Origin of the sequence: Stagnihabitans lacustris, assembly GCF_025950525.1 — a bacterium.
GTDB lineage: Bacteria > Pseudomonadota > Alphaproteobacteria > Rhodobacterales > Rhodobacteraceae > Stagnihabitans.
On record NZ_JAPDGS010000004.1, the window covers coordinates 337,910 to 386,206 of the forward strand.

Sequence of the window (48,297 nt, forward strand, 5' to 3'; positions counted from 1 at the left end):
GCTTTGCAGCCAGACGTAATATTCATCGGCCGTGCGCTTGTGATCGGTGGCCATGCGCCAGGTGGCGCGGAATTTCGCGCCGTCCCAGATGGAAAAGACAGTGTTGGTGTTGCCGCAGTCGATGGCGAGGAGCATGGGGCTTGTCCTGGAGCTTTTGCGGAACGCCCGGGGGTTTCACACCCCCGGACCCCCGTGGAGATATTTGAGCCAGTATGAAAGCGAAAGAAGACCTTTACGGCTTTGCGTGAACGGCTTTGCTGGCGGTCAGAAGAAGATTTCGGCGGCGGGGATCGGTGTCAGGCCTTGAGCGGTTTGGAGGAGGAGGGCGCCGGTCTCGTCGAGGCCTTTGAAGGTGCCGTAAAGGGTTTGGGTGCCGGTACGGGCGCGGATGGGTTCGTTGAGTTTCGCAGCGTTCTGCAGCCAGGCTGCGCGGAGGGGGGCGAAACCTTGGGTTTGGAAGGTGGTCTCCCAGGCCTCGTAGGCGGGGGCGAGGGTGTCGAGAAAAGTCTCGGGCTGGATGCGCAGGCCGGTGGCGGCGAGCAGCGTCGTGGGCGGCAGGGCGTCGGGGTCCAGCAGTGCGGGGTCGGGGGCGGCGATCAGGTTGACGCCGATGCCGATGGCCAACGCCGGGAGGCTGGCCTCGAGCAGGATGCCCGCGATCTTGGCGCCGTTGCAGAGCACGTCATTGGGCCATTTCAGCGTGAAGGCCTGGGGGGCCTCGGTCAGCTGGGCGAAGGCGTCGCGCAGCGCGAGGGCGGCCGCGAAAGAGCGCAGCGCCACGGTGGCGGTGGGCTCGGATGGCGCCAGCAGAAGCGAGGCGTGGAAATTGCCGCGGGGGGAGGCCCAGGCGCGGGCGCGGCGGCCGCGGCCGGCGGTCTGCTCATGGGCCAAGATCCAGGCCGGCGCATGACCAAAGCCCAAGCGCAGGGCCTGGGCATTGGTGCTGTCGATGCTCTCCAGGACATGGCGTGCCACGCCCTGGGGCCAAGGGGCCTTAGCCAACAAGAGATTGCGCGGCGGCCAGCGCCACAGGCTCTAGCCCGAACAGGTTGACCACGGCCAAAAGGACCACGGCAGCGACGCCAATCAGGGCCAGCCATTCGACCGGCGAGGTGCGGCTTTCCACATCGCCTTCGGTCGTGCCGAAATACATGTAAAAGACCACGCGCAGGTAATAGAAGGCGCCGATCACTGAGGCCACGACACCCGCCACCGCTAGCCAAGTCATGCCCGCATCGACCGCCGCCTTCAGCACATAGAACTTGCCGAAAAACCCCAGCATCGGCGGCACACCCGCCAGGGAGAACATCAGGACCAGGACGGCCAGCGCCTTCAGCGGCTCGCGTTTGGCGAACTGGTTCAGCGAGGTCAGGTCGGTGACAGGCTGACCCGCCTTTTCCAGCGACAGGATGAAGGCGAAGGTGCCGATGTTCATGGTGACGTAAATCGCCATGTAGATCAGCATGGCTTGCACGCCGTAAGCCGTGCCCGCAGCCAGGCCCATCAGCGCGAACCCCATATGCGCAATCGAGGAATAGGCCATCAGACGCTTGATGTCCTTTTGCCCGATGGCGGCAATGGCGCCCACGAACATCGACACGACCGACAGAGCCGCCAAGACCTGCGCCCATTGCCCCGGGATGCCGCCGAAGGCGTCCCAGGTCAGGCGGGCGATCAGCGCCATGGCAGCCACTTTCGGCGCGGTGGCAAAGAAGGCCGTCACCGGGGTCGGCGCGCCCTCGTAGACGTCGGGGGTCCACATGTGGAAGGGCGCGGCCGAGATCTTGAAGGCCAGACCCGACAGCATGAACACGAGGCCAAAGACCAGACCCACCGGCATGTCGCCCTGCACCGCCGTGGTGATGCCCGAAAACAGCGTCGTGCCGGCATAGCCATAGACGAGGCTGGCGCCATAAAGCAGCAGGCCCGAGGACAGCGCGCCAAGGACGAAATACTTCAACCCGGCTTCGGTCGACCGCAGACTGTCGCGCTGGATCGAGGCCACGACATAAAGCGCCAGCGACTGCAGCTCCAGCCCCATATAAAGCGCCATCAGGTCGCCCGCCGAGACCATGGCCATCATGCCGACCACCGAGAGCGTGATCAGCACCGGATATTCAAACCGCGCAATCCCGCGTTTCGCCATGAAACGTTGCGAGATCAGCAGGACCGCGGCGGCGGAGACAAGGATCGTCACCTTGGCAAAGCGGCCAAAGGCATCCTCGGTGAACAGGCCGCCGAAGGCCGTCGAGGACCCCTCACGCAGCGCAATCACGACCGCCAGGGCCAGCATGACCCCCGCCGTGGTCCAGGTCAGCAACCCGGTCAACCCGTCCTTCGACGTGTAGACCGCCAGCATCAGCGCCGCCATCGCGTAAAGCGCAAGCAGCAGTTCCGGCAGGATGGTGATCAGATCTTGGGTCATCTCTGCCCTCTCAATTCGAGTGTTCTTCGGTGGCAGCGACCGGAGCCGCCTCCACCACGGGCACGGCGGCCCGGATTTGCGTGACAAGCGCGCCAACGGCGGGCCCGGTGATATCGGTCACAACCTTGGGATAGATGCCCAAAAGCAGAGTCATGATGATCAGGGGGGCAAAGATCGCCCGCTCTCGTCTTGTCATGTCGCTGATGGTTTTCAAGCTCTCCTTGACCAGGGCGCCCAAAGTCACACGGCGATAGAGCCACAGCGCATAGGCGGCGGACAGGATCACGCCGGTCGTGGCGATGGTGGCAATCACGGTATCAACCTGGAAAATCCCCATCAGAACAAGGAATTCGCCGATGAAGCCAGAGGTGCCCGGAAGCCCCACATTGGCCATGGTGAAGAACAGGAAGACCAAAGCATAGGCCGGCATCCGGTTCACCAGGCCGCCATAGGCGTCGATTTCGCGGGTGTGCATCCGGTCATAGATCACGCCGACGCACAAGAACAGCGCACCCGAGATAAACCCGTGGCTGATCATCTGAAAGATCGCGCCGTCCAAGCCCTGTTGGTTCGCCGTGAAAATCCCCATCGTCACATAACCCATATGCGCGACCGAGGAATAAGCGACCAGCTTCTTCATGTCGTTCTGCACCAGCGCCACCAGCGAGGTGTAAACGATGGCGATGGCCGACATCCAGAACACCAGGGGCGCCCACAGCATCGCGGCCTCGGGGAACATCGGCAGGCTGAAGCGCAGGAAGCCGTAGCCACCCATCTTCAGCAGGATCGCGGCCAGAACCACCGAACCGGCGGTCGGGGCCTGAACATGCGCATCGGGAAGCCAAGTGTGGACCGGCCACATCGGCATTTTCACTGCGAAAGACGCGAAGAAGGCAAAGAACAACAGCGTCTGCAGCCCGCCCATCACCGAAATCCCGGCCACCACCATCGGCGCACTGTCGAAGTGATAGGTCATCAGCGTCGGAATATCGGTCGTGCCGGCGGCGAAATACATCGACACCATGGCGACCAGCATCAGGACCGACCCGAGGAAGGTGTAAAGGAAGAACTTGAAGGAGGCGTAAATTCGGTTCACCCCACCCCAGATGCCGATGATCAGGAACATCGGGATCAGGCCAGCCTCAAAGAACAGGTAGAACAGCACCAGGTCCAGCGCCGTGAAGACGCCCAGCATCAGCGTTTCCAACAGCAGGAAGGCGATCATGTAATCCTTGACGCGATCCTTGACGCCCCAGCACGAGGCAATCGTGATCGGCATCAGGAAGGTCGTCAACATGACGAACAGAACCGAAATCCCGTCGACGCCCAGCTTGTAGGTAAAGCCCATGATCCAGGGCGCTTCCTCGACGAACTGCATCCCGGTGTTGGCGGGATCGAACCCCTTCAGCACCAGAAGCGAGATCAGGAAGGTCAGCGCGGTCGCAAACAGCGCCAGCCACTTGGCATTGCGCTGCGCAGAGGCGTCATTGCCCCGCAGGAACAGCGCCAGGATCGCTGCCGCCACCGCGGGGATGAAGGTGATGATGGAAAGAATGTTGGACATCAGTGCGAAGCTCCGGCGATGGAGACCCAGGTGATCAGGGCGGCAACACCCAGGACCATCGCGAAGGCATAGGTGAAGACATAGCCCGATTGGGCGCGGCCCGCGAGCCGGGTGAAGAAGGGGATGATCCCCAAGGCAACGCCATTCAACGAACCGTCGATGATCTGCTCATCGCCGCGCTTCCACAGGAAACGCCCCAGCGCCTTGGAGGACCGGACGAAGAGGATGTCGTAAAGCTCGTCGAAATACCACTTGTTCAGCAGGAACTGATAGACCGGCTGCGCCTCACGCGCCCAGGTGGCGGGCAAGGACGGCTTCCAGACATAGAAGGTCAGCGCGGTCAGCAGGCCCAGGACCATGGCCACAAAGGGCGAGACCTTGACCCAGGTCGGTGCCTCATGCGCGGCCTCCAGCACTTCCATGCCGGGACCCATGGCGATGGCGCCGGTCGAGATCGCATGCTCGCCCTCGGCCGCGGTCATGGCAAAGAAGTGCAGCATGGTTTCATGGTCGCCGAAGAAATCCGCATACCAGAGCATGCCGGCAAAGACCGCACCAAAGGCCAGGACGATCAGCGGCAGGGTCATGACCCAGGGGCTTTCATGGGCATGGTCATGGGCGTGGTGGTCGCCGCGCGCCTGGCCAAAGAAGGTCAGGAAGATCAGGCGCCACGAGTAGAAAGAGGTCATGCAGGCCGCCGCCACCAAGAGCCAGAAGCCATAGGCGGACCCACCCGCATAGACGGATTCGATGATCGCATCCTTGGAGAGGAAGCCCGCAAAGCCGATATGGGTCAGGGGGATGCCGACGCCGGTGATGGCAAAGGTGCCAATCATCATCATCCAGAAGGTCAGCGGGATCTTCTTCCGCAAGCCGCCATAGTTCCGCATGTCCTGTTCGTGGTGCATCGCGGTGATGACCGAACCGGCGCCAAGGAACAGCATCGCCTTGAAGAAGGCATGGGTGAACAGGTGGAACATCGCCGCGCCATAGACGCCCGAACCGGCTGCCGCGAACATATAGCCCAGCTGCGAACAGGTCGAATAAGCGATCACGCGCTTGATGTCGTTTTGCACGAGGCCCACGGTCGCGGCAAAGAAAGCCGTCGAAGCGCCAACCACCACGATCAAGGCCTTGGCCTCGGGCGCATATTCATACAAGGGCGACATGCGGCAGACCAGGAAGACACCTGCCGTCACCATCGTCGCGGCATGGATCAGGGCGGACACCGGGGTCGGCCCCTCCATCGCGTCGGGCAACCAGGTGTGCAACAGCAGCTGCGCCGACTTGCCGCAAGCGCCGATGAACAGCAGCACGCCGATCAGGTTGGCCGCGTTCCAGTCCGTCCACAGGAAATGCAGGTTGGTCATGGCCAGCTCGGCCGTCTTGGCGAAGACCTCATCGAACTTGATCGAGTCAGTCAGGAAGAACAGCGCGAAAATCCCCAGCGCAAAGCCGAAGTCACCCACGCGGTTGACCACGAAAGCCTTGATCGAGGCCGCAGTCGCGGAGGGCTTGCGGTAATAGAACCCGATCAGCAGATACGAGGCGACGCCCACACCTTCCCAGCCAAAGAACATCTGCACCAGGTTATCGGCGGTGATCAGCGTCAGCATGGCAAAGGTAAAGAACGACAGATAGGCGAAGAACCGCGCCCGATAGGGCTCGTCGTGCCCCCAATTCTCGTCATGGGCCATATAGCCCCAGGAATAGAGGTGAACCAGCGCCGAGACCGTGTTGACGACGATCAGCATGATCGCGGTCAGCCGGTCCAGCCGGATGGCCCATTCGGTCGACAGCGAGCCGGACTGCACCCAGTCCAGAAGCACGATCTGTTGCGTGACCCCGTCGAAGGTCAGGAACGTATACCACGAGAGGCCCGCGGCCAGGAACAAAAGCCCGGTGGCCACGAGTTTCGCGGCGGTTTCACCGATGATGCGCCAGAAGAAGCCGCAGATGAGGGCGCCGACCAGCGGCGCCAGAAGGATTACGGTCGGGATCATGTCAGCCCTTCATCACATTGGCGTCTTCGACTTCGATCGTGCCGCGGTTGCGGAAGAACACGACCAGGATGGCAAGGCCGATGGCGGCCTCGGCGGCGGCGACGGTCAGGATCAGCATGGTGAAGATCTGCCCCACCAAGTCCCCCGACAGCGAGGAAAACGCCACCAGGTTGATGTTGACCGCCAAGAGCATGAGTTCGATCGACATCAGGATGACGATCACATTCTTGCGGTTCAGAAAGATCCCGAAGATGCCGATGACGAACAAAGCCGCCGCCACCGCGAGATAATGTTCCAGTCCGATGTTCATCCGTCAGTCCCTCCGGGAGATTTGCCCCGTTTCATTTCCTTGCGGGTTTTCCCCGCCACCCGAGGCCAAAGGCCTCTTAATTCGCCCCGGGAGACCCGGGGTAGTAAAGTTGGCAGCCACGGTGCAACGGGTAGGACATCCAAGGCGCCCAATGCCCGTCCTCTTTGCCCATGACGACAAAAGCAATCTCGGCTGCTTGCGCCGCGTCAATGAGGGCGGCCACTGCCACCCCTGCGTCCAACCGAAGCGGTCCGCTTGGCGGCAAGAGATTTGCAACGGCATTGTCGCGTCCCCAATCCCCCTCCGGTTCGCCTTGAAGCGGTTCCGCGCGTCCCCAAAGGGCGATGGCCTGAGCTGCAAAGCAATCCGAAACGACAAGCACTTCATCGGTGGAACAAGACGGCGTCGCAAGCCCGACAATCTGGGAGACCTTGCCCGAACCAAGATCCGACGGAGCAAAACCGGACATCCGATCCCAACCTGTCGGACCAGCATGGAGGTCGCCATTGCGAAAGCTGCCGTCCTCGTCGACCTGAACCGGGTCATTGGTCTTGTCGATTGCGACTTCACACGAAATGGAAGGCCCGGCCAAAACGACGCCGCCGAGCATCGCTGCCCGCCCTGCCGTCGTGATGAGTGCCGCCGTGGTCACCGTTTCGTCCTCTCGTTTCGCGGGCGGCGGGGTGAACCCCGCCCTACCCTTTAGCCGTAGGGCGGGATTTATCCCGCCGCCCGGGTCAGAGCCCCTGCCCCGGTTTCACGTCGATCATCTCCAGCGCCTTGGCCGGGTCGCGCCACATCTGGTGCATCACATTCTGCCGCTTGATGTCCTTGCGGTGGCGCAGCGTCAAGACGATGGCGCCGATCATGGCCACCAGAAGGATCAGACCCGACATCTGGAACAGATACAGATACTTGTCATACATCAGAAGCCCCAGCGCCTTGGTGTTCTCGACCTGCGCCGCATCCGGCGTGACCGCCTGACGCAGACCCATGGCGCCTTCCGACGTCGCCCAGGCGCCAAGACCAAAGCCCAGCTGGATCAGGATCACCACCGCGACCAAAAGGCCCAGCGGCATGTATTTCACCATCTCGGATTTCAGTTCCGCAAAGTCCACGTCCAGCATCATGACGACAAACAGGAACAGAACCGCCACCGCGCCGACATAGACGATGATCAACAGCATCGCCACGAATTCGGCCCCCAACAGCACCATCAGCCCCGCGGCCGACAGGAAGGTCAGGATCAGCCACAGCACCGAATGGACCGGATTGCGCGAGAGCGTCACCATCAGGGCCGCCACGACCCCCACGATGGAAAAGGCATAAAAGGCCAGACCTGCCACAGTCATTCGGGGCTCTCCTCGGTTTCGGCAAAGACGGCGCGTGCGGTTTCCAGCGCCTTTTGCGTGGCGGGAAGCCCGCCGAACATGGACATCTGCCAGATCGTCTCGGCGATCTCGCGTTGGGTCGCGCCGGCTTTCAGCGCGTTCTGAAGGGTCAACCGCAATTGCGGCTCCCCAACGGGGCCAAGGACGGTGAGTGCCGCCACGGTCACAAGGAACCGCGTGCGGGCGTCCAGACCCTCGGGGTTGAAGGTCCGTCCGAAAAACGCCTCGATCATCTCTTTCGGCATGGCCGGAAAGAACTTCTCAAAGGCCTTGGGGTCTGCGCCCATGCCCCCCCCGCCTATACCTCCAGCAAAGGCGCGCGCCATCTGCTGACCGCTTTCCATCATCGTCTGGAAGAATTTGGCGAAATCGTCGGTCATCATCTCACCGATACGGCGCGTCAAGTTCAAGATTGCGGGCGATCTGGGCTTCCCAACGCGCGCCGTTGTCCAGAAGCTTTTCCTTGTTGTAGAACAGCTCTTCCCGCGTCTCGGTGGCGAATTCGAAATTCGGCCCCTCGACGATGGCATCGACCGGGCAAGCCTCTTGGCAAAAGCCGCAGTAGATGCATTTGGTCATGTCGATGTCGTAACGCGTGGTGCGGCGCGAGCCGTCTTCGCGCGGCTCGGCATCAATCGTGATGGCCTGGGCCGGGCAGATCGCCTCACACAGCTTGCAGGCGATGCAGCGTTCCTCGCCATTGGCATAGCGGCGCAAGGCGTGTTCGCCGCGGAAGCGAGGCGACAGCGGCCCCTTTTCATGCGGATAATTCAGCGTGGCCTTGGGCGCGAAGAAGTATTTCATCCCCAGGCCAAAGCCTTTGATGAAATCCATCAGCAGGAAGTATTTGGTCGCACGACCCCAATCGACAGATGCCATATCAGCCCCCCATCGTGTAGCGGGCCCAGAAGGCACCGAGGATTTCGAACTTCGCCAAAAAGGCGATCAAGACGACCCAGCCCAGCGACAGCGGCAGGAAGACCTTCCAGCCAATGCGCATCAGCTGGTCATAGCGGTAGCGCGGCACGATGGCCTTCACCATGGCGAACATGAAGAACCAGGCGACCATTTTGGCGAAGAGCCAGCCGAACCCGTCCGGGATGCCGGGAATGGGCGAGAGCCAGCCGCCGAAGAACAAGATCGACAGCAAAGCGCACATCAGCCAGATCGCGATATATTCGCCGGCCATGAACAGAAGGTAAGGCGTCGAGGAATATTCGACCATGAAGCCGGCGACGAGTTCGCTTTCGGCTTCGGGCAGGTCAAAGGGCGGGCGGTTGGTTTCTGCCAGTGCGCTGATGAAGAACAGCACGACCATCGGCAGATGGGGCAGCCAATACCAGCCGAACAGCCCGTAAGACGTGTCCTGCGCCGCGACGATATTGCCGAAGTTCATCGACCCCGTCGACAGGATGATCCCGATGATGATGAGCCCCAAGGAGACTTCATAGGAAATCATCTGCGCCGCCGACCGCAGCGACCCCAGGAAAGGATATTTCGAGTTCGACGCCCAGCCGCCCATGATCACGCCGTAAACCTCCAACGAAGAGGCGGCGAAGACGAACAGGATCGCGACGTTCACATTGGCCAGAACCCAGCCATCGTTGAAGGGGATCACGGCCCAGGCGATCACGGCCAGAACAAAGGACAGCATTGGCGCGAGGAAATAGACCGGACGGTCGGCGCCCGCGGGCACCACGATTTCCTTCAGGATGAACTTCAGCGCATCTGCCACCGATTGCAGCACGCCCCAGGGGCCCACCACATTCGGGCCGCGCCGCATTTGCACGGCCGCCCAGATCTTGCGGTCGCCATAAACGAGGAACAGAAGGCTGATCATGACAAAGCCCACGATCAGCACGCTTTGCAGGACCATAAGCACAGCCATGCCCAAGGTCGTTTCGAAGAATCCCATGTCTCCGTTCCCCTTCATTCGGTCCTTAGACCGTCGGTATTCCCTGCGCGGCGCAATCGCGCACCGTCACTTCCGCATCAATGTTGCGCAGCCCCAGGGGCAGCGCCGCCGAGATGGTGTAAACCGCATCTCCGCGCGAAATTCCACCGCTTTCCGCGATATTGGTGCGCAAATGACGCGCGAACCCATATCCCCGGATCAAGGCATACTGCGCCGCAGCGCAACGGGCGTAGGCTATGACATCGTCCTTCGCCCGCGCCCCTTTCATCGCCACCCGGAATGTCACAAGATCGTTGTCCATCAAGATGGTCTCGATCCCCAGATACTCAGGGCTATAGGCCTTGGGCTCCTCTGCACAGCCCATCAGGGCCACAAGAAGAAGAGCCCGTTTCATCATTCCGCAGCCAACCGCGTGTCGCGGGCGGCTTCCTGTGCGGCCAATTCGCCCATGGTCGTCGAAGCCCGGGCAATCGGATTGGTCAGATAGAAGGAGCCCCGCGCCAGACGGAAGCTGGCCGCGCCCATGTCCATCCGGGTCAAGGGCGTCCAGCCGTTGTCGGCCACTTGGTCCACGGCGCCCAGATGAGGATGGGCCGCCACAATGCGGCTGCGCAATTGGGCGAGTGAATCCCAGGGCAGTTGCTTGCCGACCTCAGCCGAAAGCGCCCGCAGGACGGCCCAGTTCTCCTTGGCCTCGCCGGGGGCGAAACCGGCGCGCATCGCCAGTTGCGGACGGCCTTCGGTGTTCACGAAAAGCCCGTTTTCCTCGGTATAGGCCGCGCCCGGCAAGATCACATCGGCGCGGTTCGCACCCCGGTCGCCATGGCTGCCCTGGTAGATCACGAAAGCCCCAGAGCCAATTTCGACCTCATCGGCGCCAAGGTTATAGATGACATCGGCGCCCTCGGTGGCCGCAATCAGACCGCCTTCGGTCACAGCGCCCACATCCAGCGCGCCCACTCGGGCGGCGGCGGTGTGCAGGACCAGAAGCTTGCCGCCGATCCGGCTCGCCAAAGCCATGGCATTGGCCAAAACCGCCTCGCCATCAGCCTCAGAGATCGCGTTCTGACCGACGATCACCACGCCACCCGTCTCAGCCGTCCCGGCCGAGGCCAGGGCCGCGCGGTCGGTGCCCGCATGGGTGTAATCATAGGTCAGGTCCACGGCCTCACCGATCAAAGAGACCACAGCGCCCTTCAGCCAAGCCTTGCGGATGCGGGCGTTCAGCACCGGCGCCTCGACCCGCGGGTTCGATCCCACGATCCAGACAGCCTTGGCCCCGTCGATATCGGCAATCGTCGCATTGCCGACATAGGCCGAACGATTGCCCGCAGGCAGACGCGCGCCATCGGTGCGGGATTCGACCGAACCGCCCAAGGATTCAACCAACGATTTCAGCGAATAGGCCGCCTCGACCGGAGCCAGATCGCCGACCAGACCGGCCAGCTTTTTCGCCCCCGTCATCGCCTTGGCGGCAGCGGCCAATGCCTCCGGCCAGGTGGCTTTGCGCAGCTTGCCATTCTCGCGGATATAGGGCGTGTCCAGACGCTGGCGGCGCAACCCGTCCCAGATGAAGCGCGACTTGTCCGAGATCCATTCCTCGTTCACGCCATCGTGGTTGCGCGGCAGGATGCGCATGACTTCGCGGCCCTTGGCGTCGATGCGGATGTTCGACCCCAGCGCGTCCATGACGTCGATCGACTCGGTCTTGGTCAGCTCCCAGGGGCGGGCGGTAAAAGCATAGGGCTTCGACGTCAGCGCCCCAACCGGACACAGGTCGATGATATTGCCCTGCAGGTTCGACGCCAGCGTCTCGTTCAGATACGAGGTGATCTCGCTGTCCTCGCCGCGGCCCGTCTGGCCCATCTGATGGATGCCCGCGACCTCGGTCGTGAAGCGGACGCAGCGGGTGCAGGAAATGCAGCGCGTCATCTCGGTCTTGACCAGCGGACCCAGGTTCAGGTTCTCGGAGGCGCGCTTGGGCTCGCGATAGCGCGAGAAGTCGACGCCGTAAGCCATAGCCTGATCTTGCAAATCGCACTCGCCGCCCTGGTCGCAGATCGGGCAATCCAGCGGGTGATTGATCAGCAGAAATTCCATCACGCCCTCGCGGGCCTTTTTCACCATGGGCGAGTTGGTCTTGACCACCGCGGGTTCGCCGTTCGGGCCGCCGCGCAGATCGCGGACCTGCATCGCACAGCTTGCGGCGGGCTTGGGCGGGCCGCCCACGACCTCGACCAGACACATCCGGCAGTTGCCCGCAATCGACAGACGCTCGTGATAGCAAAAGCGCGGCACTTCGATGCCCGCGGCCTCACAGGCCTGGATGATGGTCATCGCGCCATCAACCTCGACCTCGATACCGTCGATCAGAACTTTCTTGAGGTTGGACATCAGCGTTCCTCGCCTTTCTGAACCTTCGACGCTTTGCGCGCCACCGCCCGGCCACTGTCGCCGGTGCCGACGAATGTGTGGATGGGCTCGTAAACCATATCCTTGTCGAGCACCACGAAAGAATCGTGAATATGCATGCCCGCCAAACCCGTAGCGACCATCGGCCGCGTCACTTCGCCGTCGTGATACCAGTGGTGCATGTCATCCACCAGATCGCGCAAGCTGTTGAAGAAATTCGCCTTGGCCTGCAACCCGCCGCCCCAGCGCGTCCAATAGGCCGAGTGCAGATCCTCGATCAGATAGACGCCGCCATTGGACAAAAGCGGAAACAGCGCCTTCAGGCTGGCTTCGATATGGGCCATCTCGTGGCTGCCATCGTCCAGCACCAGATCGACGCCGCCCATCTCGTCCACGACGCGGGCCAGGAAATCCGGATCATCCTGCGAACCGATGCGGACCTGACCATGATCGCCGTCAAAGCGGGCGCATTTCTCGCGGATATCGACGCCAAAGATCACGGCATCGGGGCCAAGCCAGCGGCGCCACAGCTCCAAAGAGCCGCCCTGCGCCACGCCGATCTCCAACATGCGGACCCTGCTGCCCCGGAACCGCGCCATGTAACGTTCATAGATCGGCAAATAATGGTGCCATTTGTGGACAACCGCGCCCTGATGGCTGGCATAAAGCCCGCCCAGATCGCCCAGGGACGGATATTTCGCCGCCAGGTCGGCTGCGACATCAAGGCCCTCGGGGGCGCGGTAGGTGCCGGCGCGTTTGCTCATGGTGAGGCCCTGAGAAGCTGGCCCGCCAGGGTCTGGCGCGCGATCTGGTCGCGGCCTATCACGCAATAGGTTTCCGGATCGTTTGCTTTCGCCCCGGCCTTTTGCAACGCTGCCGCCGCCAGCGCCGCAATCCGCGCCTTTTGCCCCTTGTCGGCCAAGAAAGCCTTCACATCGGGCTCGGCGTAACCCTGCGCGCGGGCATGAGACTTCAGCGCCTCCATCTCGGACCAGACGGCGAACCAGCGCACCTTGATCGTGGGACAGGTGGTGCGGATCACATCGCCCAGACGGGCCGCGGTCAGAACCTCGGTCACATGGGTATCGGCGGCGATGCGGGGATCGTCGGCAAAGGCGGGAAAGGCCAGAAAGGCCAGGATCAGGGCGGCGCGCATGGAAACCTCCGGGTTGGGACGCAGCCATCCTGACCGCCCCCGCCCCGTCATCCCATCACGCGCCCGGGCCTGCGGCCTGATATCCGATAGCGTCATGCGCAATCCCCGTCGAAGACCCAGGCGTTCGGCTGCGAAAACCGCGCCATCGCCGTGGCCCCGAAATCGCGGTTGAATTGCTGGCACCAGGCCATAGCGGCCTTTTTCGCGGTCAAACCCTCGGAGTAATCGAAATCCCGGCCGATCCGCGTCACACGGAATTCGAACCCATGCGCCGTCGCCGTGCGCGAGATCTGGTAGTCATGCGGCGCCCGCGTCACGACCGAAGGGCGGCCGTCAACCAAAGGCAGCGACAGCGGCGCCTTGGCCGGGGTCTGCGGGATCTCGATCGGCAGGCAACCCGCCAAGGCGATCAGAAAGGGGAGCGCCCGTTTCACCGGCAGGCCCCCCGGAAGGTCCAGGCGCCCTGCCCCTCTTCGGCGGCAGAGGCGCTGAAGTCGCGGCCAAGCGCCTGACAGGCCTTGCGCCCCGCGACCTCCGCCATGGCGGCATCGACGCGGGCGCGGTCGTTCAGCGTCACGGTCACATCGCCATCGGCCAGGCGGACGCGCCACATCACCCAGCCGGAAATCACCGGAAAGCTGATGCCACGGCTGGCCTGGGTCGCCAGGCGCAGATCATCGGCATCGGCCTGCGCGCCGGCCATGACCGGACCCGAGGCGGCAAGCCCCAGGGTCAAGGCAAGGATCAGCGCGCGCGCCATGGCTTACTCCGCCGCGATGGCCGAAAGACGGCCGGTCTTCTTGGCCTTGATGCGATCCTCGATCTCGTTCCGGAAGGCGCGCACCAGGCCCTGGATCGGCCAGGCGGCAGCGTCCCCCAGCGCGCAGATCGTGTGACCCTCGACCTGCTTGGTGACGGACAACAGCATGTCGATTTCCTCAAGCTCGGCGTCGCCGGTCACGATGCGGTTCATGACGCGCATCATCCAGCCCGTCCCCTCACGGCAGGGCGTGCATTGGCCGCAGCTTTCGTGCTTGTAGAACTTGGACAGCCGCGCAATCGCTTTGATCACATCGGTCGACTTGTCCATGACAATGACCGCCGCCGTCCCCAGACCCGACCGCTGTTCGCGCAGCCAATCAAAGTCCATGATGGCGTTGTCGCACTGTTCCTTGGTGAGCAAAGGCACCGAGGAGCCACCCGGGATCACCGCCTTGATATTGTCCCAGCCGCCGCGGACGCCGCCGCAATGGGTTTCCAAGAGTTCGCGCAGCGTGATCGACATCGACTCTTCGACCACGCAGGGGTTGTTCACATGGCCCGAGATGCCGAAAAGCTTGGTGCCGGTGTTGTTCGGACGGCCGAAGCTTGCAAACCACTCTGCGCCACGACGCAGGATGGTCGGCACGACGGCGATGGATTCCACGTTGTTCACGGTCGTCGGGCAGCCATAAAGGCCCGAACCCGCCGGGAAAGGCGGCTTCATCCGCGGCATGCCCTTTTTGCCCTCAAGGCTTTCCAGAAGTGCTGTCTCTTCGCCGCAGATATAGGCGCCGGCGCCGTGATGCAGATACAGATCAAAGGGATAGCCCGACCCGCAAGCGTTCTTGCCCAGAAAGCCCATGTCATAGGCCTCGTCGATGGCGTTCTGCAGCGCCTCTTTCTCGCGGATATATTCGCCGCGGATATAGATATAGCAGGCGTTGGCGTTCATCGCGAAAGCGGCGATCAGGCAGCCTTCGACCAGAGTATGAGGGTCGTGCCGCATGATCTCGCGGTCTTTGCAGGTGCCGGGTTCGGATTCGTCGGCATTCACCACCAGATAGGACGGCCGGCCATCCGACTGCTTGGGCATGAAGGACCACTTCATCCCCGTGGGAAAGCCCGCGCCACCGCGGCCGCGCAGGCCCGAGGCCTTCATGATGTCGATGATCTTGTCGCGCCCCAGGGCCAGGATGCCCGCCGTGCCATCCCAATGGCCCCGCTTCATCGCGCCCTTGATCGAGCGGTCATGCATCCCGTAGAGGTTGGTGAAGATGCGGTCCTTGTCGTCAAGCATCCGTCTGCTCCTTCATCTGTGGCCCCTGGGACCATCTGTCTGGCCTTGGCGCCAGAGCCTGTAGGTTGCGACCATCGTCCAGACGAACGCGGCCAAAGCGGAAAGATCCGCAAGTAAGGCAAAGCGGGGCGGCCAGTGATATTGCCGCCCAATCTCTTGAACCAGGAGCCAAAGCGCCATGGTGACGACCAAAGTCACCCCGATGCGCTTGGCCGCCCGGGCGCGGAGATCCTCCGCGCTCAATGGTGCCCGTGCCCGTGGCCGTGGTCGTCGCCGTGGGTTTCGCCCGCGGGCGGCTCCCAGAACTGCGCCAGCAGCACGGAAAAGACGACGAAAACCCCCAAGGCCACAAGGACCGCCCCGGTCATCGGCGTGCCGAACCAGCGCGCCAGAACAACGGTCACAACCGCCGCCACCAGGGCCCAAAGCCAGCCTGCCGCAAAGGGGCCCCCGGACTCATTGGCGCTGTCGATATGATCGTGATGATCCATGATTACACCTGCACCCAGGGCGTGCGGATCGGAACTTCCGTCCCGTCGATCCGCTTGACCGTGTCACCCACATCCACCGCAATCTGTGCCGCGCCGTTATACTGCGTCCGCCCGGATTCGAAATCCTTCAGCGTGGTCAGCCCGGCCAAAGGCTCCGCGGCATAGCGGCCGTTCTGCGGCCCCGGCGTCGGAACCTCACCGGCGCTAAACCGGGCGATCAACTCGCGCAGTTTCGCAGGTGTCAGGTCCTCGTAGTAATCCTTGCCGATCTGGGCCATGGGCGCATTGGAGCAAGCCCCCATGCACTCGACTTCTTCCCACGAAAACTTGCCATCAGCCGACAGCTGATGCGGGGCGGGGGCGATCAGCTCTTTGGCGACCGCAATCAGCTCTTCGGCGCCACAGATCATGCAAGACGTCGTCCCGCAAATCTGAATATGCGCCACCGAGCCCACGGGTTGCAGCTGGAACATGAAGTAGAACGTCGCCACTTCCAGCGCGCGGATATAGGCCAGCCCCAACATCGAGGCGACATGCTCGATCGCCGGACGGGTCAGCCAGCCTTCCTGTTCCTGAGCCCGCCACAACAGCGGGATGATCGCCGAAGCCTGACGGCCCGCGGGATATTTCGAAATCTGCCCCTTGGCCCATTCGAGATTCTTCTCGGTGAAGGCGAAAGAGGCGGGTTGGTCTTTATGCAGGCGGCGCAGCATCAGCGGTCGACCTCTCCGAACACGATATCCATGGTGCCGATGATGGCGGCGACGTCGGCCAGTTGGTGGCCCTTGCACATGTAATCCAGCGCCTGGATATGCATGAAACCCGGAGCCCGCAGCTTGGCGCGCCAGGGTTTGTTGGTGCCGTCCGCCACCAGATAGACGCCGAATTCGCCCTTGGGGGCCTCGACCGCGGCGTAAACCTCACCGGCGGGGACGTGGAAACCCTCGGTGTAAAGCTTGAAGTGATGGATCAGGCTTTCCATCTTGGTCTTCATATCGCCGCGCTTGGGCGGCGTGTATTTTCCACGCGCCAGCACATCGGTTTGCGCATCGGGCAGGCGCAGCTTGGCCACGGCCTGACGGATGATTTTCACCGACTCTTCCATCTCGGCCATGCGGACCAGATAGCGGTCATAGCAATCGCCATTCTTGCCGGTGGCGATCTTGAAGTCGAATTCGTCATAACATTCATAGGGCTGCGCGCGGCGCAGGTCCCATGCCAGGCCCGAACCCCGCGCCATCACGCCCGAGAAGCCCCAATCCTGGACATCCTGTTCGGTGATGATCCCGATATCGGCATTGCGCTGCTTGAAGATGCGGTTTTCCGTGAGAAGCCCATGCAGGTCGTCCAGCACGCGCTGATAGCCGTCGCACCAGGCGTCGATATCGTCCAGCATGCCCGCCGGCAGGTCCTGATGGACCCCACCCGGACGGAAATAGGCGGCGTGGAAACGCGCACCCGAGGCCCGCTCATAGAACCCCATCAGCTTTTCGCGTTCCTCAAAGGCCCACAGAGGCGGCGTCAGCGCGCCCACATCCATGGCCTGGGTCGTGGTGTTCAGGATATGGTTCAGCACCCGGCCGATTTCGCAGAACAGCACCCGGATCAGGCTGGCGCGGCGCGGGATCTGGATGCCCGCCAGCTTTTCGATGGCCAGGCACCAGGCGTGTTCCTGGTTCATCGGCGCCACGTAATCCAGCCGGTCGAAATAGGGCAGGTTCTGCAGATAGGTCCGGCTCTCCATCAGCTTTTCCGTGCCGCGGTGCAGCAAGCCGATATGGGGGTCGCAACGCTCGACGATCTCGCCGTCGAGTTCAAGCACCAGACGCAAAACGCCATGCGCCGCAGGGTGTTGCGGGCCGAAGTTCAGGTTGAAGTTGCGGATGCGCTGCTCGCCGGTCTCCCGGTCAGTCGTGCCATCGTCATAGGCATTCACGCGGATATCGCCGTCCATCATCTCACGCCTTCTTCTCGTCGCCCGGAAGGATGTATTCGGCACCCTCCCACGGCGACATGAAATCAAACTGCCGGTATTCCTGCACGAGGCTGACGGGCTCGTAGATGACGCGCTTCAGCGCCTCGTCATAGCGGACTTCGGTGTAACCGGTGGTCGGGAAATCCTTGCGCAGCGGATGACCGCGGAAGCCGTAGTCGGTCAGGATGCGGCGCAGGTCGGGATGGCCCGAGAACAAGATCCCGAACATGTCGAAAACCTCGCGCTCTTGCCAATTGGCCGAGGGATGGATCTGGATCGCCGAGGGGACCATATCGGCTTCCCCCACCGCGACCTTCAGCCGGATGCGGGCGTTGGTATACATCGACAGCAGGTGATAGACGACCTCGAACCGCGTCGGGCGCGTGGGGTAGTCGACCGCGGTGATGTCGACCAGGCTGTTGAACCGGCAGGCCTGATCGGCCTTGAGGAAGGACAGCACCGGCAGAATATCCGCCAGGGTCACGACCACCGTCAGCTCGTCAAAGGCGATTTCCGGACAGACTTTCGCGCCCAGCTTTTCGACCAGATAGGTCGACAGAGTTTGCAGCTTTTCCATGGTTTACCTCACCAGAGTGCCGGTGCGGCGGATCTTCCGCTGCAATTGCAGGATGCCGTAAAGCAGCGCCTCAGCCGTGGGCGGGCAGCCCGGGATATAGATGTCGACCGGCACGATGCGGTCACAGCCGCGCACCACCGAATAGGAATAATGGTAATAGCCGCCGCCATTGGCACAGGACCCCATCGAGATCACATAGCGCGGCTCGGGCATCTGGTCATAGACCTTGCGCAAGGCCGGCGCCATCTTGTTGGTCAGGGTGCCTGCGACGATCATCAGGTCGGATTGACGCGGCGAAGCGCGCGGCGCGGTGCCAAAGCGTTCAAGGTCATAGCGCGGCATCGACACATGGATCATCTCGACCGCGCAGCAGGCCAGACCAAAGGTCATCCACATGAGCGAGCCATTGCGCGCCCAGTTGATCACATCCTCGGTCGAGGTCAGCAGAAAACCCTTGTCCTGCAGTTCGGCGTTCAGGGCCTGGGTTGCGACCTCGCGATCAGCGCCCGCAGCGTTTCCGGTCATCACGCCCATTCCAAGGCCCCCTTCTTCCATTCATAGGCGAAACCGATGGTCAGGACGGCCAAAAACACCATCATCGACCAAAAGCCCACCATCGAGATATCGGCAAAAGCCACCGCCCAGGGGAAGAGGAAGGCCACTTCCAGGTCAAAGATGATGAAGAGGATCGAGACGAGGTAAAAGCGCACGTCGAATTTCATCCGCGCATCGTCGAAGGCGTTGAACCCACATTCATAGGCCGAGACCTTTTCGGGGTCGGGATTGCGCACCGCAAGCACCGCGGCCGCAAGGATCAGCACGATCCCCAGACCAACGGCCACAGCCAAAAGCACGAGAATGGGGAGGTAGTCGCTTGAGAGCGTATCCACGAAGGGCTCCTTCAACCGGATTGAGCGGGCATGGCGCACCCGCAGCATTGGGCTTGGGTTTAGCGCCGTGGGGGGGCGGGGTCAACCAAGGGGAGGTTAATTTGCGCCCCCAAAGGATGTTTTTGAGGTTGCCAAAGTGTTGAATGCGTTGGAAATTTTCTTGAGTGTTTTTGTCGGAAATAGGGCGCATGACAGGAAGGGCGGTGTTCCGTCTGCCCTACCAAGCGCCTTTCGGGCGCGTGGCCCGAGGATCTTCGGGAAAAGAGGCAAGGAAAGCGGGACTGCGCATCGTCCAAACGAGCGAAACCCGGGGTTTACCCCGGGCTACGCAGCGGAACAGAAGCGTTCAAATGCCCCCCCGGCCGACGATTGACAGCGCCCCCGGGGGGGGACTTCGGGCGCTTCGGGGATCACAGCGCTTCGGGAATTGACGACGGGCGCTCTGCCGCCGCTGCGGAGCCCGGGGCATGCCCCGGGGTTCCGTCGCTTGGACCTTGGACTTACTCCAACCGCGCCGGAAAACCTTCGGCGCGCAGGTCGGTTCCCAGCGCGTCTTCCAGCAGCTTGACGATCTGGGTCGATTGCGCCGTCCCGCCATAGACGGCCTTGCCCTTCAGGAAGGTCTGGGTCGTCAGGCTGGCAAGATCCAGAGGCACGCCGAATTCGCGGCCAAAGCCCATGGCAAAGCCCAGGTCCTTCAGCGCCAGGTCCATCGTGAAGGCGATGTCATAGGACCCGTTCAGGATCAATTGCCCCTCGGTCTCATGCACGAAAGAGGTCCCCGACGAGGCCGCAATCGCCTCCCAGGCGGTTTTCAGGTCAAGCCCACCCTGCTTGGCCAGCATCAAAGCCTCTCCATCGGCCACCAGATGGATAAAGGCCAGCATATTGGTGATGACCTTGATCACCGCAGCCGACCCAAGCGGCCCCATATGGAAGATGCGGTTGCCGATGGCGCGCAAGGCGGCCTCGTGCATGTCATACAAATCCCGGTCGCCGCCGACCAGCACGGTGATCTCGCCCCGTGCCGCCAGATGGACACCGCCCGTCACCGGAGCCTCCAGCATCCTGACCCCCATCGACCGCGCCAGCCCCGCCAGCCGGATCACGTCATCGCGCCCCAGCGTCGAATTCTCGACCCAGGTGGCGCCCGGCCGCATCGCGGGCAGGACCTGGGCCAGCACGGCCTCTGACACGGCGGGCGAGGGCAGGCAGGTGAAAACGTGATCCACCTGCCCCGCCAGTTCGGCCGGTGTCGCGGCAGGCGTGGCCCCCATCGCGACCAGCCGCGCGGCAAGCTCCATGTTGCGGTCGTGCACGACGACCTCGTGGCCCGCCCTGATCAGGCTGGCCGCCAGATGGCCGCCAAGGTTGCCCAGTCCGATATAGCCGTAACGCATCTTGTCCTCCCTTTGCCTCACCCTGTCCTCCGCTTAGCGAAAATGCATCGGGTATTTCGCCCGGATCTGCGCGTCGATGGCAGGGTCGATCACATTGCCCGCCTTGGCCCAAATCTCATTCTTGCGGCGGATGGCGCTGTCCAGAAGCAGGGGCTTGCCGGCCTCGTTCCACTCCTTGGGAGACATGCGGTTGGCGACCTTGGGATAGACATATTCGGTCTGCATCAACTCCAGCGTCTGCAGCGACCCCAGGTAATGCCCGGGCCCGCCCAGACAAACCTGCTTCATCGCCTCAATCGAGGTGTTGTCTTCGGTCACTTCGATGCCCCGCACGCAGCGCATGGCCTGGCCCAACAGGTCATCGCCCATGATCAGGCTTTCGTGGCAGAAGCCCAGAAGCGAGGCATGCATCCCGACCGCCTCATAGCACATGTTCAGCCCGGCAAGGCCCGCGAGCGTATTGGTGATCCCCTGCTCCCAACCGGCCTGCATATCCGGCAACTTCGAGTCGCTGATGCCAGAGGCCGCACCGCCCGGCAGGTTGTAAAACCGGTGCATCTGGGCGCAACCGGCGGTCAGAAGCGCCTGTTCCGCGCTGCCCCCCGACATGGCCCCGGTGCGCAGGTCGCTGACAAAAGGCCAGGTGCCAAAGATGAAAGGCGCCCCCTTCTTGATCGCGTTGACATAGACCACACCCGCCAGACACTCCGCCATGGCCTGCACGATGGCCAAGGCGATGGGCGCAGGCGCCGTGGCCCCCGCCTGCCCCGCCGACAACAGCAGCATCGGCATGCCGCGGCGCACGCAATCCTCCATCACCCGGCAGGATTCCTCGGCAAATTTCATCGGCGGCACGACGAAACAGTTGGAATTGCTGACAAAGGGCCGCTCCAGCCATTTGTCCTCGCCCCCCGCCACCATATGCAGGATGTCAAAGGCCGGCGCCACCGCCTCGGGGTCAAAGAACGAGGTCCCGACATGTTTCCGCGTGCCCGCAAGGCAAGCATAAAGCGTGTTCAGATCCATGTCGCGGTTGTCGATGACATCGCGGCAGACCATGGTCCGCTGATAGAAGTGGATGTTGTCCAGATGCTCGACCAGGCGCGCCGCGTCATAAAGGTCCTGCGCGGTGGAATCGCGATAGTCATGCGTCACCGGATCGACGATATGAACCGCCGCCCCCGCCGTGCCGAAATGCACCTTTGACCCTGACAGATGCAGATCATGCCGAGGGTCCCGCGCATGCAGAGTGATATCCCGCGCCGCCACCGCCAACATATCCTCGACCAAAGCGCGCGGAAACCGGATGCGCCCGTCATCGCCCAAAACCGCCCCGGCCCCGGTCAATATCTCCACCCCCGAAGCCGGAGCATTGGAGAACCCGATGACCTCCAAGGCCTGCAAGGCGCTTTCATGGATGCGCGCCATCCCCGCCTCGGTCAGGGGCTTGTAAGTCCCGCCCACCATGCCGCCCTTGATGGGTCGCACATCATCGGCCAGAGGCGCGGCCCGCATGGCCACCCGCGCCGCCCGCCCACCCGAACGTCCACCCGACTGGGCCGCACTCCGCGCCTTCGCCGGTTCGCAAACTTCACCCACTTCGCTCATCGGCCCATCCTCATTCATCTTTTCATAAATATCCCGGGGGTCCGGGGGCAGAGCCCCCGGGGCGTCTCACCCACGCACGCGTTCCGACTTGGGGTCATACATCGGCACCAGCGAGGCCACGGCCTCATGCCGCACCCCCGCGACTTCGATCTGATAGCGCGACCCCAGGACCTCTTCCGCCGTCTGGCCCTTGCACGGCACATAGCCCAAGCCCACAGCCCCGCCCAAAGTGTGACCGTAGTTGCCAGAGGTCACAGGCCCGACGATCACCCCATCGCGCACCACCGCTTCGTTGTGGAACAGCAGCGGCTCGGGGTCGGTCAGGCGGAATTGCACCAACCGCCGCGACAGGCCCGCCTCTTGACGCGCCAGAACCGCCTCGCGCCCGATGAAGCCGGTCTTCTTCTTGGAGACCGCGAAACCAAGCCCCGCCTCCAGCACATGATCCTCGTCGGTGATGTCATGGCCCCAATGGCGATAGGCCTTCTCGATCCTGCACGAATCCAGCGTATGCAGGCCGCACAGCTTCACCTCGGGGGCGGCCGCCATCAGCGCCTCAAAGACATGCGCGGTCTGATCGGTGGGCACATAAAGCTCCCACCCCAGTTCGCCGACATAGGTCACGCGATGCGCGCGGCCAAGCCCCATGCCCAGCTCGATTTCCTGCGCCGTCCCAAAGGGGAAAGCGGCGTTGGACAGGTCATTCGGTGTGATGCGCGACAGCACGTCGCGCGCCTTGGGCCCCATGACGCACAGCACCGATTCCGAGGCCGTCACATCGGTCACGACGGCGAAATCCTCGCCGACATGGCCGCGCAGCCAGGCCAGATCCTTTTGCAAGGTCGCCCCGGGCACCACAACCAGATAGGCCGTCTCGGTCAACCGCGTGACGGTCACATCGGCCTCGATCCCGCCGCGCCCATTCAGGAACATCGTATAGACGATCTTGCCCGGCGCCACATCGACCTCGGCCGAACAGACCCGGTTCATCATCCGGCAGGCACCCGGCCCCTCGATCCGGATCTTGCCGAAAGAGGTCATGTCAAAAAGGCCCACGCTTTCGCGCACCGCCACATGCTCGGCCTTCTGGTTGTCAAACCAGTTCTGCCGCTTCCAGCTGTAGCGATACTCCCGCTCCTGGCCGGGGTTTGCGAACCAGTTCGCCCGCTCCCAACCCGCGACCTCGCCAAAGACCGCGCCCCGGTCCGCCAGCTGCTGATGGATGGGCGACCGCCGCACCCCGCGCGACGTCGCCATCTGCCGATACGGGAAGTGATCCGCATACAGCAGCCCCAAAGTCTCGCTGACCCGCTCTTTCAGGTAAGCGAGGTTCTTCTGGAAGGGCTGAGCCCGGCGGATATCAACCTCCCACAGATCAAACGGCGCCTCTCCTTCCGTGATCCAATGCGCAAGCGCCATCCCCGCGCCGCCCGAAGACACGATCCCGATCGAGTTATACCCCGCCGCAATCCAATAGCCCTGAACCTCGGGCGCGGGGCCCAGATAGTAACGGTCATCGGGCGTGAACGACTCCGGCCCGTTGAAGAACGTGTGAATCCCCGCGGTTTCAAACAAAGGCATCCGCTTGGTGGCCATTTCCAGAATGGGCATGAAGTGGTCCCAATCCTCGGGCAGCGTGTCGAATTCGAAATCCGGCCGGATGCCGCCCATGCCCCAGGGTTTCGCCTTGGGCTCAAAGGCCCCCAGCATCATCTTGCCGGCATCGGATTTGTAATAGGCACATTCATCGGGCACCCGCAGAACCGGAAGATCGCCAATCCCCTTCACCGGCTCCGTCAGCAAATAGAAATGCTCACAGGCGTGCAAAGGCAGCGTGACGCCATTGGCCGCCGCAAGGTCGCGCCCCCACATGCCACCACAGTTGACCACGACATCGGCTTCGATATGGCCGGGTCCCTCGGGGCCTTCATAGTCCACCCCCGTCACCCGGCCCGCAGCCGTGGTGATCCGCGTGACCTTCGTCATCTCGAAAATCTGCGCGCCTTTCATCCGGGCGCCCTTGGCCAGGGCCATGGCGATATTGGCCGGATCACATTGCCCATCCAAGGGCAGATGCACCGCGCCGACCACATCGCCAACCTCCAGATGGGGATACATCCCCTTCACCTCCAAGGCCGAGATTTCCGCCACATCCACCCCGAAAATCCGCGCCACCGTCGCCTGGCGCAGCAACTCCTCATGCCGCTCGCGGGTCAGCGCCACCGAGATCGAGCCCACCTGCTTCATGCCCGTGGCCACGCCCGTCTCGGCCTCCAGCCCGCGGTAAAGATCGGCCGAATACTTCGCCAACCGCGTCATATTGGCGCTGCCCCGCAGCTGCCCGATCAACCCCGCCGCGTGCCAGGTTGTGCCGCTCGTCAACCGCCGCCGCTCCAACAGCACCACATCCGTCCAGCCGGCCTTGGCCAGGTGATAGGCCACCGAGGCGCCCGAGATCCCGCCCCCCACCACAACCGCCCGCGCCTTCAAAGGTATGCTCATGCTCTCGTCTTTCATACTGGCTCAAATATTCCGGGGTCCGGGGCAGAGCCCCGGCGCTGGGTCAAGCGCGGATGCGCTCGTTCCTGGGGTCCCACAGCGGCGCATCCGCCTGGACCACCGCCGGATAGCGGGTGCCAAAGATGTCAACCTCGACCGCGGTTCCCGGCACATTCACATCGACCGCCAGCATCCCCAGCCCGATACAAGCCCCGACCCGGTGGCCATGATAGCCGCTCGTTAGTTCCCCCACGATCACGCCGTCCTTCCAGATCGTCGCCATATAGGGCGGGTCCTGCGGGCCGGCCTGAATGACCAGGGTGGCAAAGCGCTTGGTCACACCGCGCTGCTTTTCGGCCTCCAGCGCCGCCTTGCCGCGGAACGCGTGGCTCCAGTCCACGAACCGCTCCAACCCGCCCTGCAGCACAGTGTAATCGGTGGACAGGTCGCCCTTCCAGGCGCGATAGCCCTTTTCCACCCGCAAGGAATTCAGCGCGAACATCCCGAACGGCTTCAGCCCCAAAGGCGTGCCCGCAGCCATCACCGCAGCGTAAACCTTGGCCGTCACGCCGACCGGAGAATGGATCTCCCAGCCCAATTCCCCCGCGAAACTCACACGGAACAACCAGACCTCCTGCCCCGCAATCGTCGCTTGCTGATGCGTCAGCCAGCCCTTCGCCAGGTCGCCATCCGACACCGCCGCCAGGATCTCGCGCGATTTCGGCCCGGTCAGGATCTGGCAGGACCAGGCCTCTGTCTCGTCGCGCAGGGTCAGGCCCGGCGCCAGATGCCGCAACAGCCAGTCCTTGTCATGGGCCTGCGCCGTCGCCGCGGTGATCAACAGGAACCTGTCCGCCGCGATCCGCGCCACCGACATTTCCGTGACGATCCGGCCCTTGTCATCGGCGAAATAGGCCAGCCCCAGACGCCCGACCGCGGGCAGTTTCCCTGTGATCTGCTGGGCCAACCACTCCGCCGCCCCCGCGCCCTCGATCACATACCGCGAGAAGCCCGGCAGGTCCAAAATCCCCGCCGCATCGCGCACCGCCTCACACTCGGCCTTGACCGCACCGAACCACGGTCCCGCGCGGTCCCAGGTCCGCTGCGAGGCCTCTGACGTGTCATCGCCCGGGCGCGCATACCACAAGGCGCGCTCCCAGCCGTTATAGGGGCCGAACTGCGCCCCCATGGCCTTGGTCGCCTCATGCACCGCCGACAGCTTCTTGTCGCGCCCCTCGGGCCAGGCGTGGTGCGGAAAGTGGATGGCGTATTCGTGGCCATAGACCTCCATCCCCTTTTTCACGCAGTAATCCGCATCCTCGAACCCGGTAAAGCGGCGCGGGTCACAAGACCACATGTCCCATTCCGTCGCGCCCTCTGTCACCCATTCGGCCAGCACCTTGCCCGCGCCCCCGGCCTGACAGATGCCAAAGGTGAACACGCAAGCCTCATAGGCATTGGGCACGCCCGGCATCGGCCCGATCAAGGGGTTGCCGTCGGGCGTATAGGGGATCGGTCCGTTGATCACCTTGGTCAGGTTGGCTTGGCCCAACAATGGCACACGGGCCATGGCGTCGTTGATATGCCACTCCAGCCGCTCCAGATCGTCGGGGAACAGCTGAAAGCTGAAGTCGTCGGGGAAAGGATCGGACTTTTCCACCCAATGCGCGCGGCAGTTGCCCTCATAGGGGCCCAGGTTGAAGCCCATCTTTTCCTGACGCAGGTAATAGCTGCTGTCCACATCGCGCAGCAAAGGCAGCTTGTGGCCGGCCTCTTTCGACCAGGCCTCAAGCTCCGGGATCGTGTCGAACAGCATATATTGATGGCTCATCACCATCATCGGGAGTTTCCGGCCAAACATCTCGGCCACCTTGCCGGCATAGTAGCCTGCGGCGTTCACGACCTTTTCGCAGCGCACCTCGCCCTTCGGCGTCACGATGACCCATTCGTCGCCCTCACGCCGGACCGCGGTCACAGGGCAAAAGCGTTCGATCCGCGCGCCCATCTGGCGGGCCCCCTTGGCCAAGGCCTGCGTCAACTGCGCCGGATCAATGTCGCCGTCATAGGGGTCATGCAAAGCGCCGGTCAGGTCATGGGTTTCGACGAAAGGGTAAACCCGCTTGATCTCGTCGGGCGACAGGATGTTCAGGTCCATCCCCTGATAACGCCCCATGCCGACGACCTTTTGGAACTCCATCAGGCGTTCGCGGGTATGCCCCAGCCGGACAGAGCCCGTCACATGGTAATTCATCGGATAATCGACCTCGGCGCCCAATTTCCGATAAAGTTCAGCGCTGTAACGCTGCATGTTCATGATCGACCAAGAGGACGAAAACGTCGGCACATTGCCCGCCGCGTGCCAGGTCGACCCGGCCGTCAGCTCGTTCTTTTCCAACAGCAGGCAGTCCGTCCACCCCGCCTTGGCCAGGTGATACAGCGACGACACGCCGACCGCGCCCCCCCCGATGATGACAACGCGGGCATGAGTTGGGAAATCGGACATCTGGGCCTCCTGTTGCCCCCTTATCCCCCGGCGCGCGCCCGCTTTCAATTCGGCGGCAGGCGCGCTATTGATCGGAAAACCCGATCAGAGCCCCCAGGACCAGACATGCAGATCGAGCTTATCGAGACCTTCCTTGACCTGATCGAGACCCGCAGCTTTCACCGCACCGCCGAGCGGCTTTCGGTGACGCAATCCACCGTCTCGGCCCGGCTTGCGTCCCTGGAGGCCGCCTTGGGCGCGCGGCTGTTCACAAGGTCGCGCGCGGGAACCGAGCCCACGACCGAAGGCGTCCGGTTCGAACCCCATGCCAGGATGCTGCGCCACGAATGGCATCAGGCCAAGCGCCGCATCCAGGTGCCGCAACGCGCGGCGCATCTGGTGCGGGTTGGCATCCAGAACGACCTTTCGGCGCTGTATCTGGGCCATTGGGTCGCGGATTTCCGCCGCGCCGCCCCCGACACCGTCTTTTACATCGAGCCCGATTACTCCAACCAGATGTGCATGGACCTGTTGCATGGCACGCTGGATTTCGCGGTGATGTTCAGCCCCAAACCCCATCCCGACCTGCATTTCGACAGCGTCGGAGAGGTGGGTTACGCCATGATCTCGACCGAAACCGACCGGATGGAGGCCCTGCGCCCGGAAACCTTTGTGTTCGGCCATTTCTCTCCGGCGTTCGAGGAGATGCACCGCCAACTGACCCCCGACCTTGCCTCGGCGCCGGTGTCGGTGGGGCAATCGGCCTCGGTGGCCTCGTTGATCCTGGCGTCAGGCGGGGCGGGCTATGTGCTGGAAAAGACGGCCGAAGATCTGGTGACGCGGGGGGTGGCGCAACGGGTGCAGGATGCGCCGCTGCTGCGCCAGCCGGTCTATGCCGCCATGCATCTGCGCGACCGCATCACGCCCCTGCACCGCCGCCTGACGCGGATCGTCGCCCGCGCTTTGGCTTAGGGTTCAGCGCAGCAGGCCCGCAAGGTCCAGCGCGAACAGGACCGTGCCGCCCTCTTGCGCCGCTTGCGTCGAGGCGCGCCATTGATACCCGACCGAGGCCTTGACCCCCCGCGCCATCCAGCGTTCCGCCTGCAGCGACCAGACGTCGTCCACGCGCGCCTGACCGAAAAACCGCTCTCCGGCCTCGTGGGAATGGGCCAGCGTCACGCCCATCGGCGCCCCCAGCACCGACCGCCGCAGCCCCAGGCTTTGCCGCGAGATCACAGCCTGCCAGCCCGGCACCAAAGCGCCGCCCTCCAGCGTTGCGGTGACAAGGCCAAGGCGCCCGGCGGTCTCATAGGTCAGGGCGGCGGTCGGGCGGTGATCGCCGCGGCGCCCCTCGCCCCCCAGACGCAAGGCCATGCGCCGCACCTGCGCCCCATCGCCCGACAGGCGCGTGACGGTCAGCGAGGCGCGCGACAGTTCCGCCGTGGACAGCTCCCGGCGCGTCTCTTCGTGCGACAGGCACAGGTCGGCAAAGGTCCAGGCGCCCAGATCGGCAAGGCCGCAGACCTCACCGGCCAGCCGCACCACCGCAAGCCCGTCAGACCGCGCCCCCCAGACCGAGGCCGTGGCCCGCAAGCCCCGCCCCGGCGCCAGGCCCGTCACCTGCACCACGCCAAGCGACAGGCCGGGCAAAAGCCCCGCCACCGCCCGGCTGTCCGGATCGACGGTGAAGGTCAGGCCGCCAAGCTGGATCGTATCCGACGGGATGCCGCCGTTGATGCTGGCATCCCAGGTCAGCGTCGGCGCCAGTTGCACCCGCGGCGCAAACGTCCGGCCGCTTAGTCCCGCCTCGGCCACCAAGGCGCCCACCGTCGCCTGCCAGCCGCCGGGAAAATCCTGCGGCCGGTCGCGGGTCAGGGCATAGGCCAAAAGCCTGCGGTCCGACGACAGGGATGCTGCGGGCCAAGTCTCGGCCTGAACCGGACCCAGCCCCGCCAGCAGCGCCAGGACCGCAAGCAGCTTCATTCAGCGCTCGGCCAGGCCGAACACGGAAATCGCGGTCGCGCTGCCCGTGGCGGTCAGGTCGCCCACCACACCGACGGCCTTTGCGTCATTGCCCGCAAACAAGCCCTCCACCGTCCCGGCAATCGGACGCAGGTCGCCATCGACGAACAGGTTTCCCGTGACCGGACGCGTGAAGGTATTCCCCGTCAGCGGACCGCCCGTGATGGTCAAAGAGCCCGGCACGCTGGAGCCGTCATAATAGTAGAAATCGGTCATCGAGCCCGACATCCCGCCATTGGTGAAATTCGCATTCACGGTCAGGGTCGAGGCGGTCTTGGCCAAAGCATCGGCGTCCACGGTCTCGGCCCCAAACAGAAAGCCCGCCACGCCGGTATAGGTCGCTGTCCCTTCGGTCGGCATGACCGCGGTCGCCGTTTCGTCGCGATACTTCAGCGCAAGCCCGTCAAACCCCACTTTGAGGTCCTGATATTCCTGCAGGCCGTCAACACCGGTGCCGGTGCCGCCGCCGCAGGCCGAAAGCAAAGTGGTCATGGTCGAAACCAGGATAATCGCGGACTTCATATTCACCCCTGCGCAATGACTTAACAGATCGTTAATTGCGGCAAAAAAAGCCTGCGTCAAGCGACGGAACCGGAAACAAAGCGCGTTAATCATAATCTTGGCCGAAACGCGGGGCGGGCGCGGCGGTCTGATCCCCGGCTTGATCAAAGCCCCGAAATCATCAGGTCCCCATGGGGATCAAATCACCGTCTGCAGCCGATAGCCCGGCGCATGGGTCAGGCGGACCCATGTCACGGGCGCGCGCTCGCCCCAGGTGCAACGCTCGGTCACGAAGACCGGCGCGCCGGGGGCAAGGCCCATGGCGGCGGCGACCTCTGGGGCGGCGGGCTCGGCCGAAAAGGCGATATCGCCGGTCACAAAGGGCACATGGGCGACCAGCCATTCATTCGCGCTGATGGCGGTGAAATCGGGGCGCGGGTCGGGCAGGACGGCCGGGTTCAGCCAGCGCAGCTCATGGGCAAAAGGCGCGCCATCGGCAAGGTGCAGCGTCTCGAGGCAGAGCATCGCGCCCGAAACCTCGGCCCCAGACAGGGGCCAGCCCAGCCGCAGGGCAACATCCAGCGGCGGGCGGCTTTGCTCTTGCCGGATCAGCCTTATGGCGTAAGCCTGACCCCTGCCCTGCACCTCTGCCCGGATGACGGGGATGTCAAAGGTCGCGCGGCGGATGGGCAAGGCCGCCACCCGCGTGCCCGCCCGGCGCTTGCGTTCGATGACACCAGAGCGGGCCAGTTCGGTCAGGGCGCGGTTGACCGTGGCCCTTGCGATGCCGAATTCCACGGCCAGCGCCTCTTCGCCCGGGATCAGCGCGCCGGGCGCCCAGATGCGGGCGCGGATGCGGGACAGGACCGTGTCGCGGACCTCCTCCCAGCCCATCACAAAGCCTCGGCCAGCCGCGCCATGACGCGGGCAAACCTTTGACGCACCGCGTCGCGGGCGATATGGCGGCCCTGGGACACGATATGGCGCCCGGCCGACCACAGATCGCTGACCATCCGGTCATCACCGGCAAAGGCAAAAGTGTCCAAAACCCGGTCCCCCTTGCGCCCCGCCATGTCCGGCCCGCTGGCATCCAGCGCCAGCAGATCCGCCCATTGGCCGACCGCAATCGCCCCGCTTTGGCGCCCCGCCGCTTGCGCACCGCCCTTGACCATGCCGTCAAAGATCACCCGCCCCACCGAGCGCCCGCCCACTGGAGTGGCATCCGCCAGCACGGCCCGCGCCTTCATCCCCAGACGCTGCGAGTATTCCAGCATCCGGATCTCTTCGGACAGGCTGATGCGGATGTTGCTGTCCGACCCAATGCCAAAAGCCCCCTGCGCCGCCAGATAGCGCGCGCCGTCGAAAATCCCGTCACCCAGATTGGCTTCTGTGATCGGACAAAGCCCCGCCACCGCGCCGGATTTCGCAAGGTTTTCCGTCTCTTGCGCGGTCATCTGCGTGGCATGGATCAAGCACCAATCGGCATCGGCGCCGTGGTCCAGCACCCATTCCACGGGCCGCGCTCCCATATGGGCCTGAACCTCGGCGACCTCGGCCAGTTGCTCGGCGACATGGATATGGATCGGCCCCTTGGGCAGATGCGCCAGGCTTTCGGGCCGAACCGCGCGCAGACTGTGCGGCGCGACCCCGATCCGGTCGTCAGGCCGCGTCAAATGGCCTGCCGCAGCCTGATGAAGGTCCAGGAAGCGGTTGATATCATTGCCAAACCGCAGTTGCCCGCCCTGCAGCGCCCGCCCATCGCAACCGCCGCGTTCATACAGCACCGGCAGCAGCGTCAGCCCCAAGCCTGTGTCACACGAGGCCGCCGCAATCCGCCCCGCCATCTCGGCCAAGTCACTGTAAGTTTGACCGCCAAGCCCATGATGCAGATAGTGAAACTCGGCCACCGCAGCATAACCCGCCTCGGCCATTTCCACCATGACCTGTGCTGCAATCGCCTCGACATCATCGGGCGTCAGATGATCAAGGAAGCGATACATCAGCGTCCGCCACGTCCAGAAACTGTCCTGCCCCGAGGTGCGGAACTCTGTCAGCCCCGCCATCGCGCGTTGAAACGCATGGGAGTGCAGGTTCACCGGCGCGGGCAAAAGGACATCGACCGTATGGTCCTGCCCCGTGCCGATGACCCCGATGCGGCCCTCGGTGATCTCGACCGCGACATCCTGCGCCCAACCTGTCGGCAACAGGGCCTGCTTCGCCACGATGCGCATGGAACCTCCTTGACGGGTCATTATGTCTAGACATAATAATCAATGACGCAGACATAAGGCAAGCCATATGAGTCTCCCTCCCCCAAATCTGCCCCTCGTTCTGACGAACGCGACGATCGCCACGATGGAGACCGGTTACGGGCTGGGTCCGACCGCATTGGTGGCCGAGCGTGGCGTGATCACCTGGATCGGCACCGACCTGCCCGAACGCTATGCGCCGCTGGCCCGCGACCTGGGGGGCGCCCTGGTGACGCCGGGGCTGGTGGACGCCCACAGCCACATCGTTTTCGGCGGCAACCGGGCGGCAGAGTTCGAACAGCGACTGAACGGGGCCAGTTATGAGGACGTCGCCCGCGCCGGTGGGGGCATCCTGTCGACCGTGCGCGCAACCCGCGCGGCCTCCGAGGAAAGCCTTCTGGAACAGTCGCTTACCCGCGCCGACGCGCTGATCGTGGGGGGTGTGACCACGTTGGAGATCAAGTCGGGCTATGGGCTGACGGTTCAGGACGAGCTGAAAATGCTGCGCGTTGCGCGCGAGATTGGCCGGGCCCGCCGCTTGCGTGTGGTCACGACCCATCTGGCCGCCCATGCCGTGCCGCCCGAATATCAGGGCCGCGCGATGGACTATATAACGGAGGTCGCCGTGCCCTCCTTGCGCCTGGCCGCCGAGGCGGGCCTGGTCGATGCCGTCGATGCGTTCTGCGAGAAGATCGCCTTCCAACCTACGGAAGTAGAACGGCTTTTCCAAGAGGCGCGCGCCCTTGGCCTGCCGGTGAAACTTCATGCCGAACAGCTTTCTGACCTTGGCGGCGCGGCGCTGGCGGCGCGGTTTGGCGCGCTGTCGGCCGACCATCTGGAGCATCTTTCGCCCGAGGGGATCGCGGCGATGAAGGCCGCGGGCACGGTCGCGCAAATCCTGCCCGGCGCCTTTTACACCCTGCGCGAGACGCAATTGCCACCCATCGCGGCCCTGCGCGCGGCTGGCGTGCCGATGGCGGTGGCCAGCGACTGCAACCCCGGCTCCTCGCCCATGACATCCTTGACCTTGGCGATGAACATGGCCTGCACCCTGTTCCGTATGACCCCTCTGGAGGCGCTGCAGGGCACCACCCTCCACGCCGCCCGCGCGCTTGGTCTGACCTGCGGCATCCGGGTCGGCGCAGCGGCGGACCTTTGCATCTGGAACGCCCTGCATCCCGCTGAACTTTCATACAAAATCGGCCAGACCCCCTTGGCCCGCATCTTCGGAGGCCACTATGACTGAGACCCTGATCCCCGGCCAAACCACCCTCGCCCAGCTGGAACGCATCTGGCGAACCGAGGCGCCTGCACGGCTGGATGACAGCGCCCGTCCTGGCATCCTGACCGCTTGCGCCCATATCGCCCGGGCAGCCAGCGGAAGCGCCGCGGTCTATGGCGTCAACACCGGCTTTGGCAAGCTGGCAAGCCTGAAGATCGCGCCGGAAGATACGGAAACGCTTCAGAAAAACCTGATCCTGTCGCATTGCTGCGGTGTGGGTGCGCCGATGCCCCGCGCGACGGCAAGGCTGATGATGGTGCTGAAACTGCTGTCGCTGGGCCGTGGCGCTTCGGGCGTGCAGATGCAGACCGTCGAACTCCTTGAATCCATGCTGGAAAAAGGCGTCACCCCGGTGATCCCGGCCCAGGGCTCGGTGGGGGCCAGCGGCGACCTTGCCCCCCTGGCGCATATGGCCGCCGCCATGATCGGGCACGGCGAGGCCCATCACGACGGCCACATCAAGACCGGCCTGCAAGCGCTTCATGATGCAGGACTTTCCCCGATCACGTTGGGCCCGAAAGAAGGCCTTGCCCTGATCAATGGCACCCAGTTCTCCACGGCCTATGCGCTGGCCGGCCTCTTTGGCGCGCAAAATGCCGCGCGAAATGCCCTCGTCACCTCCTGCCTGTCGACCGATGCGATCATGGGCTCCACCGCGCCCTTGCATCCCGAAATCCACGAGCTCCGCGGCCAACCCGGCCAGATCCAAGCCGCCAGCATCATGCGCGCCCTGCTGGAGGGCAGCGAAATCCGCGAAAGCCACCGCGAGGGCGACACCCGCGTTCAGGACCCCTATTGCATCCGCTGCCAACCGCAAGTCACCGGCGCGGCCATGGATGTGATAGCCCAAGCCGCCCGCACGCTGGAGATCGAGGCCAATGCCGCCACCGACAACCCCCTTGTCCTCAGCGATGGCCAGATCGTCTCCGGTGGCAACTTCCACGCCGAACCTGTTGGTTTTGCTGCAGATATGATCGCCATGGCGATCAGTGAGATCGGCGCCATCGCCCAACGCCGGGTGGCCCTGATGGTCGATCCGACCCTGTCCTTCGACCTGCCCGCGTTCCTGACGCCCAAGCCCGGCCTGAACTCCGGGCTGATGATCGCCGAGGTCACGACCGCGGCGCTCATGTCCGAAAACAAGCACCTTGCCCATCCGACGGTGATCGACAGCACGCCCACCAGCGCGAACCAGGAAGATCATGTCTCGATGGCCGCCCACGGCGCCCGCCGCCTGGGGACCATGGTCGAAAACCTGAACGTCATCCTTGGCGTCGAGGCGATCACCGCGACCCAGGGCATCGACTTCCGCGCGCCGCTGAAAACCAGCCTTCCGCTGCAACGCGCCACCGCCAAACTGCGCGAGACCATCGCCCCCCTGAACGAAGACCGCTACATGGCTCCCGATCTGCGCGAAGCCGCCCGCCTGATCGAGACCGGCGCCCTCACCGCCGCCACCGAAATCGCTTTCATACTGACCTAAATATTCCACGGGGGTCTGGGGGTGTGAAACCCCCAGCTTTCGCCGAAAGGACGCACCATGACCCGCCACAACACCCGCGACATCTACCCCGCCACCGGCACGGAACTCACCGCCAAGTCCTGGCTGACCGAGGCTCCTCTCAGGATGCTGATGAACAACCTGCATCCTGATGTGGCCGAAAACCCGCATGACCTGGTGGTCTATGGCGGCATCGGCCGCGCCGCCCGCACCTGGGAGGATTTCGACCGCATCTGCGCAAGCTTGCGCGACCTGAACGCCGACGAGACCCTGGTGGTCCAATCCGGCAAGCCCGTGGCCATCGTCAAAACCCACACCGACGCCCCCCGTGTGCTGATCGCCAATTCGAACCTCGTGCCGCATTGGGCCACCTGGGAGCATTTCAACGCGCTCGATAAAAAGGGCCTTATGATGTATGGCCAGATGACCGCCGGGTCCTGGATCTATATCGGCACCCAGGGCATCGTGCAGGGCACCTATGAGACCTTCGCCGAGGCGGGCCGCCAGCATTATGAGGGCTCGCTCAAGGGTCGCTGGATTTTGACCGGCGGCCTGGGCGGCATGGGCGGCGCGCAGCCCTTGGCCGCGGTCTTCGCCGGCGCCTGCTGTCTGGCGGTCGAAGTCGACGAGACCCGGATCGACTTCCGCATCCGCACGAAATACCTGGATGCCAAGGCCAAGACGCTGGACGAGGCGCTGGCCCTGATCGCAGAATGGACCGCCAAGGGCGAGGCCAAGTCCGTGGGCCTTCTGGGCAATGCCGCCGAAATTTTCCCCGAGATCTACGCCCGCATGGCACAGGGCGGCATGCGCCCGGATATCGTCACCGACCAGACCTCGGCCCATGACCCGCTGCATGGCTATTGCCCGGCAGGCTGGACGCCCTCCGAATGGCGCGCGAAACAGGAAACCGATCCCGAAAAGGTCCAAAAAGCCGCCCGTGCCTCGATGCGCGCCCATGTCGAGGCCATGGTCGCCTTCTGGAACGCCGGGGTCCCCACGCTGGACTATGGCAACAACATCCGCCAGGTCGCTCTGGAAGAGGGGATGGAGAACGCCTTCGCCTTCCCCGGCTTTGTCCCCGCCTATATCCGTCCCCTCTTTTGCAAGGGCATCGGGCCCTTCCGTTGGGTCGCGCTCTCGGGCGACCCGGAGGATATCCGCAAGACCGACGCGGCCATGAAGCGCCTTTTCCCCGAGAACACCCACCTGCACCGCTGGCTGGATATGGCCAGTGAGCGCATCGCCTTTCAGGGCCTGCCCGCCCGGATCTGCTGGATCGGCCTTGGCGACCGCCACCGCGCGGGCCTGATGTTCAACGAGATGGTGGCCTCGGGCGAACTCAAGGCGCCCATCGTGATCGGCCGCGACCACCTGGACTCGGGCTCCGTGGCAAGCCCCAACCGCGAGACCGAGGCGATGAAAGACGGCTCTGACGCCGTCAGTGACTGGCCGCTGTTGAACGCCCTGGTGAACACCGCCAGTGGCGCCACCTGGGTCAGCATCCACCACGGCGGCGGCGTCGGCATGGGCTTTTCGCAACATTCCGGCGTGGTCATCGTGGCCGATGGCACGCCAGAGGCGGCCAAGCGGCTGGAGCGTGTCTTGTGGAACGATCCGGCCTCGGGCGTCTGGCGCCATGCCGATGCGGGCTATGACGTGGCGCGTGACTGCGCCATCGCCAATGGGTTGCGCCTGCCCGGCATCCTCGGCTGACAGGAGCGGCGGGTTGAAACCCGCCCTACTTGCATCCTGCCACCTCCGGGCGCATGATCGGCCCGGAGGTGATCCCATGTCCTGGCTGTCCCGCCTGGCCGAGCGCCAGATCCTGAAGACCCAGCTCAAAGGCGGCCTGCAGGGCCTGGAAGGCGAGGGCAAACCCCTGCCCGACCGCCCGGGCGATGCTTTCGTCAGCCCAGGCGACGCGGCAGGTTTCCGCATCATGGCGCAAGCCGGTGTCCTGCCAGAAGAAATCACGCTGAAAAAGCAGGTCCAGGCCCAGGCGGCTTTGCTGGCCACGCTCCCCCAAGGCCCTGAACACAAGGCCGCCATGGCCAAACTCGCCGACTTGCAAATGCGCCAAGCCATCGCCGAGGAATCCCGCCGCCGCTTTCTCAAAGGCTAAAGCGCACCGCCAACCAACTGACCGCGCGCCTTTCGATTTCATCTTTTCCCAAATATCCCGGGGGGCGTCCGCCCTCGGCGGACGGGGGGCAGCGCCCCCCCGAACCATCTCTTGCGGCAAAGCCGCTCCGTTGGATCAAACCCGCGGGTTGGTCCCCGATGCCCCGGTCCAGATCGGGTTCGACCAGGCCCTTTTGCCCGCCGCATCAATCACCGCGGCCCGCACCCAGGGCGAGTTGTTCAGCCGCTCCAAAGGCACCTCGCCCCGCGTCAGGCTTTCGCCATGCACGGCCTTGGCCCCCGTCCCCCAGCCGATCGCCACGATCGACCGCACGGCCGAACATTCGACGACCAGCTTGCCGTCCTCAACCCGGACATCGCGCAGCTCCGGCCCGGTCGAGGAATAGAAGGCCCCCGCCTTCAACGCCGCAAGCAGGGCCTCGGGCGTGTTCGCCTCGGCCTTGACCATGGTCCAACCGCCGAAATGATCGGGTTCGCTAAAATGCGCGTCATCGGTGGCAATCAGCGTCAGGCGCCGCCCCTCGGTCAAAAGCTGATCGGCGACAAAGAAGCCATCGGCCCGGTCACAGCCCATGGCGCAACCGTGGTTATAGATCTCGACCGCGTGGGCCGCGGTGATGGACCGCGCATCGTCAAAGGTCAGGGACGACCACTGCGGATGGGCAATCGCCACGAAAGCCCCAGCCGCCACGGCGCGCGCGGCGATCTGCGGCCCGGTCTCTTGATCGGCCACCGGCACGAAGCTTGGCGTGTTCGAGGGCGCGAAATCGCGCGGCAGTCCCACGGCCAGGATATGCCACAGCTCGCCATTCTCCATCGCGCCGGAATGAAGCTCGGCCCCCAGGATCGTGGTGAAATCCTTGTCGCGGAAGGGCACGGTGTCGGAAATCGGATAGCCGAAATGGCCAACGAAGTGATCGGTCAGGGCGATGAAGTCATAGCCCTCGGCCTTATAGCGGCGGCAGACCTCTGCCGGGGCCAGGACCCCGTCGGAATTGGTCGAATGGGTGTGCAGGTTGCCGCGCCAAAAGCGGCCGGGATGGGTGAAGGCGGGAAGGGTCAGGGTCATGAGCGCGCTCCGTTTGCCCCATGGCTACCGCGCGCAGCGTCACAATTCCATGACGGAAGCGACAGGTGCGGGCGTCGATTTTTGCGCGGGCCAGCCCCAAGCGTTTTGCTTGGGCGGTCGGGGACCGGACCCGGGCGCTACCCATGCCCCCCCCAGCCCCCGACCCCAAAGTTTTCCGCCGATGGGGGGGGATACGAAGGTCAAATCCGAAAGAAGGGCTGCATCAACCGCGGCAGGAAATCGGTGAACCGCAAGGGCGCATCGGTCGCGGCCAGGCAAATGCAATCCACCCCCGCCTCAGCCACCGGCTTGTGCTCCATCTCCTGGTCGGCGATCTCGACATCGCCGGGGCCGAAACGGTCGGTCTCGTCGCGGAAAGCGCCCTGCAGCACAAGGGTCAACTCTCGACCGCGGTGGCCGTGATCGGGCACGGCCTGACCGGCGGGAATATACAACAGCCGTGCCGAGGCCCGGCGCGAGGTCGGCAAGATCGCCTGCCTGACCCCCATCCCCAGCGTCTTCCACTTGACCTTGGACAGATCGCCGCCGACGTAATCCAACAGCGGCGCCGGCAGGGTCGCGCTTGCCACCCGCCGCGGCTGCGCCTCTTGCCCGCCAATCCGCGCCATGCAGCGCTCCAGCGCATCATCAGCCAGCGCCGCTGCTTCGGTATCCAGCACCGCGCCGCCAAGCGCCTCATAGGTCATCAACCGCGCCCGACATTCGTCACACAGGCTGACATGGGTGGCCACGATCAACCCGAAGGCTTCGGGCAAGGTGCCCGCCGCATGGCCCATCAAAAGATCATCGGAAAGGTGGTGGCGGATCATGTCTTGTCCTTTGGAAAGTCAGGCGTGGTCGTCGTCGTCGCAGAGCCCTCGGCCAGCCGCAACCGCAGCCGGTCCAGCGCCAAGCGGATGCGGGATTTGATCGTCCCCAGCGGCAAGCCGGTTTCTGCGGCGATCTCGCTTTGGGTCAGCTCGCCCCAATAGGCGCGGCGGATCAACTGCCGTTGCTTTTCCGGCAACTGTTCCAGCGCGGCCACAAGGCGCAGGTTTTCTTGGGCGGTTTCATAGACATCGGCCTGGTCGGGCTCGGGCTCTTGGTCCAAAAGCTCTGGCTCGGGGCGGCGGTCGCGTCGGGCCATGTCGATCAGGCGGTTGCGGGCGATGGTGAAAATCCAGGTCGAAACCGAGGCCTTGGCCGGATCGTAAAGCCCCGCCTTCTGCCAGACCGTCGCCAGAACATCCTGGGCGCAATCTTCGGCCTGGGCGGCATTGGCGCCGGATTTCATCAAAAAGCCCTTCACCCGCGGGGCGAAATGGCGAAAGACTTCGGCAAAAGCCGCGCGATCACCCGATTTGACCGCCGCCATCTGCCTCACCCAGTCGTCCTGCACGCGCAATGCCCCCATGCCACCCTGTGCCGCAACATAGGCGGGCGGGCGGAAAAGGCCAGAGGGGGGATGCGCTTCCATCAACATGACCTTCTTACGGTCGCAAAAGCGTCATGGATCACCCCAGAGATCATTTTCCGCAGCATTTTTTCGATGCGCCAATATTCTGTGCGCCAATCCATGCGCCAAACCTGCGCGCGCCCCCAGCGCCGCCCAGCCCCCGGCTTGCCCCCTGCCCCATACCCCCTGCCCCGTACCCCGGGCGAACCCGAAAACCTCAGCCCCGAAACTTTTCCTCTGCGGGCGCCGTTCCTGATCCAAACCGCGCTATGCTGCGTATCATTGCCAAAGATCAGGAGAGACCATGCCCTTCGAAACCCGTTTCCCCCAAGCCCGCATCGCCGTCATCGGGGGAGGCATTTCGGGGCTCGCGGCCGCCCATCTTCTGGCGCCGGACCATGCCGTCGTGCTGTTCGAGGCCGCCGACCGCCTGGGCGGCCATGCCCATACGGTGCTGGCCGGCAAGCGCGGCGATCAGCCGGTGGACATGGGCTTCATCGTCTTCAACCGGGTGAATTACCCGCTGTTGACCGGGCTTTTCGACCGCCTGGGCGTGCCCACTGCGCCCTCGGACATGGGCTTTGGCGCCTCGATCCAGGGCGGAGAGGTGGAATTTGCGCTGAAAGACCTGAACGCGCTGTTTGCGCAGCGCCGGAACCTGATCCGCCCGCGCTTTCTGCGCATGTTGGCCGATATCTTGAAGTTCCATGCCAAGGCCGACAAGGTGATCCGCCCCGGCATGACGCTGCGTGACCTTCTGGCGGCGCTGAACATGTCCGACACGTTCCGCGACCATTACATCACGCCCTTTACCGGGGCGATCTGGTCGACCCCCACGGCAGGCGTGCTGGATTTTCCGGCCGAGGCGCTGATCCGGTTCTTTGTCAACCATGGGCTGATGGGCGTGACGGGCCATCACCAATGGGAGACGGTCAAGGGCGGCTCGATCGAATATGTCCGCCGCGTCGAAGCCGATCTGACGCGCCAAGGCGTTGAAATCCGGCTGAAGACCCCGGTCCAGTCCGTTCGCCGTGTCCCGCAGGGCGTGCTGCTGCGCGCCCATGGCGGCGAATGGGAGGCTTTCGACGAGGTGATCTTTGCCAGCCATTCCGACCAGACGCTTGCCATGCTGTCGGATGCCACACCCCACGAAACCGCCGCCCTGCAGGCGATCCGCTATCAGCCGAACGAAGCGGTCTTGCATGCGGACAGTGCCATCATGCCGCGGTCGCGCCGCGCTTGGGCCAGCTGGACCTATACCGAACCCAAGGGGCCGCGCGCGCCAAGGATCGACCTGACCTATTGGATGAACTCGCTGCAACCCATCCCGCAGGATGACCCGCTTTTTGTCACGCTGAACCCCAACCAGCGCATCGACCCCGCCAAGGTGCATGAGGTCCGCACCTTTCACCACCCGGTCTATGACCTGGCCGCCCTTCAGGCCCAAAAGGACATCCGCGCCTTCAACGGCACCGCGGGCACCTGGTTTTGCGGTGCCTGGATGAAAAACGGCTTCCATGAGGACGGCTTTGGCTCTGCGGTGGATGTCGTGACCGCGCTGCGCGCCCGCCGCCCTGCCCTGGTCGAGGCCGCACAATGACCCCTCTTGCCGCCTGCCAAAGGGTCGCAGGATGACCGACCCCGCCCCCTTTCATACTGACCCAAATACTCCCTTTCCTGCCCCGGACCTTGGGCCCAAGGGTCCCGCAGCCCTGCCCGCCCAAAAGCAGGTGCTGCATCTGAAGGGGCAGACCACCCATGCCCGCAAAGGCACGGTGGCCAATGCCTTTCGCTATCACATCGACTATGTGCTGACCGATGCCGAGACGGCACCCGCTGGCCCCCGGCTCTTCTCGCGCAACCGCGCCAACTTGGCCAGCCTGCACGACACCGACCATGGCGGCGCGCCGCATCAGGGCCGGGGCGCGGCCTGGCTGCGTGAGATGCTGGCGGCCCAGGGCCTGCCGCAACCCGCCCGCATCCGGCTTTTGGCGCAACCGCGCATCTTGGGCCATGTCTTCAACCCGGTGGCCTTTTGGCTCTGCGAGGATGAGGCCGGCTTGCGCCTTGTGGTGGCCGAGGTGACGAACACCTATGGCGACCGTCATTCCTATCTGTGCCACCGCGACGACCTGGGTCCGATCACCGCCGCCGACCGATTGACGGCGCAAAAGGTGTTTCACGTCTCGCCGTTCCAAGACATCGGCGGCGGCTATGTGTTCCGCTTTGACATCCGGCCTGACCGGTTGAACATCGTCATCGACCATGACGGCCCCCGCGGCGGCCTGACCGCCACGTTGACCGGAGCCCTTGCCCCCCTGACCTCGGCGGCCATCCTGGGGGCGATAGGGCGCCGCAGCTTTGGTTCGCGCCGGGTGCTGGCCTTGATCCATTGGCAGGCGCTGAAACTCTGGTGGAAGGGCGTGCCCTTCCGCTCCCGCCCCATCCCCCCCTCAAAGGAGGTCTCGCGATGACCCTGGCTCTTGGTTTTCTGGCAGCCGTCTTGCTGGCCCTGTGGGTGGTGCCGCGGTTTGTGGGCTTTGCCAGCCAGCGCCCGGAGGATCATGCGGGCCAGGGGCCAGCCTTTGATCCGCGCAAGCATCTGAACGGGCCGATCCTGTGCGAAGGGATCGTTTATGGGCCGCTGGGCCGGGTCTCGTCGCGCTTTGTCGCCCATATGGAGGGCCGCTGGGAGGGCAACCGCGCCATCCTGACAGAGCGGTTCTTTTACGACTCGGGCCGCGCGCAAGACCGCGAATGGCGGCTGACCTTGGGCAATCAGGGTCTGGTGGCCGAGGCCGATGACCTGGTGGGGCCGGGGCGCGGCGTCGTGTCGGGCAATGCGGTGCAGATGAAATACCGCATCCGGCTGGCGCCCGAGGCGGGGGGCCATGTGCTGGATGTGGTCGACTGGATGTATCTGATGGACAATGGCACGATCATGAACCGCAGCCAGTTCCGCAAATTCGGCATCAAGGTGGCAGAGCTGATTGCCACGATGCGTCCGGTGGCGGCGTGAGGGGCACGTATTGGCTGATCGGCGCCTCGGAGGGTCTGGGCGAGGCCTTGGCGCGGGCCTTGCACAAGAAGGGCGTGTCGCTGGTCCTGTCGGCGCGCAACGGGGATAAGCTGGCGGCGCTGGCGGCGGAATTGCCCGGCGCGCGGGTGCTGGCGCTGGATGTCAAGGACGCCGCCGCCGTGCAGCGCGCCGCCGACATGCTGGGGGATATCGACGGCATGGTTTGGCTGGCCGGGGTCTATTGGCCGATGAGCGCCGAGGCCCTGGAGGCCGCGCCCTTCCTGGAAATGTGCGATGTGAATTTCATGGGGGCCGCGCGGGCGGTGGCCGCCGTCGTGCCGGGGATGGTCAAGCGGGGGCGGGGGCATATCGTGCTGACCGGGTCGCTGTCGGCCTTTCGCGGCCTTCCGGGGGCCATGGGCTATCAGGCGTCAAAGGCCGGTTGCATGGCACTGGCCGAAAGCCTGCACGCCGATCTGCGCGGCACGGGGGTGCGCGTGCAACTGGCCAGCCCGGGCTTCATCAAGACGCGGCTGACGGCCAAGAACGCCTTCAAGATGCCCTTCCTGATGGACCCCGAAACGGCGGCCGCCGAGATGGTGACGCTGATGGAGGGCCAAAGTTTCGCCCGCCATTTCCCGCGGGTCTTCTCGTGGCTGTTCCGCGGCAGCAGGTTCTTGCCGGATTGGGCCTATTACCGGGTCTTTGCGCCCAAGTGACCCGCCGCGAAAGACCCGGGGTATACCCCGGGCTACGCAGCTTTGGCCAAGCCCCTTTATGGCGCGCTCAGCTCAGGCAGGCCATATAGAACCCGTCCATGCCGCCCTGTTTCTCCCAGTAATCCGGGCGCAGGCGCAGGCCATGTTCCCCCCACCAGGCGGGGTCGACGCCGGCGATCTCGGGCTTGATCGCGCGCATCCCAAGATCGACCAGACGTTGCGCCTGGGCCTCGCCCTCTTCGGGCAAGAGCGAGCAGGTGCAAAACACCATCCGCCCGCCCTTTTTCAGCCAACCCCGCGCGCGGTCGGCCAACCGTTCCTGCAGGCGCACCAGTTCAGCCACATCACGCGCCTGACGCAACAAAGGCAGGTCGGGATGGCGGCGGATCGTGCCGGTGGCCGAACAGGGCGCGTCCAGCAAGATCGCGTCATAAGGCGCCTTCGGCTGCCATTTCAGCGCATCGGCCATCACGATCTCGGCCCAAAGCCCGGTGCGGGCCAGGTTTTCGCGCAAGCGGACAAGGCGCGGCTCTGAAATATCCAGCGCCGTGACCTCGGCCCCTGCCTCGGCCAGTTGCATCGTCTTGCCGCCAGGGGCTGCGCACAAGTCCAGCACCCGCAGGCCGCGCACATCGCCCAGCATCTTGACCGCCAGCGCCGCCGCCGCGTCCTGAACCCAGAACTGACCCTCGGCAAAGCCCGGCAGACCCGAGACCTGGCCGCCCGCGATCCGCACCGAACCGGTGGGCAGGACCGTGGCCTCCAGCCCCAGGGTCTCGGACGTGACAGCGGCCTTCAGCGTCAGGTCGGTTGGCGGCACCTTGGCAAAGACCCGCTCCATCCCCTCGACGGCGCGGCGGCCATAGGCGGCGATCAGGGCCTCGCGCAGCCAGCCCGGAAGCTGCTGGTCGCCCTTGACCGCCTTGGGGTCCAGCTTGCGCATCACGGCATTGACCAGGCCGCCAAAGGCCGGGTTGATGCGTTTGGCGGATTCGACCGCCTCGTGGACAACGCCGTGGGGCGCCTCGCCCAGGGTCAGCTCCAACAGCCCAAGCCGCAGGACATTGCAGACGGCCAGGGGGGGCGACTTCTTCAGATGCGGCAGAAGCGCGCGGTCCAATTGGTGCAGCTGGCGCAAGACGCCACCCGCCAGGCGCTGCGCCCGCGCCCTTTCAGGGGCCGAAAGCGCCGCCAAAGCCGGCGCCTGATCGGCCAGGCTTTGCGCCTCTTCCATCACCCCGCCCAAAAGCCCCAAGGCCGCTGCTCTTGCCCGATCTGCCATCTGCACTTTCCCTTCGCTTTTCCGCCCTATATCCTGAAACAGAAGCGGAGAAAGCCCCGATGACCGAAGATACTGAAGCAAAACCCCTGCCCCCCGCCGCACAGCGCGCTTTGGCCGAGGCCGAAGAGCGCCGCAAGGTGATCAAAGCCGCCCTGCCGCCCGAATTGGGCGGCCCAAAGGGGCTGGAACCCACGCGCCATGGCGATTGGGAACGCAAGGGAATCGCGGTGGATTTTTAGGGGGCGGATTTTTAAGGGGTGGATTTGGCCCGCGGCGGGGTGAACCCCGCCCTACTGGTCAACACGGGCGGCGGGGTGAACCCCGCCCTACGCCAAAAGCCCCCGCGCCGCTTGCGGCGCCCCGACCCTGCCCGGGGCAAGCGGGGTGGGTGGGCGGGAGCTTGGCCCGGGCAGGGTTGGGATTACAGAACCACGATGCCCGCGTGCTTGGCCTTGTGTTCGGGCTCGACATGGATCGTGATCACACAGCCCTCGATCAGGCGCTTCAAGGCGGCCTCGACGCGGTCGCACATCTCATGGGCCTCGGCCACCGTGACCTCTCCCCGCACCACCAGGTGAAATTCGATAAAGGTCGCAGGCCCCGCGGCGCGGGTGCGCAGGTCATGCGCCTCGACCGCGCCCACGGCCTCCAGGGCGATGACCTGGCGCACCTGGGTCAGGACCTCATCGGACAGGCTTTCATCCAGAAGCCCTGAAAGGCTTTGGCTCATGACCTTCCAGCCGGACCACAGGATGTTCAGCGCCACCAGCCCCGCCAGCGCCGGGTCCGCCCAGGCCCAACCGGTCTCCAGCGCCAAAAGCACCCCCAGCGCCACCACGACCGACGAGATCACATCCGACCAAAGATGCTTGCCATCCGCCACCAGCGCAGGCGAGCGATGCCGCCGCCCCTGCCCGACCAGCACATAGGCCCAGAACCCGTTCAACGCCGAGGCCGCCGCATTGACCAGGATGCCCGCAATCGGCGCCTCCAGCACGCGGGGCGCCATCAGCCCCTCGTAGCTTTGCTTCAGGATCAACAGCGCGGCCAGGATGATCATCACGCCTTCCAGGATGGCCGAAAACAGCTCTGCCTTGTGGTGGCCGTAGGGATGGTTCGCATCGGCAGGCCGCGCCGCGTAGTGGATCGCCACCAGAGCCGCCACCGCGGTCGCCACATTGACCGTGCTTTCCAGGGCGTCCGACAGCAGGGCGACCGAACCCGTCATGACCCAGGCCACAAGCTTGAGCCCCAGCACCACCACACCCACAAGGATGCTGCCCGCCCCCAGTTTCATCGCCTTGGACATCATAGCTCCGTTCCGATCAGGAGGGCGGGCCTAGCAAAGCCTGCCGGCCAGATCAACGGCCAGATCGTCCCCCACTTCAACCATGCCGCAAGCAACCCCGCCATGCGAAGGAGTTTTTCCCTTGAAAACCGTAAAAAACCGGCGCATAGGACGGCCCATGCCTGCGATCCGCCTTGGACGCGGGCCAATCCCTTTTTCGGAGTGACCATGGCCAAGGAAGAACTGCTCGAATTCCCCGGTGTCGTCAAGGAACTCTTGCCCAATGCGACATTCAAGGTCGAACTCGACAATGGCCATGAATTGATCGCAGTGATGGCAGGCAAGATGCGCAAGAACCGCATCCGCGTTCTGGCAGGCGACAAAGTGCAAGTGGAAATGACCCCCTACGACCTGTCGAAGGGCCGCATCAACTATCGCTTCAAGTGAGGTTCCTCCGTTGAGGTTCATCCTTGGGTCCGCCAGCCCGCGCCGCAAGGAATTGCTGGCGCAGCTGGGGATCGTGCCGGACGCGATCACCCCCCCCGACATCGACGAGGACCCAAAACCCCGCGAAGCGCCCTTGCCCTATTGCGCAAGGCTGGCCCGCGAAAAGGCCCTGGCCGTGGTCGCAGGGCCCGACGACTTGGTTCTTTGCGCCGATACGACCGTGGCCTTGGGTCGCCGCATCCTTGGCAAGCCCGCCAATGCTTTCGAGGCGGCGGCGTTTTTGCGCCTCATGTCCGGCCGCCGCCACCAGGTGATCACCGCCATCGCGGTCCGCCGGGGGGAGAAGGTCTGGACGCGCGAAGTGACCTCTCAGGTCCGGATGAAGCGCCTGTCCGAGGCCGAGATCGCCGCCTATGTCGCCTCTGGCGAATGGCAGGGCAAGGCGGGCGGCTATGGCATCCAAGGCCTGGCCGGCGCCTTCATTCCCTGGATTCAGGGGTCTTATTCCGCGATCATGGGCCTGCCCCTGGCCGAGACCGCAACGGTATTGGCCGCAGCCGGCGGACCCGACTGGAGAAAGCCATGACCGAACGCGCAACGACCGAACGCATCATCGTCCTGGACGAGATCAAGGGCGCCAAAGCCGCGGCCCTGATCCAGGATGGCCGCCTTGAAGAGCTGCTGATCGACCCGGAGGATGATACACCCCTGCCCGGCGCCATCTACCGCGCCGTGGCCGATCGCCCGATGAAGGGCATGGGCGGCATGTTCGTGAAACTGCCGCTAGGGTCGGGCTTCCTGCGCCAGACCGACGGGCTGGCCCCCGGTCAGCGCATCGTGGTCCAGGTCACCGGGCCTGCCGAAGACGGCAAGGCCCTGCCCGTCACGACGCGGCTTCTGTTCAAGGGGCGGCTGGCCATCGTCACGCCCGAGGCGCCGGGGCTGAACATCTCGCGCCGCATCCGCGACGAGGATTTGCGCGCCGAATTGCAGGCCTTGGCCGATGCCGCCATGGCGGGCTCGGGTCACGGGTTGATCCTGCGCTCGGCCGCTGAACAGGCCGAAGCCTCTGAGATCACGGATGAAATCGCCGAGCTGCGCCAGATGGCTGATGCGGTCACGGCCGATCTGGACGGCGGCCCGGAACTGCTGGTCGAGGGCGCCTCCGCCCATGACACCGCCTGGCGCGACTGGGAGGCGGCCGATGAGGTCGTCACCGAAGGCTTCCAGCGGCTTGGCGTGCTGGAGATGATCGACGACCTGCTGACGCCGCGGGTCGATCTGCCGGGCGGTGGTCACATGATGATCGAGCCGACCCGCGCCCTGGTGGCGGTCGATGTGAACACCGGGCCGGATACCTCTCCGGCGGCGGCGATGAAGGCCAATGTGGCCGCCGCCCGCGACCTGCCGCGCCAATTGCGCCTGCGCGGTCTGGGCGGTCAGGTCGTGGTCGATTTCGCGCCCATCCCCAAGCGTGACCGCGCGATCCTGGATCAGGTGATCAAAGCCGCTTTCAAGGGCGAGGGGGAAACCAACCTGCCCGGCTGGACGGGTTTGGGATTGTATGAGCTGGTGCGCAAGCGCGACCGTTTGACTTTGGCGAGCCTGCTGAAATGAGCTGTCCGATCTGCGGCAAGGCCCGGCCTGCAGAGGGGTTCGAGCCGAAATACCGCCCCTTCTGCGGCAAGCGCTGCGCCGATATCGACCTTGGCCGTTGGCTGAACGAGGATTACCGCGTCCCCGCCCAGCCCGAGGATGATTCCACCGAGGTCGAGTCCGCCGACCCCGCGCAGAACCGCCCGCGCCGGCCGATCTGACCTGGGAATTGGCGTCAAACCTCCGCCCCGCGGGCCCCGGCCCTGCGGGGCGATTTCATGTCATATCAATCCGTTGCGGGGCTTTCCTCAGGCAAACAAGCGGGGGAACGGCGCTCCTGATGGCGGGTCCGAAAACTTTTCATGCCGAAGTTCATTTTTCTGTCAAACCCCTCTGGACAGGCGCGGTGCCCTGACGTATCACCCCGCCATCGACAGGACGAAGCGTCCAACAAAGAGTGCCCAGATAGCTCAGTCGGTAGAGCAGCGGATTGAAAATCCGCGTGTCGCTGGTTCGATTCCGGCTCTGGGCACCACTATTTTCAATAGGTTAGCAGACAACCTA

The 48,297-nt window shown here is 64.3% G+C and carries 51 protein-coding genes, 1 tRNA gene and 1 pseudogene (1 of these 53 running past the window's edge); 15 read left to right on the plus strand and 38 right to left on the minus strand.

Going from position 1 to position 48,297, the window contains the following annotated elements; genetic code table 11:
* From NX862_RS12615 to NX862_RS12750, 29 genes and pseudogenes are all read right to left on the minus strand, one after another.
* Positions 1-135: the start of a type III pantothenate kinase gene (locus NX862_RS12615; RefSeq protein WP_264494257.1), read on the minus strand. It extends 660 nt beyond the left edge of the window; only the first 135 of its 795 coding nucleotides appear in the window; its start codon is at positions 133-135; its stop codon lies beyond the left edge, outside the window.
* A 129-nt stretch (positions 136-264) separates the two neighbouring features.
* A complete protein-coding gene (locus NX862_RS12620) occupies positions 265-1,002 on the minus strand; it encodes a biotin--[acetyl-CoA-carboxylase] ligase (RefSeq protein ID WP_510773202.1) in 738 nt (245 codons plus the stop codon).
* A complete protein-coding gene (gene nuoN / locus NX862_RS12625) occupies positions 995-2,425 on the minus strand; it encodes an NADH-quinone oxidoreductase subunit NuoN (protein ID WP_264494259.1) in 1,431 nt (476 codons plus the stop codon). Before nuoN ends, NX862_RS12620 begins: the two co-directional genes overlap by 8 nt.
* A gap of 10 nt (positions 2,426-2,435) precedes the next feature.
* Positions 2,436-3,989, minus strand: coding sequence for an NADH-quinone oxidoreductase subunit M (locus NX862_RS12630; RefSeq protein ID WP_264494260.1), 1,554 nt, complete (start codon positions 3,987-3,989; stop codon positions 2,436-2,438).
* Positions 3,989-5,992 carry an NADH-quinone oxidoreductase subunit L gene (gene nuoL / locus NX862_RS12635; protein ID WP_413694565.1) on the minus strand — a complete coding sequence of 668 codons (2,004 nt, stop codon included), beginning with the start codon at positions 5,990-5,992 and terminating at the stop codon, positions 3,989-3,991. Before nuoL ends, NX862_RS12630 begins: the two co-directional genes overlap by 1 nt.
* Position 5,993: 1 nt before the next feature.
* Entirely contained in the window at positions 5,994-6,302 is a 309-nt protein-coding gene (nuoK, locus tag NX862_RS12640; RefSeq protein WP_264494261.1) for an NADH-quinone oxidoreductase subunit NuoK, read from the minus strand.
* Positions 6,303-6,378: 76 nt separating this feature from the next.
* Positions 6,379-6,954: a hypothetical protein gene (locus NX862_RS12645; RefSeq protein ID WP_264494262.1), complete on the minus strand. Its 576-nt coding sequence runs from the start codon at positions 6,952-6,954 to the stop codon at positions 6,379-6,381.
* Between the two features lie 85 nt (positions 6,955-7,039).
* Positions 7,040-7,654, minus strand: a complete 615-nt coding sequence (locus NX862_RS12650; RefSeq protein ID WP_264494263.1) for an NADH-quinone oxidoreductase subunit J — start codon at positions 7,652-7,654, stop codon at positions 7,040-7,042.
* Positions 7,651-8,073, minus strand: a complete 423-nt coding sequence (locus NX862_RS12655; RefSeq protein ID WP_264494264.1) for a carboxymuconolactone decarboxylase family protein — start codon at positions 8,071-8,073, stop codon at positions 7,651-7,653. Before NX862_RS12655 ends, NX862_RS12650 begins: the two co-directional genes overlap by 4 nt.
* 4 nt (positions 8,074-8,077) lie before the next feature.
* Entirely contained in the window at positions 8,078-8,572 is a 495-nt protein-coding gene (nuoI, locus tag NX862_RS12660; RefSeq protein ID WP_264494265.1) for an NADH-quinone oxidoreductase subunit NuoI, read from the minus strand.
* Position 8,573: 1 nt separating this feature from the next.
* Positions 8,574-9,608, minus strand: a complete 1,035-nt coding sequence (gene nuoH, locus NX862_RS12665; RefSeq protein ID WP_264494266.1) for an NADH-quinone oxidoreductase subunit NuoH — start codon at positions 9,606-9,608, stop codon at positions 8,574-8,576.
* A 25-nt stretch (positions 9,609-9,633) separates the two neighbouring features.
* Positions 9,634-10,002 (minus strand): YNQ4 family lipoprotein, encoded by a 369-nt coding sequence (locus tag NX862_RS12670; protein ID WP_264494267.1) that lies wholly within the window; start codon positions 10,000-10,002, stop codon positions 9,634-9,636.
* Complete coding sequence (gene nuoG / locus NX862_RS12675) at positions 10,002-12,002, minus strand: NADH-quinone oxidoreductase subunit NuoG (protein ID WP_264494268.1); 2,001 nt, start codon at positions 12,000-12,002, stop codon at positions 10,002-10,004. Before nuoG ends, NX862_RS12670 begins: the two co-directional genes overlap by 1 nt.
* Positions 12,002-12,784 carry a class I SAM-dependent methyltransferase gene (locus tag NX862_RS12680; protein WP_264494269.1) on the minus strand — a complete coding sequence of 261 codons (783 nt, stop codon included), beginning with the start codon at positions 12,782-12,784 and terminating at the stop codon, positions 12,002-12,004. Before NX862_RS12680 ends, nuoG begins: the two co-directional genes overlap by 1 nt.
* On the minus strand, positions 12,781-13,176 hold the full coding sequence (locus NX862_RS12685) for a DUF5333 family protein (protein WP_264494270.1): 396 nt from the start codon (positions 13,174-13,176) through the stop codon (positions 12,781-12,783). The genes NX862_RS12680 and NX862_RS12685 overlap by 4 nt, the downstream gene beginning before the upstream one ends.
* A 92-nt stretch (positions 13,177-13,268) precedes the next feature.
* A complete protein-coding gene (locus NX862_RS12690; RefSeq protein ID WP_264494271.1) occupies positions 13,269-13,610 on the minus strand; it encodes a hypothetical protein in 342 nt (113 codons plus the stop codon).
* Positions 13,607-13,936 carry a hypothetical protein gene (locus NX862_RS12695; protein ID WP_264494272.1) on the minus strand — a complete coding sequence of 110 codons (330 nt, stop codon included), beginning with the start codon at positions 13,934-13,936 and terminating at the stop codon, positions 13,607-13,609. The genes NX862_RS12690 and NX862_RS12695 overlap by 4 nt, the downstream gene beginning before the upstream one ends.
* Positions 13,937-13,939: 3 nt before the next feature.
* Positions 13,940-15,235 (minus strand): NADH-quinone oxidoreductase subunit NuoF, encoded by a 1,296-nt coding sequence (gene nuoF, locus NX862_RS12700; RefSeq protein ID WP_264494273.1) that lies wholly within the window; start codon positions 15,233-15,235, stop codon positions 13,940-13,942.
* 12 nt (positions 15,236-15,247) lie between these two features.
* Positions 15,248-15,478 carry a DUF5337 family protein gene (locus tag NX862_RS19460; protein WP_413694566.1) on the minus strand — a complete coding sequence of 77 codons (231 nt, stop codon included), beginning with the start codon at positions 15,476-15,478 and terminating at the stop codon, positions 15,248-15,250.
* Positions 15,475-15,726, minus strand: coding sequence for a hypothetical protein (locus NX862_RS12705; protein ID WP_264494274.1), 252 nt, complete (start codon positions 15,724-15,726; stop codon positions 15,475-15,477). The genes NX862_RS19460 and NX862_RS12705 overlap by 4 nt, the downstream gene beginning before the upstream one ends.
* Before the next feature lie 11 nt (positions 15,727-15,737).
* Positions 15,738-16,439 (minus strand): annotated as a pseudogene (gene nuoE, locus NX862_RS12710) (NADH-quinone oxidoreductase subunit NuoE); the annotation flags it as partial.
* Positions 16,439-17,683 carry an NADH-quinone oxidoreductase subunit D gene (locus tag NX862_RS12715; protein ID WP_264494275.1) on the minus strand — a complete coding sequence of 415 codons (1,245 nt, stop codon included), beginning with the start codon at positions 17,681-17,683 and terminating at the stop codon, positions 16,439-16,441. The gene NX862_RS12715 and the pseudogene nuoE, both read right to left, overlap by 1 nt.
* A 1-nt stretch (position 17,684) precedes the next feature.
* Entirely contained in the window at positions 17,685-18,278 is a 594-nt protein-coding gene (locus NX862_RS12720; protein WP_264494276.1) for an NADH-quinone oxidoreductase subunit C, read from the minus strand.
* Between the two features lie 3 nt (positions 18,279-18,281).
* Positions 18,282-18,812: a NuoB/complex I 20 kDa subunit family protein gene (locus tag NX862_RS12725; RefSeq protein ID WP_319800878.1), complete on the minus strand. Its 531-nt coding sequence runs from the start codon at positions 18,810-18,812 to the stop codon at positions 18,282-18,284.
* Complete coding sequence (locus tag NX862_RS12730) at positions 18,803-19,168, minus strand: NADH-quinone oxidoreductase subunit A (protein WP_264494278.1); 366 nt, start codon at positions 19,166-19,168, stop codon at positions 18,803-18,805. The genes NX862_RS12725 and NX862_RS12730 overlap by 10 nt, the downstream gene beginning before the upstream one ends.
* Positions 19,169-19,668: 500 nt before the next feature.
* Positions 19,669-20,568 (minus strand): NAD(P)-dependent oxidoreductase, encoded by a 900-nt coding sequence (locus tag NX862_RS12735; protein ID WP_264494279.1) that lies wholly within the window; start codon positions 20,566-20,568, stop codon positions 19,669-19,671.
* A gap of 33 nt (positions 20,569-20,601) precedes the next feature.
* Positions 20,602-22,176: a trimethylamine methyltransferase family protein gene (locus NX862_RS12740; protein WP_264494280.1), complete on the minus strand. Its 1,575-nt coding sequence runs from the start codon at positions 22,174-22,176 to the stop codon at positions 20,602-20,604.
* A 66-nt stretch (positions 22,177-22,242) separates the two neighbouring features.
* Positions 22,243-24,678, minus strand: coding sequence for a GcvT family protein (locus tag NX862_RS12745; RefSeq protein ID WP_264494281.1), 2,436 nt, complete (start codon positions 24,676-24,678; stop codon positions 22,243-22,245).
* Between the two features lie 61 nt (positions 24,679-24,739).
* Positions 24,740-27,178: a GcvT family protein gene (locus tag NX862_RS12750; protein WP_264494282.1), complete on the minus strand. Its 2,439-nt coding sequence runs from the start codon at positions 27,176-27,178 to the stop codon at positions 24,740-24,742.
* 105 nt (positions 27,179-27,283) lie between these two features.
* On the opposite strand from NX862_RS12750, the gene NX862_RS12755 reads away from it, so the two are divergent.
* Positions 27,284-28,129, plus strand: coding sequence for a LysR family transcriptional regulator (locus NX862_RS12755; RefSeq protein ID WP_264494283.1), 846 nt, complete (start codon positions 27,284-27,286; stop codon positions 28,127-28,129).
* Between the two features lie 3 nt (positions 28,130-28,132).
* On the opposite strand, the gene NX862_RS12760 is transcribed toward NX862_RS12755, so the two are convergent.
* The 4 genes from NX862_RS12760 to NX862_RS12775 all read right to left on the minus strand — a co-directional run bounded on the left by NX862_RS12760 (position 28,133) and on the right by NX862_RS12775 (position 31,911).
* Positions 28,133-29,140: a hypothetical protein gene (locus tag NX862_RS12760; RefSeq protein ID WP_264494284.1), complete on the minus strand. Its 1,008-nt coding sequence runs from the start codon at positions 29,138-29,140 to the stop codon at positions 28,133-28,135.
* Positions 29,141-29,701: a transferrin-binding protein-like solute binding protein gene (locus NX862_RS12765; RefSeq protein ID WP_264494285.1), complete on the minus strand. Its 561-nt coding sequence runs from the start codon at positions 29,699-29,701 to the stop codon at positions 29,141-29,143. It lies immediately after the preceding gene.
* A gap of 177 nt (positions 29,702-29,878) precedes the next feature.
* A complete protein-coding gene (hutC, locus tag NX862_RS12770; RefSeq protein ID WP_264494286.1) occupies positions 29,879-30,574 on the minus strand; it encodes a histidine utilization transcriptional repressor HutC in 696 nt (231 codons plus the stop codon).
* Positions 30,574-31,911, minus strand: coding sequence for a formimidoylglutamate deiminase (locus NX862_RS12775; RefSeq protein WP_264494287.1), 1,338 nt, complete (start codon positions 31,909-31,911; stop codon positions 30,574-30,576). The genes hutC and NX862_RS12775 overlap by 1 nt, the downstream gene beginning before the upstream one ends.
* A gap of 67 nt (positions 31,912-31,978) precedes the next feature.
* Here NX862_RS12775 and hutI point away from each other — a divergent pair, with 67 nt between their 5' ends.
* The 4 genes from hutI to NX862_RS12795 all read left to right on the plus strand — a co-directional run bounded on the left by hutI (position 31,979) and on the right by NX862_RS12795 (position 36,837).
* Entirely contained in the window at positions 31,979-33,175 is a 1,197-nt protein-coding gene (gene hutI, locus NX862_RS12780; RefSeq protein ID WP_264494288.1) for an imidazolonepropionase, read from the plus strand.
* Entirely contained in the window at positions 33,168-34,694 is a 1,527-nt protein-coding gene (gene hutH / locus NX862_RS12785; RefSeq protein WP_264494289.1) for a histidine ammonia-lyase, read from the plus strand. The genes hutI and hutH overlap by 8 nt, the downstream gene beginning before the upstream one ends.
* A gap of 57 nt (positions 34,695-34,751) precedes the next feature.
* Positions 34,752-36,428 carry a urocanate hydratase gene (gene hutU, locus NX862_RS12790; RefSeq protein WP_264494290.1) on the plus strand — a complete coding sequence of 559 codons (1,677 nt, stop codon included), beginning with the start codon at positions 34,752-34,754 and terminating at the stop codon, positions 36,426-36,428.
* A 76-nt stretch (positions 36,429-36,504) separates the two neighbouring features.
* Positions 36,505-36,837 carry a DnaJ family domain-containing protein gene (locus NX862_RS12795; protein WP_264494291.1) on the plus strand — a complete coding sequence of 111 codons (333 nt, stop codon included), beginning with the start codon at positions 36,505-36,507 and terminating at the stop codon, positions 36,835-36,837.
* A gap of 135 nt (positions 36,838-36,972) precedes the next feature.
* Here NX862_RS12795 and NX862_RS12800 read toward each other — a convergent pair whose 3' ends face one another.
* From NX862_RS12800 to NX862_RS12810, 3 genes are all read right to left on the minus strand, one after another.
* Positions 36,973-37,920 carry a PHP domain-containing protein gene (locus NX862_RS12800; RefSeq protein WP_264494326.1) on the minus strand — a complete coding sequence of 316 codons (948 nt, stop codon included), beginning with the start codon at positions 37,918-37,920 and terminating at the stop codon, positions 36,973-36,975.
* Between the two features lie 206 nt (positions 37,921-38,126).
* Positions 38,127-38,756 carry a ChrR family anti-sigma-E factor gene (locus NX862_RS12805; protein WP_264494292.1) on the minus strand — a complete coding sequence of 210 codons (630 nt, stop codon included), beginning with the start codon at positions 38,754-38,756 and terminating at the stop codon, positions 38,127-38,129.
* Positions 38,753-39,340, minus strand: a complete 588-nt coding sequence (locus NX862_RS12810) for a sigma-70 family RNA polymerase sigma factor (RefSeq protein ID WP_413694571.1) — start codon at positions 39,338-39,340, stop codon at positions 38,753-38,755. The genes NX862_RS12805 and NX862_RS12810 overlap by 4 nt, the downstream gene beginning before the upstream one ends.
* A gap of 346 nt (positions 39,341-39,686) precedes the next feature.
* Here NX862_RS12810 and NX862_RS12815 point away from each other — a divergent pair, with 346 nt between their 5' ends.
* The 4 genes from NX862_RS12815 to NX862_RS12830 are packed head-to-tail and all read left to right on the plus strand — an operon-like array spanning position 39,687 to position 43,120.
* Positions 39,687-40,982 carry an NAD(P)/FAD-dependent oxidoreductase gene (locus NX862_RS12815; RefSeq protein WP_264494293.1) on the plus strand — a complete coding sequence of 432 codons (1,296 nt, stop codon included), beginning with the start codon at positions 39,687-39,689 and terminating at the stop codon, positions 40,980-40,982.
* A gap of 31 nt (positions 40,983-41,013) precedes the next feature.
* Positions 41,014-41,856 (plus strand): DUF1365 domain-containing protein, encoded by an 843-nt coding sequence (locus tag NX862_RS12820; protein WP_264494294.1) that lies wholly within the window; start codon positions 41,014-41,016, stop codon positions 41,854-41,856.
* Complete coding sequence (locus tag NX862_RS12825) at positions 41,853-42,401, plus strand: DUF3833 domain-containing protein (RefSeq protein WP_264494295.1); 549 nt, start codon at positions 41,853-41,855, stop codon at positions 42,399-42,401. Before NX862_RS12820 ends, NX862_RS12825 begins: the two co-directional genes overlap by 4 nt.
* Positions 42,398-43,120, plus strand: coding sequence for an SDR family NAD(P)-dependent oxidoreductase (locus NX862_RS12830; RefSeq protein ID WP_264494296.1), 723 nt, complete (start codon positions 42,398-42,400; stop codon positions 43,118-43,120). Before NX862_RS12825 ends, NX862_RS12830 begins: the two co-directional genes overlap by 4 nt.
* A gap of 67 nt (positions 43,121-43,187) precedes the next feature.
* On the opposite strand, the gene NX862_RS12835 is transcribed toward NX862_RS12830, so the two are convergent.
* The gene (locus NX862_RS12835) at positions 43,188-44,402 is read right to left on the minus strand and encodes an RsmB/NOP family class I SAM-dependent RNA methyltransferase (RefSeq protein WP_264494297.1); all 1,215 of its coding nucleotides are present in this window, start codon (positions 44,400-44,402) and stop codon (positions 43,188-43,190) included.
* A gap of 59 nt (positions 44,403-44,461) precedes the next feature.
* Here NX862_RS12835 and NX862_RS12840 point away from each other — a divergent pair, with 59 nt between their 5' ends.
* Positions 44,462-44,641, plus strand: coding sequence for a DUF1674 domain-containing protein (locus tag NX862_RS12840; RefSeq protein ID WP_264494298.1), 180 nt, complete (start codon positions 44,462-44,464; stop codon positions 44,639-44,641).
* A gap of 182 nt (positions 44,642-44,823) precedes the next feature.
* Here the strand turns inward: NX862_RS12840 and NX862_RS12845 are convergent, their stop codons facing one another.
* The gene (locus NX862_RS12845) at positions 44,824-45,711 is read right to left on the minus strand and encodes a cation diffusion facilitator family transporter (RefSeq protein WP_264494299.1); all 888 of its coding nucleotides are present in this window, start codon (positions 45,709-45,711) and stop codon (positions 44,824-44,826) included.
* A gap of 207 nt (positions 45,712-45,918) precedes the next feature.
* On the opposite strand from NX862_RS12845, the gene infA reads away from it, so the two are divergent.
* The 5 genes from infA (at position 45,919) to NX862_RS12870 (ending at position 48,268) form a co-directional block, all read left to right on the plus strand.
* Entirely contained in the window at positions 45,919-46,137 is a 219-nt protein-coding gene (infA, locus tag NX862_RS12850; RefSeq protein WP_008028414.1) for a translation initiation factor IF-1, read from the plus strand.
* Positions 46,138-46,147: 10 nt separating this feature from the next.
* On the plus strand, positions 46,148-46,723 hold the full coding sequence (locus NX862_RS12855) for a Maf family protein (protein ID WP_264494300.1): 576 nt from the start codon (positions 46,148-46,150) through the stop codon (positions 46,721-46,723).
* Entirely contained in the window at positions 46,720-47,754 is a 1,035-nt protein-coding gene (locus NX862_RS12860) for a ribonuclease E/G (protein ID WP_264494301.1), read from the plus strand. Before NX862_RS12855 ends, NX862_RS12860 begins: the two co-directional genes overlap by 4 nt.
* Complete coding sequence (locus tag NX862_RS12865; RefSeq protein WP_264494302.1) at positions 47,751-47,954, plus strand: DNA gyrase inhibitor YacG; 204 nt, start codon at positions 47,751-47,753, stop codon at positions 47,952-47,954. The genes NX862_RS12860 and NX862_RS12865 overlap by 4 nt, the downstream gene beginning before the upstream one ends.
* 238 nt (positions 47,955-48,192) lie before the next feature.
* Positions 48,193-48,268: transfer RNA gene (locus NX862_RS12870), tRNA-Phe, on the plus strand.
* Positions 48,269-48,297 lie beyond the last annotated feature (29 nt).

Bases quoted from the DNA above. Each gene is read 5' to 3' on its own strand.
- nuoN (WP_264494259.1), bottom strand. From the start codon at position 2,425: ATGACCCAAGATCTGATCACCATCCTGCCGGAACTGCTGCTTGCGCTT.
- NX862_RS12630 (WP_264494260.1), bottom strand. From the start codon at position 3,989: ATGTCCAACATTCTTTCCATCATCACCTTCATCCCCGCGGTGGCGGCA.
- nuoL (WP_413694565.1), bottom strand. From the start codon at position 5,992: ATGATCCCGACCGTAATCCTTCTGGCGCCGCTGGTCGGCGCCCTCATC.
- nuoK (WP_264494261.1), bottom strand. From the start codon at position 6,302: ATGAACATCGGACTGGAACATTATCTCGCGGTGGCGGCGGCTTTGTTC.
- NX862_RS12650 (WP_264494263.1), bottom strand. From the start codon at position 7,654: ATGACTGTGGCAGGTCTGGCCTTTTATGCCTTTTCCATCGTGGGGGTC.
- NX862_RS12655 (WP_264494264.1), bottom strand. From the start codon at position 8,073: ATGACCGACGATTTCGCCAAATTCTTCCAGACGATGATGGAAAGCGGT.
- nuoI (WP_264494265.1), bottom strand. From the start codon at position 8,572: ATGGCATCTGTCGATTGGGGTCGTGCGACCAAATACTTCCTGCTGATG.
- nuoH (WP_264494266.1), bottom strand. From the start codon at position 9,608: ATGGGATTCTTCGAAACGACCTTGGGCATGGCTGTGCTTATGGTCCTG.
- NX862_RS12670 (WP_264494267.1), bottom strand. From the start codon at position 10,002: ATGAAACGGGCTCTTCTTCTTGTGGCCCTGATGGGCTGTGCAGAGGAG.
- nuoG (WP_264494268.1), bottom strand. From the start codon at position 12,002: ATGTCCAACCTCAAGAAAGTTCTGATCGACGGTATCGAGGTCGAGGTT.
- NX862_RS12680 (WP_264494269.1), bottom strand. From the start codon at position 12,784: ATGAGCAAACGCGCCGGCACCTACCGCGCCCCCGAGGGCCTTGATGTC.
- NX862_RS12685 (WP_264494270.1), bottom strand. From the start codon at position 13,176: ATGCGCGCCGCCCTGATCCTGGCCTTTCTGGCCTTTCCCGCCTTTGCC.
- NX862_RS12695 (WP_264494272.1), bottom strand. From the start codon at position 13,936: ATGGCGCGCGCGCTGATCCTTGCCTTGACCCTGGGGCTTGCCGCCTCG.
- nuoF (WP_264494273.1), bottom strand. From the start codon at position 15,235: ATGCTTGACGACAAGGACCGCATCTTCACCAACCTCTACGGGATGCAT.
- NX862_RS12705 (WP_264494274.1), bottom strand. From the start codon at position 15,726: ATGGATCATCACGATCATATCGACAGCGCCAATGAGTCCGGGGGCCCC.
- NX862_RS12715 (WP_264494275.1), bottom strand. From the start codon at position 17,683: ATGATGGACGGCGATATCCGCGTGAATGCCTATGACGATGGCACGACT.
- NX862_RS12720 (WP_264494276.1), bottom strand. From the start codon at position 18,278: ATGGAAAAGCTGCAAACTCTGTCGACCTATCTGGTCGAAAAGCTGGGC.
- NX862_RS12725 (WP_319800878.1), bottom strand. From the start codon at position 18,812: ATGGGCGTGATGACCGGAAACGCTGCGGGCGCTGATCGCGAGGTCGCA.
- NX862_RS12735 (WP_264494279.1), bottom strand. From the start codon at position 20,568: ATGCGTTACGGCTATATCGGACTGGGCAACCTTGGCGGCCATCTGGCG.
- NX862_RS12740 (WP_264494280.1), bottom strand. From the start codon at position 22,176: ATGAGCGAAGTGGGTGAAGTTTGCGAACCGGCGAAGGCGCGGAGTGCG.
- NX862_RS12745 (WP_264494281.1), bottom strand. From the start codon at position 24,678: ATGAGCATACCTTTGAAGGCGCGGGCGGTTGTGGTGGGGGGCGGGATC.
- NX862_RS12750 (WP_264494282.1), bottom strand. From the start codon at position 27,178: ATGTCCGATTTCCCAACTCATGCCCGCGTTGTCATCATCGGGGGGGGC.
- NX862_RS12755 (WP_264494283.1), top strand. From the start codon at position 27,284: ATGCAGATCGAGCTTATCGAGACCTTCCTTGACCTGATCGAGACCCGC.
- NX862_RS12760 (WP_264494284.1), bottom strand. From the start codon at position 29,140: ATGAAGCTGCTTGCGGTCCTGGCGCTGCTGGCGGGGCTGGGTCCGGTT.
- NX862_RS12765 (WP_264494285.1), bottom strand. From the start codon at position 29,701: ATGAAGTCCGCGATTATCCTGGTTTCGACCATGACCACTTTGCTTTCG.
- hutC (WP_264494286.1), bottom strand. From the start codon at position 30,574: ATGGGCTGGGAGGAGGTCCGCGACACGGTCCTGTCCCGCATCCGCGCC.
- NX862_RS12775 (WP_264494287.1), bottom strand. From the start codon at position 31,911: ATGCGCATCGTGGCGAAGCAGGCCCTGTTGCCGACAGGTTGGGCGCAG.
- hutI (WP_264494288.1), top strand. From the start codon at position 31,979: ATGAGTCTCCCTCCCCCAAATCTGCCCCTCGTTCTGACGAACGCGACG.
- hutH (WP_264494289.1), top strand. From the start codon at position 33,168: ATGACTGAGACCCTGATCCCCGGCCAAACCACCCTCGCCCAGCTGGAA.
- hutU (WP_264494290.1), top strand. From the start codon at position 34,752: ATGACCCGCCACAACACCCGCGACATCTACCCCGCCACCGGCACGGAA.
- NX862_RS12795 (WP_264494291.1), top strand. From the start codon at position 36,505: ATGTCCTGGCTGTCCCGCCTGGCCGAGCGCCAGATCCTGAAGACCCAG.
- NX862_RS12805 (WP_264494292.1), bottom strand. From the start codon at position 38,756: ATGATCCGCCACCACCTTTCCGATGATCTTTTGATGGGCCATGCGGCG.
- NX862_RS12810 (WP_413694571.1), bottom strand. From the start codon at position 39,340: ATGGGGGCATTGCGCGTGCAGGACGACTGGGTGAGGCAGATGGCGGCG.
- NX862_RS12815 (WP_264494293.1), top strand. From the start codon at position 39,687: ATGCCCTTCGAAACCCGTTTCCCCCAAGCCCGCATCGCCGTCATCGGG.
- NX862_RS12820 (WP_264494294.1), top strand. From the start codon at position 41,014: ATGACCGACCCCGCCCCCTTTCATACTGACCCAAATACTCCCTTTCCT.
- NX862_RS12825 (WP_264494295.1), top strand. From the start codon at position 41,853: ATGACCCTGGCTCTTGGTTTTCTGGCAGCCGTCTTGCTGGCCCTGTGG.
- NX862_RS12835 (WP_264494297.1), bottom strand. From the start codon at position 44,402: ATGGCAGATCGGGCAAGAGCAGCGGCCTTGGGGCTTTTGGGCGGGGTG.
- NX862_RS12840 (WP_264494298.1), top strand. From the start codon at position 44,462: ATGACCGAAGATACTGAAGCAAAACCCCTGCCCCCCGCCGCACAGCGC.
- NX862_RS12845 (WP_264494299.1), bottom strand. From the start codon at position 45,711: ATGTCCAAGGCGATGAAACTGGGGGCGGGCAGCATCCTTGTGGGTGTG.
- infA (WP_008028414.1), top strand. From the start codon at position 45,919: ATGGCCAAGGAAGAACTGCTCGAATTCCCCGGTGTCGTCAAGGAACTC.
- NX862_RS12860 (WP_264494301.1), top strand. From the start codon at position 46,720: ATGACCGAACGCGCAACGACCGAACGCATCATCGTCCTGGACGAGATC.
- NX862_RS12865 (WP_264494302.1), top strand. From the start codon at position 47,751: ATGAGCTGTCCGATCTGCGGCAAGGCCCGGCCTGCAGAGGGGTTCGAG.